The organism is Microbulbifer maximicatervae (SeqCode) (genome assembly GCF_052467815.1).
Map to the genome: position 1 here is coordinate 1,687,501 of NZ_CP174326.1, position 57,671 is coordinate 1,745,171.

The 57,671-nt window shown below is 50.8% G+C and carries 52 protein-coding genes and 2 rRNA genes (2 of these 54 only partly in view); 27 read left to right on the forward strand and 27 right to left on the reverse strand.

The genetic code is table 11. The annotated features are described in order from the left end of the window. The 3 genes from ACJJIW_RS07370 to ACJJIW_RS07380 form a co-directional block, all read left to right on the forward strand. Positions 1 to 2,329, forward strand: a 23S ribosomal RNA gene (locus tag ACJJIW_RS07370) (it extends 553 nt beyond the left edge of the window). 203 nt (positions 2,330 to 2,532) lie between these two features. Further along, positions 2,533 to 2,648, forward strand: a 5S ribosomal RNA gene (gene rrf / locus ACJJIW_RS07375). Positions 2,649 to 3,444: 796 nt separating this feature from the next. Then, entirely contained in the window at positions 3,445 to 4,437 is a 993-nt protein-coding gene (locus ACJJIW_RS07380; protein ID WP_282930795.1) for a YncE family protein, read from the forward strand. A 32-nt stretch (positions 4,438 to 4,469) separates the two neighbouring features. Here the strand turns inward: ACJJIW_RS07380 and ACJJIW_RS07385 are convergent, their stop codons facing one another. Together ACJJIW_RS07385 and dtd are read right to left on the reverse strand one after the other, a co-directional pair. Continuing rightward, positions 4,470 to 5,000 carry a GNAT family N-acetyltransferase gene (locus tag ACJJIW_RS07385; RefSeq protein WP_282930796.1) on the reverse strand — a complete coding sequence of 177 codons (531 nt, stop codon included), beginning with the start codon at positions 4,998 to 5,000 and terminating at the stop codon, positions 4,470 to 4,472. A gap of 109 nt (positions 5,001 to 5,109) precedes the next feature. Further along, a complete protein-coding gene (gene dtd / locus ACJJIW_RS07390; RefSeq protein WP_282930797.1) occupies positions 5,110 to 5,547 on the reverse strand; it encodes a D-aminoacyl-tRNA deacylase in 438 nt (145 codons plus the stop codon). Positions 5,548 to 5,634: 87 nt separating this feature from the next. On the opposite strand from dtd, the gene ACJJIW_RS07395 reads away from it, so the two are divergent. The 5 genes from ACJJIW_RS07395 (at position 5,635) to ACJJIW_RS07415 (ending at position 12,598) form a co-directional block, all read left to right on the forward strand. Further along, entirely contained in the window at positions 5,635 to 7,743 is a 2,109-nt protein-coding gene (locus ACJJIW_RS07395) for a prolyl oligopeptidase family serine peptidase (RefSeq protein WP_444937023.1), read from the forward strand. A 230-nt stretch (positions 7,744 to 7,973) separates the two neighbouring features. Then, complete coding sequence (locus tag ACJJIW_RS07400; RefSeq protein ID WP_282930799.1) at positions 7,974 to 8,963, forward strand: SDR family oxidoreductase; 990 nt, start codon at positions 7,974 to 7,976, stop codon at positions 8,961 to 8,963. 107 nt (positions 8,964 to 9,070) lie between these two features. Beyond that, a complete protein-coding gene (locus tag ACJJIW_RS07405) occupies positions 9,071 to 9,664 on the forward strand; it encodes a DNA-3-methyladenine glycosylase I (protein WP_282930800.1) in 594 nt (197 codons plus the stop codon). 31 nt (positions 9,665 to 9,695) lie between these two features. Next, complete coding sequence (locus tag ACJJIW_RS07410) at positions 9,696 to 10,517, forward strand: mechanosensitive ion channel family protein (RefSeq protein WP_282930801.1); 822 nt, start codon at positions 9,696 to 9,698, stop codon at positions 10,515 to 10,517. 188 nt (positions 10,518 to 10,705) lie between these two features. Further along, on the forward strand, positions 10,706 to 12,598 hold the full coding sequence (locus tag ACJJIW_RS07415; protein ID WP_444937024.1) for a DUF885 domain-containing protein: 1,893 nt from the start codon (positions 10,706 to 10,708) through the stop codon (positions 12,596 to 12,598). Between the two features lie 140 nt (positions 12,599 to 12,738). On the opposite strand, the gene ACJJIW_RS07420 is transcribed toward ACJJIW_RS07415, so the two are convergent. Further along, positions 12,739 to 13,956, reverse strand: coding sequence for a patatin-like phospholipase family protein (locus ACJJIW_RS07420; RefSeq protein WP_444937025.1), 1,218 nt, complete (start codon positions 13,954 to 13,956; stop codon positions 12,739 to 12,741). A gap of 218 nt (positions 13,957 to 14,174) precedes the next feature. Between ACJJIW_RS07420 and ACJJIW_RS07425 the strand changes: the two genes are divergently transcribed. The 3 genes from ACJJIW_RS07425 to ACJJIW_RS07435 are packed head-to-tail and all read left to right on the forward strand — an operon-like array spanning position 14,175 to position 16,254. Then, complete coding sequence (locus ACJJIW_RS07425) at positions 14,175 to 14,954, forward strand: hypothetical protein (protein ID WP_282930804.1); 780 nt, start codon at positions 14,175 to 14,177, stop codon at positions 14,952 to 14,954. Between the two features lie 35 nt (positions 14,955 to 14,989). After that, positions 14,990 to 15,472 (forward strand): GNAT family N-acetyltransferase, encoded by a 483-nt coding sequence (locus ACJJIW_RS07430; RefSeq protein WP_282930805.1) that lies wholly within the window; start codon positions 14,990 to 14,992, stop codon positions 15,470 to 15,472. An 11-nt stretch (positions 15,473 to 15,483) separates the two neighbouring features. Then, positions 15,484 to 16,254 carry a VIT1/CCC1 transporter family protein gene (locus ACJJIW_RS07435; RefSeq protein ID WP_444937026.1) on the forward strand — a complete coding sequence of 257 codons (771 nt, stop codon included), beginning with the start codon at positions 15,484 to 15,486 and terminating at the stop codon, positions 16,252 to 16,254. A 3-nt stretch (positions 16,255 to 16,257) separates the two neighbouring features. Here the strand turns inward: ACJJIW_RS07435 and ACJJIW_RS07440 are convergent, their stop codons facing one another. Next, positions 16,258 to 17,340: a GGDEF domain-containing protein gene (locus tag ACJJIW_RS07440; protein WP_282930807.1), complete on the reverse strand. Its 1,083-nt coding sequence runs from the start codon at positions 17,338 to 17,340 to the stop codon at positions 16,258 to 16,260. 178 nt (positions 17,341 to 17,518) lie between these two features. Here ACJJIW_RS07440 and ACJJIW_RS07445 point away from each other — a divergent pair, with 178 nt between their 5' ends. After that, a complete protein-coding gene (locus ACJJIW_RS07445) occupies positions 17,519 to 18,040 on the forward strand; it encodes a macro domain-containing protein (protein WP_444937027.1) in 522 nt (173 codons plus the stop codon). A gap of 963 nt (positions 18,041 to 19,003) precedes the next feature. Next, positions 19,004 to 19,336, forward strand: coding sequence for a hypothetical protein (locus ACJJIW_RS07450; protein ID WP_444937028.1), 333 nt, complete (start codon positions 19,004 to 19,006; stop codon positions 19,334 to 19,336). Between the two features lie 113 nt (positions 19,337 to 19,449). On the opposite strand, the gene ACJJIW_RS07455 is transcribed toward ACJJIW_RS07450, so the two are convergent. From ACJJIW_RS07455 to thiI, 3 genes are all read right to left on the reverse strand, one after another. After that, the gene (locus ACJJIW_RS07455) at positions 19,450 to 21,513 is read right to left on the reverse strand and encodes a glycosyl hydrolase family 18 protein (RefSeq protein ID WP_444937029.1); all 2,064 of its coding nucleotides are present in this window, start codon (positions 21,511 to 21,513) and stop codon (positions 19,450 to 19,452) included. A gap of 533 nt (positions 21,514 to 22,046) precedes the next feature. Beyond that, positions 22,047 to 23,855 carry a translational GTPase TypA gene (gene typA / locus ACJJIW_RS07460; RefSeq protein ID WP_282930811.1) on the reverse strand — a complete coding sequence of 603 codons (1,809 nt, stop codon included), beginning with the start codon at positions 23,853 to 23,855 and terminating at the stop codon, positions 22,047 to 22,049. 200 nt (positions 23,856 to 24,055) lie between these two features. Next, entirely contained in the window at positions 24,056 to 25,537 is a 1,482-nt protein-coding gene (thiI, locus tag ACJJIW_RS07465; protein WP_282930812.1) for a tRNA uracil 4-sulfurtransferase ThiI, read from the reverse strand. A 101-nt stretch (positions 25,538 to 25,638) separates the two neighbouring features. Between thiI and ACJJIW_RS07470 the strand changes: the two genes are divergently transcribed. From ACJJIW_RS07470 to ACJJIW_RS07495, 6 genes are all read left to right on the forward strand, one after another. Further along, entirely contained in the window at positions 25,639 to 25,887 is a 249-nt protein-coding gene (locus ACJJIW_RS07470; protein ID WP_282930813.1) for a hypothetical protein, read from the forward strand. Further along, positions 25,863 to 27,269, forward strand: coding sequence for a glutamate--ammonia ligase (gene glnA, locus ACJJIW_RS07475; protein WP_108734896.1), 1,407 nt, complete (start codon positions 25,863 to 25,865; stop codon positions 27,267 to 27,269). The genes ACJJIW_RS07470 and glnA overlap by 25 nt, the downstream gene beginning before the upstream one ends. 184 nt (positions 27,270 to 27,453) lie before the next feature. Further along, positions 27,454 to 28,014: a DUF4124 domain-containing protein gene (locus tag ACJJIW_RS07480; RefSeq protein ID WP_282930814.1), complete on the forward strand. Its 561-nt coding sequence runs from the start codon at positions 27,454 to 27,456 to the stop codon at positions 28,012 to 28,014. 330 nt (positions 28,015 to 28,344) lie between these two features. Then, positions 28,345 to 29,427 carry a nitrogen regulation protein NR(II) gene (gene glnL, locus ACJJIW_RS07485; protein WP_282930815.1) on the forward strand — a complete coding sequence of 361 codons (1,083 nt, stop codon included), beginning with the start codon at positions 28,345 to 28,347 and terminating at the stop codon, positions 29,425 to 29,427. Positions 29,428 to 29,430: 3 nt separating this feature from the next. After that, complete coding sequence (gene ntrC, locus ACJJIW_RS07490) at positions 29,431 to 30,837, forward strand: nitrogen regulation protein NR(I) (RefSeq protein ID WP_282930816.1); 1,407 nt, start codon at positions 29,431 to 29,433, stop codon at positions 30,835 to 30,837. A gap of 245 nt (positions 30,838 to 31,082) precedes the next feature. Next, on the forward strand, positions 31,083 to 31,421 hold the full coding sequence (locus ACJJIW_RS07495) for a PAS domain-containing protein (RefSeq protein WP_282930817.1): 339 nt from the start codon (positions 31,083 to 31,085) through the stop codon (positions 31,419 to 31,421). 68 nt (positions 31,422 to 31,489) lie between these two features. On the opposite strand, the gene ACJJIW_RS07500 is transcribed toward ACJJIW_RS07495, so the two are convergent. Continuing rightward, positions 31,490 to 32,011: a peroxiredoxin family protein gene (locus ACJJIW_RS07500; protein WP_282930818.1), complete on the reverse strand. Its 522-nt coding sequence runs from the start codon at positions 32,009 to 32,011 to the stop codon at positions 31,490 to 31,492. 155 nt (positions 32,012 to 32,166) lie between these two features. Here ACJJIW_RS07500 and ACJJIW_RS07505 point away from each other — a divergent pair, with 155 nt between their 5' ends. Together ACJJIW_RS07505 and ACJJIW_RS07510 are read left to right on the forward strand one after the other, a co-directional pair. Continuing rightward, positions 32,167 to 32,370, forward strand: a complete 204-nt coding sequence (locus ACJJIW_RS07505; protein WP_444937030.1) for a hypothetical protein — start codon at positions 32,167 to 32,169, stop codon at positions 32,368 to 32,370. 268 nt (positions 32,371 to 32,638) lie between these two features. Beyond that, positions 32,639 to 33,229 (forward strand): bestrophin-like domain, encoded by a 591-nt coding sequence (locus ACJJIW_RS07510; RefSeq protein WP_444937031.1) that lies wholly within the window; start codon positions 32,639 to 32,641, stop codon positions 33,227 to 33,229. A gap of 73 nt (positions 33,230 to 33,302) precedes the next feature. On the opposite strand, the gene ACJJIW_RS07515 is transcribed toward ACJJIW_RS07510, so the two are convergent. The 10 genes from ACJJIW_RS07515 to ACJJIW_RS07560 form a co-directional block, all read right to left on the reverse strand. Then, complete coding sequence (locus tag ACJJIW_RS07515) at positions 33,303 to 34,382, reverse strand: AI-2E family transporter (protein WP_282930821.1); 1,080 nt, start codon at positions 34,380 to 34,382, stop codon at positions 33,303 to 33,305. 82 nt (positions 34,383 to 34,464) lie between these two features. Next, entirely contained in the window at positions 34,465 to 35,175 is a 711-nt protein-coding gene (locus ACJJIW_RS07520; RefSeq protein ID WP_282930822.1) for a D-Ala-D-Ala carboxypeptidase family metallohydrolase, read from the reverse strand. Positions 35,176 to 35,191: 16 nt separating this feature from the next. Next, positions 35,192 to 35,872, reverse strand: a complete 681-nt coding sequence (locus ACJJIW_RS07525; RefSeq protein WP_444892288.1) for a hypothetical protein — start codon at positions 35,870 to 35,872, stop codon at positions 35,192 to 35,194. Positions 35,873 to 36,058: 186 nt separating this feature from the next. Continuing rightward, a complete protein-coding gene (locus tag ACJJIW_RS07530; RefSeq protein ID WP_282930824.1) occupies positions 36,059 to 37,606 on the reverse strand; it encodes a phosphoenolpyruvate carboxykinase in 1,548 nt (515 codons plus the stop codon). A 279-nt stretch (positions 37,607 to 37,885) separates the two neighbouring features. Then, positions 37,886 to 38,764, reverse strand: a complete 879-nt coding sequence (hslO, locus tag ACJJIW_RS07535; protein WP_282930825.1) for an Hsp33 family molecular chaperone HslO — start codon at positions 38,762 to 38,764, stop codon at positions 37,886 to 37,888. A 110-nt stretch (positions 38,765 to 38,874) separates the two neighbouring features. Next, the gene (locus ACJJIW_RS07540; protein ID WP_282930826.1) at positions 38,875 to 39,315 is read right to left on the reverse strand and encodes a DUF4124 domain-containing protein; all 441 of its coding nucleotides are present in this window, start codon (positions 39,313 to 39,315) and stop codon (positions 38,875 to 38,877) included. Positions 39,316 to 39,340: 25 nt separating this feature from the next. Further along, positions 39,341 to 40,834, reverse strand: a complete 1,494-nt coding sequence (locus ACJJIW_RS07545) for a S1C family serine protease (protein ID WP_282930827.1) — start codon at positions 40,832 to 40,834, stop codon at positions 39,341 to 39,343. 85 nt (positions 40,835 to 40,919) lie between these two features. After that, positions 40,920 to 41,297: an Hsp15 family ribosome-associated heat shock protein gene (locus ACJJIW_RS07550; RefSeq protein ID WP_282930828.1), complete on the reverse strand. Its 378-nt coding sequence runs from the start codon at positions 41,295 to 41,297 to the stop codon at positions 40,920 to 40,922. Between the two features lie 15 nt (positions 41,298 to 41,312). After that, the gene (yrfG, locus tag ACJJIW_RS07555) at positions 41,313 to 41,996 is read right to left on the reverse strand and encodes a GMP/IMP nucleotidase (protein WP_282930829.1); all 684 of its coding nucleotides are present in this window, start codon (positions 41,994 to 41,996) and stop codon (positions 41,313 to 41,315) included. A 78-nt stretch (positions 41,997 to 42,074) separates the two neighbouring features. Then, the gene (locus tag ACJJIW_RS07560) at positions 42,075 to 42,740 is read right to left on the reverse strand and encodes a lysoplasmalogenase (RefSeq protein WP_444892287.1); all 666 of its coding nucleotides are present in this window, start codon (positions 42,738 to 42,740) and stop codon (positions 42,075 to 42,077) included. A gap of 202 nt (positions 42,741 to 42,942) precedes the next feature. Between ACJJIW_RS07560 and cysK the strand changes: the two genes are divergently transcribed. The 5 genes from cysK to ACJJIW_RS07585 all read left to right on the forward strand — a co-directional run bounded on the left by cysK (position 42,943) and on the right by ACJJIW_RS07585 (position 46,173). Then, positions 42,943 to 43,860 (forward strand): cysteine synthase A, encoded by a 918-nt coding sequence (cysK, locus tag ACJJIW_RS07565; protein WP_282930832.1) that lies wholly within the window; start codon positions 42,943 to 42,945, stop codon positions 43,858 to 43,860. A 38-nt stretch (positions 43,861 to 43,898) separates the two neighbouring features. Continuing rightward, on the forward strand, positions 43,899 to 44,735 hold the full coding sequence (gene cysQ, locus ACJJIW_RS07570; protein WP_282930833.1) for a 3'(2'),5'-bisphosphate nucleotidase CysQ: 837 nt from the start codon (positions 43,899 to 43,901) through the stop codon (positions 44,733 to 44,735). 104 nt (positions 44,736 to 44,839) lie between these two features. Continuing rightward, positions 44,840 to 45,043 (forward strand): hypothetical protein, encoded by a 204-nt coding sequence (locus ACJJIW_RS07575; RefSeq protein WP_282930834.1) that lies wholly within the window; start codon positions 44,840 to 44,842, stop codon positions 45,041 to 45,043. A gap of 219 nt (positions 45,044 to 45,262) precedes the next feature. Continuing rightward, positions 45,263 to 45,520 carry a type II toxin-antitoxin system HicB family antitoxin gene (locus ACJJIW_RS07580; protein ID WP_282930835.1) on the forward strand — a complete coding sequence of 86 codons (258 nt, stop codon included), beginning with the start codon at positions 45,263 to 45,265 and terminating at the stop codon, positions 45,518 to 45,520. A 47-nt stretch (positions 45,521 to 45,567) separates the two neighbouring features. Beyond that, positions 45,568 to 46,173: an outer membrane beta-barrel protein gene (locus ACJJIW_RS07585; protein ID WP_282930836.1), complete on the forward strand. Its 606-nt coding sequence runs from the start codon at positions 45,568 to 45,570 to the stop codon at positions 46,171 to 46,173. Between the two features lie 110 nt (positions 46,174 to 46,283). Here the strand turns inward: ACJJIW_RS07585 and ACJJIW_RS07590 are convergent, their stop codons facing one another. The 9 genes from ACJJIW_RS07590 to ACJJIW_RS07630 all read right to left on the reverse strand — a co-directional run bounded on the left by ACJJIW_RS07590 (position 46,284) and on the right by ACJJIW_RS07630 (position 57,158). Then, the gene (locus tag ACJJIW_RS07590) at positions 46,284 to 48,518 is read right to left on the reverse strand and encodes a TonB-dependent copper receptor (RefSeq protein WP_444937032.1); all 2,235 of its coding nucleotides are present in this window, start codon (positions 48,516 to 48,518) and stop codon (positions 46,284 to 46,286) included. Positions 48,519 to 48,640: 122 nt separating this feature from the next. Further along, positions 48,641 to 49,108 carry a hypothetical protein gene (locus ACJJIW_RS07595; RefSeq protein ID WP_444937033.1) on the reverse strand — a complete coding sequence of 156 codons (468 nt, stop codon included), beginning with the start codon at positions 49,106 to 49,108 and terminating at the stop codon, positions 48,641 to 48,643. A 328-nt stretch (positions 49,109 to 49,436) separates the two neighbouring features. Beyond that, a complete protein-coding gene (locus ACJJIW_RS07600; protein ID WP_444937034.1) occupies positions 49,437 to 50,834 on the reverse strand; it encodes a DUF58 domain-containing protein in 1,398 nt (465 codons plus the stop codon). Further along, positions 50,831 to 51,835, reverse strand: a complete 1,005-nt coding sequence (locus ACJJIW_RS07605) for an AAA family ATPase (protein ID WP_444892283.1) — start codon at positions 51,833 to 51,835, stop codon at positions 50,831 to 50,833. Before ACJJIW_RS07605 ends, ACJJIW_RS07600 begins: the two co-directional genes overlap by 4 nt. After that, on the reverse strand, positions 51,832 to 53,142 hold the full coding sequence (locus ACJJIW_RS07610) for a DUF4350 domain-containing protein (RefSeq protein ID WP_444892282.1): 1,311 nt from the start codon (positions 53,140 to 53,142) through the stop codon (positions 51,832 to 51,834). Before ACJJIW_RS07610 ends, ACJJIW_RS07605 begins: the two co-directional genes overlap by 4 nt. Beyond that, the gene (locus ACJJIW_RS07615) at positions 53,132 to 54,724 is read right to left on the reverse strand and encodes a DUF4129 domain-containing protein (protein WP_282930841.1); all 1,593 of its coding nucleotides are present in this window, start codon (positions 54,722 to 54,724) and stop codon (positions 53,132 to 53,134) included. The genes ACJJIW_RS07610 and ACJJIW_RS07615 overlap by 11 nt, the downstream gene beginning before the upstream one ends. Continuing rightward, on the reverse strand, positions 54,714 to 55,688 hold the full coding sequence (locus ACJJIW_RS07620; RefSeq protein ID WP_444937035.1) for a stage II sporulation protein M: 975 nt from the start codon (positions 55,686 to 55,688) through the stop codon (positions 54,714 to 54,716). Before ACJJIW_RS07620 ends, ACJJIW_RS07615 begins: the two co-directional genes overlap by 11 nt. A 12-nt stretch (positions 55,689 to 55,700) precedes the next feature. Next, positions 55,701 to 56,384 carry an RDD family protein gene (locus ACJJIW_RS07625; RefSeq protein WP_282930843.1) on the reverse strand — a complete coding sequence of 228 codons (684 nt, stop codon included), beginning with the start codon at positions 56,382 to 56,384 and terminating at the stop codon, positions 55,701 to 55,703. Positions 56,385 to 56,414: 30 nt separating this feature from the next. Further along, a complete protein-coding gene (locus tag ACJJIW_RS07630) occupies positions 56,415 to 57,158 on the reverse strand; it encodes a DUF2189 domain-containing protein (RefSeq protein ID WP_282930844.1) in 744 nt (247 codons plus the stop codon). 171 nt (positions 57,159 to 57,329) lie between these two features. Between ACJJIW_RS07630 and ACJJIW_RS07635 the strand changes: the two genes are divergently transcribed. Next, positions 57,330 to 57,671, forward strand: partial view of a DUF2939 domain-containing protein gene (locus tag ACJJIW_RS07635; protein ID WP_444892279.1) — the 5' portion only. 282 nt of this gene lie beyond the right edge of the window; 342 of the gene's 624 nt are visible here — the first part of the coding sequence; the start codon lies at positions 57,330 to 57,332; the stop codon falls past the right edge of the window.

Sequence of the window (57,671 nt, forward strand, 5' to 3'; positions counted from 1 at the left end):
GTATAATGGGTCAGCGACTTATTGTCTGTAGCAAGGTTAACCGCTTAGGGGAGCCGTAGAGAAATCGAGTCTTAATAGGGCGTTTAGTTGCAGGCAATAGACCCGAAACCCGGCGATCTATCCATGGGCAGGTTGAAGGTTGAGTAACATCAACTGGAGGACCGAACCCACTAATGTTGAAAAATTAGGGGATGACCTGTGGATCGGAGTGAAAGGCTAATCAAGCCGGGAGATAGCTGGTTCTCCTCGAAAGCTATTTAGGTAGCGCCTCGCGTCTCACCCTCGGGGGTAGAGCACTGTTTGGGCTAGGGGGTCATCCCGACTTACCAACCCCATGCAAACTCCGAATACCGAGGAGTGCAATCGCGGGAGACACACGGCGGGTGCTAACGTCCGTCGTGGAAAGGGAAACAACCCAGACCGCCAGCTAAGGTCCCAAATATCAGTTAAGTGGGAAACGATGTGGGAAGGCCCAGACAGCTAGGAGGTTGGCTTAGAAGCAGCCATCCTTTAAAGAAAGCGTAATAGCTCACTAGTCGAGTCGGCCTGCGCGGAAGATATACCGGGGCTCAAACTGATAACCGAAGCTGCGGATGCTCTTAGGAGCATGGTAGAGGAGCGTTGTGTAAGCCGTTGAAGGTGGATCGGGAGGTCTGCTGGAGGTATCACAAGTGCGAATGCTGACATGAGTAACGATAAGGGAGGTGAAAAACCTCCCCGCCGGAAGACCAAGGGTTCCTGTCCAACGCTAATCGGGACAGGGTTAGTCGACCCCTAAGGCGAGGGCGAAAGCCGTAGTCGATGGGAAACAGGTTAATATTCCTGTACTCGCTATTACTGCGACGGAGTGACGGAGAAGGCTAGGCCGGCATGGCGATTGGTTGTCCATGTTTAAGGTTGTAGGCTGGGGACTTAGGCAAATCCGGGTCCCTAAGGCTGAGAACTGATGACGAAGCCCACTTAGTGGGTGAAGTGGTTGATGCCCTGCTTCCAGGAAAAACTTCTAAGCTTCAGGTAATAGTGAATCGTACTCTAAACCGACACAGGTGGTCAGGTAGAGAATACCAAGGCGCTTGAGAGAACTCTGGTGAAGGAACTAGGCAAAATGGTACCGTAACTTCGGGAGAAGGTACGCCGGTTTTGGTGATGGGACTTGCTCCCTAAGCTGAGGCCGGTCGAAGTGACCAGGTGGCTGCGACTGTTTATTAAAAACATAGCACTCTGCAAACTCGTAAGAGGACGTATAGGGTGTGACGCCTGCCCGGTGCCGGAAGGTTAATTGATGGGGTTAGCTTCGGCGAAGCTCTTGATCGAAGCCCCGGTAAACGGCGGCCGTAACTATAACGGTCCTAAGGTAGCGAAATTCCTTGTCGGGTAAGTTCCGACCTGCACGAATGGCGTAACGATGGCCACGCTGTCTCCACCAGAGACTCAGTGAAATTGAAATCGCTGTTAAGATGCAGTGTACCCGCGGCTAGACGGAAAGACCCCGTGAACCTTTACTACAGCTTTGCACTGAACTTTGAGCCTATTTGTGTAGGATAGGTGGGAGGCTTTGAAGCAGCGACGCTAGTTGTTGTGGAGCCGTCCTTGAAATACCACCCTGGTATGTTTGAGGTTCTAACTCTGGTCCGTTATCCGGATCGAGGACAGTGTATGGTGGGTAGTTTGACTGGGGCGGTCTCCTCCCAAAGAGTAACGGAGGAGTACGAAGGTGCACTCAGCATGGTCGGAAATCATGCAATGAGCATAATGGTATAAGTGCGCTTGACTGCGAGACAGACATGTCGAGCAGGTACGAAAGTAGGTCATAGTGATCCGGTGGTTCTGTATGGAAGGGCCATCGCTCAACGGATAAAAGGTACTCCGGGGATAACAGGCTGATACCGCCCAAGAGTTCACATCGACGGCGGTGTTTGGCACCTCGATGTCGGCTCATCACATCCTGGGGCTGAAGCCGGTCCCAAGGGTATGGCTGTTCGCCATTTAAAGTGGTACGCGAGCTGGGTTTAGAACGTCGTGAGACAGTTCGGTCCCTATCTGCCGTGGGCGTTGGAGATTTGAGAAGAGTTGCTCCTAGTACGAGAGGACCGGAGTGAACGAACCTCTGGTGTTCCGGTTGTCACGCCAGTGGCATTGCCGGGTAGCTATGTTCGGACGGGATAACCGCTGAAAGCATCTAAGCGGGAAGCCTCCTTCAAGATAAGATCTCCCTGAGGCCTTGAGCCTCCTGAAGGGCCGTGGAAGACTACCACGTTGATAGGCTGGGTGTGGAAGCGTTGTGAGGCGTTGAGCTAACCAGTACTAATTGCCCGTGCGGCTTGACCATACAACAGAGATGGTTACTAACGACTAGCCAAGCTAGCGGATTGTGAGTTAGAGACATACGATCGCTTGCGGTGTATTACTACAGATTGTTTTACCGACTTATTTGGGGTTATCGCCGGTCAATAATATGACCGAGGCAAACAGCGATAACGCGGCAGGCCAAGCACTTTGCTTATAAGACCAACGCCAACCCAAGCCAGTTTGCCTGACGACCATAGAGTTGTGGAACCACCTGATCCCTTGCCGAACTCAGAAGTGAAACGCAACATCGCCGATGGTAGTGTGGGGCTTCCCCATGTGAGAGTAGGTCATCGTCAGGCTTCTAATCCGAAAAGGGCCACCCAACAGGGTGGCCCTTTTTTTATGGCTGAAAAAATATTTTAAAAAACAAAAATAAAAAAACTAAGAAAGGGAAGAGAGAGAGCAGAAAGTACTTGGCAAAAATTAAATAGAAAAAATAAAAGTAATTCTGAAAAACTTTAATGCTCAACTTTCTATTTAAAAAATCAGTCAGTAATTAAAAAAAAGAAAAACCTAAAACTACCTGAGCACCTTAAACAGACGCTCTCCTAAAAAGCCTATAAAAATAGGTCTTTACCGACCTCCGTAGCACTTATATAAAAAATAATCCAACAAAAATAACTCGCGTAAAAACCAGAAAAGTACCCATGCCACTCCCGCCAAAAATTAAATTTAGCCAGTAAAAATATCGGTGATTTTTTAGTCTCTGCAGTAACCCCCTGTAACCACGGGGCCTGTAGCCCGTTTATTAAAGTTATGCACAACTCTATCCAGACTTTCTGTTAGTAACGTTCTGATCCTACTTTTAGTGGGTAACCTGACACTTTTTTCGTTGGTTTTTTAATCGAATTATTTCATTGCACGAAATTAAAGGCTTCCAGACCTCTATCCAAAAGTTATGCACAGTACTATCCAAGAATTCTGTTAGTAACATCCCTGTAATGAAGAAAACATCTAAAAAGTTCCATTTTTACGATCTATTATCCAGTGTTGCAGTGTATAACCAGGACTGACTTTTCAGTTCTAAAAAGCTCGCTGGGGTGTGCTGTTAAGGAAGCATTCTATTAGCGACAAATTCGTCCGGGAGGCTTGCTAATGAGAGTTCTACTTTTAATTTCCATGTCATTAGTACTTTTAGCTGCTGGATTGCTAAGGGCGCAGACGTTGGTAGTAGGAAATAAATATGAGGGCACGGTGAGTTTTATTGACCTGGCTTCCGGCCAAGAGGTTAAGAAACCGGAAACTGGAGGTTCGCCCCATGAATTAATAGTGTCGCCGGATAAATCTAAAGTTGTGGTAGTTTCTTACCTTGAAGATGGCTACGTGGGAGAAGAGCTGAATGTATTCGATATCGCGAGCGGTAAGCGCCTGAAAAGAATTGATATCAGTCCACACAAAGGCCCTCACGGTATCGCTTGGCTGGGCGATAGCAATAATGTGATTGTTACGACAGAAGAAACCAGCGACGTGATAAAGGTGGATGTGGCTGAAGGAAAAGTATTGGGCGTTGCCCGTACTGATCAGGTAGGTAGCCATATGCTTGCACTATCACCTGATCTGAAGACCGCCTACGTTACTAGCCGGGGGTCGGATACGTTCAGTGTAATTGATACAGAGACTATGGAGTTGAAATCTACAATACCGGCAGGAGACGGGCCGGAGGCGGTGTGGGTAAGCCCCGATAATAGCGAGCTATGGATAGGAAATAATCAGTCAGAAAATATCTTTATTTTTGATACTGAGACGTTAAAGCAAAAAGAAACGATAGATGTTGGTTTTCTGCCTATCCGAATTAGGTTTCACCCTGATGGCGAAGTGGTAGCTGTAGCAGACTTAAATGGTAATCGTATACTCGTGTATGACGCCAAGACCCGTAAACAGTTACATGAGATTGATGTCGGCAGCGCAGGGGCCAGACAGCCAGCATCGCTATTTTTCTCTCCGGACGGAAAGTTTTTATTTGCCGGTTCTCAGAGAGACGGAAAAGTTGTTGAAATAGATACCGCAACTTGGAAAGTTAAGCGTATATTTAATGCGGGACAAGGGTCAGATGGTATTGAGTGGAGCCCAGTAAATATTCAGAAATAAATATTCCTAAACTCCACAATTAAAATAATGAATCAGGTAGGAACTGTGTAGATTTTTAAGTCCTGAAATATTCCATCAATCGAATAATAATTTGGAATAGTTTCACTATGCACTCCACCTACGCGTTCTGCTACGGCTATGCTGGCCCTGTTTTCAGATAAGCAGTGAATTTTCAACGTTTGAATATCGTGCAGATCTTTCAAGTAGCTAGATATTTTATTTATGATTCGAGTCACGATTCCATTGCCATGGCAGCTTTTACATAACCAATATCCTATTTCTGCATTTTGTTTTTTAAGGTCAATTTCCTTGATACCAAAGATTCCGACTACCTTGTCTGAATAGTGGATCTTGTACCAGAATGCTCCGAAGCTATTGCTGAATATTCTGTCGTTAATATATTTTTTTGTGGTTGGGATGTCGATAACGAGCTTTGCCCAATAGAGATATTTCTCTAGCAGTGGTCTGTTATTTTCAATTAAGGTAAAGATGATTTCTGTGTCACTATCCAAGAGTGGATCGAGTTTGATATCACTGTTTACTACTATAGGCTTCTTAGTCATCCTTTTGCCTCTCTATTTTTTAGCGATATTTTCTAGTCGTTAGCAACCTAACCAACTAGTAGAGTTTTCCTGATTAGGTGAAACAACAGAAAGAGCCTGTGGAAGGTCTCTAGGTTTCCAGCATAAAAGTTACCGGGCCGTCATTGACTAGTGAAACCCGCATATCCGCTGCAAATATTCCAGTGGCCACTGGCGTAAATTGGGCTTTGGAACTTTTAACGAAATAGTTGTAGAGCTCCTCCGCGTATTCTGGTGATGCGCCGCGACTAAAGCTCGGGCGTAAACCTCTATCAGTTTCGGCAACTAGTGTGAACTGACTGACAATCAGGAGCCCACCTCCCGCCTTTTGGAGGTTGAGATTCATACGCCCTTTATCATCGGGAAAAATACGGTAATTCAGGACTTTGTGCAGCAGCTTATCTGCACTATCAGTAGTGTCCTGGGCTTCGATACCTAGCAGCAGGAGGATACCTTTATCTATGGCCCCAACGGCCTCTCCCGCTACATTAACCTGGGCATGGCTTACCCTTTGGATCAATCCTTTCATCTCACTTCTCTCTGCTGCTCTGGAACCGATCGTCTAAATCGCCTAGATTAGCGGACTGTTCCCAGTAGAGAAACCGAGAATAACGGTATGAAGAGACAGCTAGTGGCACTGGTTGCCGGTGCACTTGCTGCGGTGAGTGTTCACGCAGCTGATAGCTATCCGGATAGTAAGCCGGGTGCTCAAATTGATGAATATTTTGGTCAAAAGGTGGCTGACCCCTATCGCTGGATGGAAAAAATGTCCACTGATGAGGTAAATAGTTGGGTGGCCAAACAGAATGACCATTCATTACCGCGTTTGAAGGAGCTGCCCGGGTGGCAGAAAATCAATGACCGGCTTGCAGAACTATGGCGCTACGAGCGCTACGGCGTTCCGTACAAGAAGGGCGATAGCTATTACTACAGCTACAACACCGGTGATTGGGATCAGAATGTTTTCTATAAGGCCTCTAGCCTGTCTGCTGAGGGCGATACGGTTTTAGATCCACGCGCCCTAAGTGAAGATGGCACTATTGCTGCCAAGCGCCTCAAAGTCAGTCCAAAGGGCCGCTATCTGGCTTACGGTATCTCGGATGGTGGCACTGACTGGACCGACTATCGTATTCGCGACCTAAAGACAGGCAAGGATCTGAAGGAACAACTGACCGGTATCAAGTTTAGTGATGCCAGTTGGGCGCCGGATGAGTCCGGTTTTTACTATAGCCGGTACCCGTTTAACAGAGATGGCACGGCGGATGATAGCAAACAGGTAGCCGTATATTTTCACCGACTGGGAGATGCCCAGGAGAGTGATCAACTGGTCTATGAAATTACTGATCATCCCACCCGGAATCCGGGCGCGTCGGTGAGTGATGATGGCAACTATCTCCTGTTTGGTATCTTCGACGGTTATGACTCGAACGGCTTTTACTATCGCGATTTACGCGATGAAAGCGGCAAGGTAGTTAAGCTTTTGGATGACTGGGATGGCCTATACCAGTATCTCGGTAATAAAGGGAGCACCTTTTACTTTGAGACCAGTGCGGGAGCACCGCTGGGCCGTGTAATCGCTATTGATCTGAATAAGCCGCAGCGCAAACACTGGCGCGATCTGGTGCCGGAAACGACTAGTGCCCTGCAGAGTGCCAGTTATATCGGTGGTCGCTTTGTCCTTCATTATCTGGAGGATGCGAAATCGCGAGTCCTGGTGAGCGATACTAACGGTAAGAAACAGTACGAGCTGAAGCTGCCAGGGGTGGGCTCAGTGAAGGGGTTTAATGGTGAGCCGAATGAAGTCGAGACCTTCTACGCTTTCTCTAATTTTATTACCCCGCCGAGTATCTATCACCTGAATGTACAGACTGGCGAAACCAAACTGTTCAAGCAGCCAAAATATGCAGCAGATTTTTCCGACCTGACTGTGAGCCAGCATTTCTATAAGAGTAAGGACGGTACCCGGGTGCCCCTATTCCTGGTGCATAAGAAGGGAATGAAGCGCGATGGCTCCAACCCCACGCTGCTTTATGGGTATGGTGGTTTTAACTCCGCTCAGTTACCGCGCTTCTACAACCGCTTTGTCGGTTGGTTAGATATGGGCGGCACCCTGGCGCTGGCCAACTTGCGCGGTGGTAGCGAGTACGGCAATGCTTGGCACCAGGCGGGTACCAAGACGCAAAAGCAAAATGTCTTCGATGATTTTATCGCTGCAGCTGAGTGGCTGATCGAGGAGAAAGTCACCTCTCCTGAAAAGCTTGCTATCAGTGGTCGCTCCAATGGTGGACTATTGGCCGGGGCAACGTTGGTACAACGCCCAGACTTGTTTGCAGCGGCATTACCGGTGGTCGGTGTCCTGGACATGCTGCGTTACCACACCGCTTCCGCTAATGCCCGGCAGTGGTCGAGCGATTATGGGCTTAGTGAAAATCGTGATGAGTTCAAAGCGCTCCATGCCTATTCTCCGGTCCACAACACCCGTGAGGGCACCTGCTATCCGGCCACGCTAATCACCACTGCCGATCGCGATGATCGAGTGGTTCCCTGGCACAGCTACAAATTTGCGGCAGCCCTACAAAGAGATCAGGGCTGTGACAAACCGGTCTGGCTTGCCGTGGAAACTCGGGCTGGGCACGGTGCAGGCAAGCCGGTATGGATGCAGGTGGAAGACTTCGCCAATCAGTGGAGCTTCCTTGCCTACCAGCTGGGCATGAAAATCGAGTAGCCTTTTCAACTAACCCAACAAAAGTAATAGCGGGATCAATCAAAAAAACTCCCGGTAGGACGATTGTAGATAGGGTTTAGTTTTGGGGCGGTGTCACTAGTGAAGTTAGTGTGCCGCCCACTCTGTCGGAGTGGTGGTATCACCAACCGGTCTGCCCTTCCGGAAGGAGGTGGCTTCGATAGAGCTAATCACTGGGTATGAATAACGATAACAACTCATCCGGTGGATTTATGAAACACGCATTTGTAACCGGGGGAACCGGTTTTCTCGGCGCTAATTTGGTAGAGCAATTGGTTGGTGATGGATGGAAAGTTACCGCCATGCATCGGCGCACCTCCAATACCGATATGTTGCGCTCTCTGGGCGTCAACCTGGTTGAGGCCTCTCTGAATGACCCTCAGTCCCTTCAAGCTGCAATCCCAGATAATGTCGATGCGCTTTTCCATATGGCGGCTAATACCAGTATGTGGCGCGGCGGTAATGCCCAGCAGTGGAAAGATAATGTTGAGGGGGCGGCGAATATTGCCAAAGTTGCCAGGGAGAAAAATGTAGGGCGTATGGTGGTGACCAGCTCAATTTCTGCTTATGGCTACCATAAGGAAAGAATTACTGAAGAAAGTGATAAGCTGGCAGATGACCCTCATCATCACTATCTGTACACGAAAAAAAGAGAGGAAATTGCAGTTCGCAAGGAAATTGAGCGGGGCCTGGATGCGGTATTTCTTAACCCTTGCGCAATTGTGGGTAAATACGATACCACCAGCTGGGCGCAGACCTTTTTTCTGATTGAGAAAAATCAATTACCAGGTGTTCCACCGGGCTGGGGTTCTTTTTGCCATGCCGGTGCAGTAGCGCGAGCCCATATCGATGCGGTTGAAAAGGGGCGGTGCGGCGAAAATTATATCTTGGCCGGAACGGATGCCAGTTTTTTAGAATTCTTTGGAAAGATCGCTGAGTTATTGCATAAACCTGTACCAAAACGCACCACACCGGCATTCCTAATTCAATCTATCGCCTGGTGTTCCGACCTCTGGTCTCGTGTGAGTGGGCAAGAGCCGGTTATTACTCCTGAAAAGGCCACGTTGGTAACGAGGAGAGTCGTTGCTAGTAGTGCGAAAGCTGAACGTGAACTCGGATATCAATCGGGTGTGGCTTTGGATATTATGTTGTGCGAATGTCGCGATTGGTTGGTACAGAACAATTTATTGGAGTCGAAGTGAACCGTAATAATATTATTTTTGGGTTGGTTGCTTTACTTTTGGTTTTACAAATTATTCAGCACTACTTTTTTTCCGGCGCAAACTAGTCATTAATTTGAGAGATAAATATGGCAGAAAAGCGTTGTGATTGGTGCCTGTCTACACCGCTTTATCAAAGTTACCACGATGAAGAGTGGGGTAGGCCGGTTACCGATGATCAAACCCTGTTTGAGTTTTTGTTGTTGGAGGGGGCCCAGGCGGGCTTATCTTGGATTACAGTGCTCAATAAGCGGGAGAATTACCGTAAATTGTTTAATAATTTTGATGCTGAAAAAATTGCTCGGTATACCCCTAAAAAGGTAGAGAAACTACTTCTCAACCCGGGAATTATTCGCAACCGGCTCAAGGTTGAATCGGCCATCAAGAATGCACGGGCAACCCTCGAGTTGCGCGATCGCGGTATATCCTTAAAGGATTTTCTCTGGCAGTTCACCGATGGAAGAGTGATTGTTAATCGCCCCCGCTCCATGAAGCAGGTGCCGGCCACTACAGCAAAGTCTGATGCGATGAGTAAGGCGCTTAAGAAAGCGGGTTTTAGTTTTGTGGGATCAACCATTATGTACGCGCATATGCAGGCTACAGGAATGGTCAATGATCACTTGGAAACTTGTCCGGCTCATCAGCGTTGTGTCGATGAAGCGCAGAACTTAGGTTTGACTTGAATTTAAAATAGGGATTTATTTTCGAGGGTCGATGAATATTAATAGCTTGCTCAATGAGTATTGGCCCCAAGTAACTGCACTATCCTTAAAGTTGGCAGCCGCACTACTGGTAGTTTTGGTGACGCTGTTTGTGGCCCATCTTGCTCGGCGAGCGGTTGATCGTATGCCGGACCGGTTTGATATTACCTTGCGCCCGGTACTGCGCAGTATTTCGAGCTGGGCGGTCTATATTGTTGGCGCACTGCTGGTATTGGATGTCTTTGGTATTAACACTACCAGCTTAATTGCTCTACTCGGCGCTACTGGTGTGGCAGTAGCCTTAGCGTTGAAAGATACCCTGCAAAATATTGCTTCGGGGTTCCTATTGCTGGGATTGCGGCCGTTCCGCGTTGGGGATGTGATTCAGTTCGGTACCATAATGGGCACTGTTCGCGAGGTAGGGCTATTTACTACGGAGCTGGATACCACGGATGGGCTGCGTATTACCGCACCCAACAGTGCTATCTGGGGGCAAGTGCTCACCAATTTCAGTCGCAATAAGACTCGCCGTATCGAGATTGTGGCGAGTATTGCCTATGGCGATGACATCGATCGCGGTCTAACAGTATTACGTCGCTTGGTAGAACAGGAACCCCGTATTCTCACTGAGCCAGAGCCAAGTTTCGCTGTTAAGGCGCTTGCTGACAGCGCGGTCAATTTACAATTGCGGGCTTGGGCTGCCAATGACCAGTACTGGGATGTTTACTGGTCCCTGATGCAAAAGCTTAAGCCTGCACTGGAGGCAGAAGGCTTGACGGTACCCTTTCCCCAGCGAGAGCTACATATCGTGGACCGGGCCACAAGCCGGCGTTAGTCCATTACCGCAGGGTCACTTGTGGCAATATCCTGCTCCAGGTATTGGGTCCACCTAGTCCAAAATCTCCGATTTGCCTCAACTCAACGCAAACATATGGCGTTCTGGGGGGCATGAATCGACACCTCACCGAATTCGTGTCAAAGTTAGCGGCGTTTTTTTGTACAACTTTTGATCGAGATAGGAAGATGCCGATAAAGCTGAACAACCCACTGATCCCCAGCCTGCTGGCTGTCGCTATCCTTGCGGGCTGTCAGGGTGACAAGAGTACCCAGACTGTAGCCAACGTAGATAAGCCCCAAAATGCGGTTGCCGAGGCCTCAGTAACTGTAGATGCGGTTGCCGAAACCAAGCGCCTAACTGAGTGGCTGGATGAGCGTTATGAGGAACAGCTGCAGTTCAGCCCGATTCAGCTGTCCTACCTGGGTCGCAAAGACCACTACGACCAAATCGACGATATGAGTGAAGCCGCAGAGGCTCGCCGCTTGGTTTGGCAAGAGAAAAGTGTTGAAGAGCTCAAGAAGAATTTCGACTACAGCAAGCTGACTCAGGAAGGGAAAACCTCCTACGATATCTGGATTTATCAGTTTGAACAGGCCAAGGCCGCTGCGCCGTTTATCCGTCACGGCTACATCTTTGAGCAGATGGGAGGTGCACAATCGCAGTTGCCCAACTTCCTGCTGAACTTCCACAAGGTCGACAACGTTGAAGATATGCAGGCCTATATCACCCGTATCGGTGGTATCTCCCGCGCGATCAACCAGTTGCTTGACCGCGCCAAGCTGTCGTCCAAAGAAGGTATCCGCCCCCCGCGCTTTGCCTATGAGGGTGCGATTGATCAGTCCAGTAAATTGATTGAAGGCGCGCCGTTTACCGATGGTGAAGACGCTCCTCTGTGGGCCGGTGCCAAAGGGAAAATCGCTGAGCTGCTCGAAGCCGGTACTATTGATCAGAAGCAGGCAGACAAGCTGACGGCGGAAGCGCGCAAGGCATTAGAGACTGAGTTCTTCCCCGCATATGAAGGGCTGGTTACCTGGCTCAAAGCGGATATGCAGAAGGCCTCAGCAGAGCCTCAAGGTGCTAGTAGCTTGCCCAATGGTATGGCCTACTACAATCAGCGCCTGGCCAACACCACAACTACGGACCTGACTGCCGACCAGATCCACAATATCGGCCTGGAAGAAGTGGCGCGTATCCGCGGTGAGATGGAAACTATTAAGAAGCAGGTTGGTTTCGAAGGTAGCCTGCAGGACTTCTTCAAGTTTATTCGTGAAGATGGTCAATTCTACTACCCGAATACCGATGAAGGTCGCCAGGGCTACCTGGATGACTCAACCGCGTTCCTGGACAACATTACCAAGAAATTGCCGGAATACTTTGGCCTTTTGCCGAAAGCTGAGTTGGTCGTAAAGCGGGTTGAGTCCTTCCGTGAGCAGGATGGCGGTGCCCAGCATTACTACCCCGGCACACCCGACGGTTCCCGCCCGGGTATTTACTATGCGCACCTATCCGATATGAGTGCCTATTCCACGACTGATATGGAAACTGTGGCCTACCACGAAGGTAACCCCGGTCACCATATGCAGATCTCAATTGCTCAGGAATTGGAAGGTATCCCGCAGTTCCGCACTCAAGCTCACTTTACTGTCTATGTAGAGGGCTGGGCGCTGTACTCTGAGAAGCTTGCTAAAGAAATGGGGGCCTTCGAAGATCCCTATAACCTGTTTGGCCACCTGACGGCTGAAATGTGGCGAGCCATTCGCCTCGTTGTTGATACCGGCTTGCACGCCAAAGGCTGGAGTGAAGAGCAAGCGGTGGAGTACTTCCTGCAAAACTCCGCAATTCCCGAGACTGCAGTTCGTTCCGAAGTGCGTCGTTACCTGGCGTGGCCGGGCCAGGCGACCGCTTACAAGATCGGTATGCTGAAGATTCAGGAGCTGCGTAAGCAGGCTGAAGATCAGTTGGGTGATAAATTCGATATTCGCGGATTCCACGATACCGTACTGGGTGGCGGTGCTTTGCCAGTGCCTGTATTGGAGAGCCGCGTAGCCTCTTGGGTGGAAACAGTTAAACAGTCTTAAGTAATTCTGTTGATTCTATTAAATTAGCCGGGCATAGTCCGGCTAATTTTTTACCTTTACTCCTTGCGAAGAGCAGAAGATTTTAAAAATCTGATCATGCTACTTTGAGAGCGTAGTACGCAATAAAATCTATATTATATCTAGTCTAAATCATGTAGGTGTTTAATTATCTTTGCCAGGCTTTTCTCGTTGTCCTTGATGAGCTTGTTAGAGTAATTCTTAAGATGATGTAATAAGTCGTGGTCAAATATTCCTACAAAAGGTTTATTGATATCGACGTTTAGAAAATCGTATTCAATTCGTCCTTTCTCTGAAATGATTTTAGCAACTTCCAGCATATAAAGTTGATTTTTGTCCATTGATCTTTGAATATTAGCCATGGCATCACGGGCCCAGTGAATACGTCCCCATTTCCTTAAAGAGTGATATTTCATACTCGAGCTCAATAATCTTGGGTAACCTGAGCACAAGACCAGAACATAATATTTCTTATCGGGAAAGTCTTGAATAATATCCCTTAATATCAAGCTAGCTGGATTGTTTAGGGCGATTGCTGCATCAGCAAATACACTGCCAAAAATATTTTCTTGTGGCGCTGCGATATCTAAGTGGGATGACTGAAAGTTGGCATTCATTTCTTCAAATGCCACAGGGGGGAATGCGGTTTCTGCACTTGCTGCCGCTGTCATTAACTGATAAAGACTGTTTGTCGGTAAGTTGTATACATTTTTCCCTCTATTTTTAAATAGACATACTTCCCCGCTTTCAATATTGAGAGCGGGGATGATCACGTAATTATCTAGGTCGGTAAAATTTAATTCCTTTGTGTAGTACTTTTCCATGATTTCATGCAAACGTTTTCCAAAGTAAGAGGGTGAAAAAAGCCCCGCACCTGTTAATACTATGTGGTACCACGGAGACTTGAATAGGTAGCCAGTTACACTCTTGTATATATTTATTAAATAGTCTAAATGGGATATTTTTTCACCAAAATGATTAGGTATAGCATTACCCGGTATATTAATTCCGGTTACAATAACTGCTCCAGTAGAAACACCTGTGAAAATATCAAATACCTCATTAATGGGCTTTTTAGAATGTTTCTCGATATGCTTTAGTACATATAAGGGGATGAGGCCGCGGACACCACCTCCAGTCACAATAAGAATTTTTATCGTTTCTTTGTTTTTTAGATAATCTAGATTTTTTGTTGATCGTCTTGAGGCCGGGTTCCTACTGAAGGTTACTGATTGAGGAAATTGGGTGTTGTATATATAAGAAATTAGGGCGTAAGCGCCAGATGCTGCGGCCAGGGTTAAAACCACTTTTTTCGTTAGTTTGGTGGCCAGTTTTAGCATGCGTACGGCCCTGTTTACTAATGTGGCATGTATTTGGCTGGTAACTAATACCTATGCATTATTGTAATGTGAGATGTAAAAATCACTTGCTTTAATTTTTGCCGGTGAAGGGAAGAGTAAACCTCTCTGAGGGATTAAAAAGAACTATAGAGTTGCATTTGCAAGGTTAAGAGAATTATAGTTATTTTCAGAATTATTTAAATTTAGTAGAAATATAAATGAAAAATATTATTTTTTACCTATGCCTCTTGATTGCGCAAATAGTCACAATGCCGATTTGCGCTAAAGCTCTCTCTGAGGGCACGCCCACCAATATTACTATCCGCGCCAAGGCCATGGATGCCAAGTTTATTGGCTCCTCCATCGGTGGTGCCATGGTTATTATTCGCGATGCAGATTCAGGGGAAATTCTTGCCAAGGGGCTAACCCAAGGGAGCACCGGTGATACCACCAAAATAATGAAAACGCCCCGAGAGAGGTTCCAATCTATCGCCGATGGCGCTGCACATTTTACCGCTACACTGAATATCAGTGAGCCGGTGTTCCTGACGGTGGAAGTTCTTGCACCGTATATTAAAAAACAGGCTCGAGTGATGGCGCAGACACAGACTTGGCTGGTTCCGGGAAAGCCTATTTCTGATGATGGGCTGATTGTGGAAATTCCGGGGATGTTGGTAGATTTACTTAGCCCACAGACCCATCTCTATACAGGTTTGGACCAGAGTCCCTTTGAGATTCGCGCTAATGTGGTAATGATGTGCGGATGCTCTCTTACCGATGGTGGTCTTTGGGATGGCAGTAAGATTGAAGTTGTGGCATTGGTTAAAAGAGATGGCAAATCATTTGCTCAAGTGCCACTGGAGATACAGGAGGCTATGAATACCTTTAGTGCGCCCTTTGCGACGGATTTACCAGGTGTTTATGAAATTGTGCTATATGCCTATGATCCCATGACTGGAAATACCGGTGTGGATCGGGGGAGCTTTATTGTACGTTAGGCAAGTGCAGCAAGACATCTGAGATATGGATTTCTATGGATATTCGGCAGGCTATAGAGAGTGACCTTGAAGGCATGTGGAGTCTCTTTTTTGTTGTGAGAAACAGAGGGGATCTGCCTTTCTCGAATAAGATCAGTCGAGAAATATTTTCTGCTCAATGGCTTAATGACGACTTACAGACTTATGTTGCCGAAGAGTTACCTCACTTGCTGGGGGTGTATAAACTAGGAGTTAATTTTCCAGGTATTCATAGCCATGTCGCGACAGCTAATTTTCTGGTGCACACAAATGTGCGCGATCGCGATGTAGATCGTGCATTGATCCAGCATGCAATCGCCAGGGCCCAGGACGCCGGCTATTTGGAAATGCAGTTCAACTACGTTCCCAGTGATAATGAGACCGCAATTTCCCTTTATACCGAGCTGGGCTTCACTATTATCACGACGCTTAACAAAGCATTTACTGATCCTTTGGGAAGGTTGCGAGATGCTTATGTTATGCAGCGATTTTTACAGTAGCTCGCCGGATTATGGACCGGCAAAACTCCAAACGCGTACAAGAAAGCCGGGAAGCCCTGATTGAGGAGCATCGACCAGAGCGTATTGAGGCGCGCCTGCGGAGTCGTCCACAATCACAGTGGCTCTCTGATTTTGTTTTGGGGGCGATAGATGGCTGCGTTACTACCTTTGCTATTGTTGCAGGCGCTTTTGGTGCAGGTTTTTCTGAAGCGGTTGTGCTTGTGATGGGCTTTGCCAATCTTATTGCGGATGGCTTTAGCATGGCAGTAAGTAATTATGAGGCTGCCAGTGTGGAGCGCGAGCAACGGGCCGCGGCTATGCGTACAGAGCGTCAGCATATTGCTTTAATTCCCGAGGGAGAACGGGAAGAGATCAGGCAGATTTTCTATCGAAAGGGATTTCGAGGTGAAGTTCTGGATAACATTGTTGCTACTATCACCACGAACCAAAAGTTGTGGATAGAGACAATGCTGGCGGAAGAGTACGGTATAAGTAGTGCAGAGCATAAGCCTCTGGGGGCGGCACTGATAACCTTCGCCGCTTTTTTGTGTGTAGGTGCTATTCCCTTGTTGCCCTACCTTTTCCACAGCCTTAACCCCGCTGAACAATTTTATGCAAGCGCCGTCCTATCGGTCTGCACATTTTTTGCGATTGGTTTGTGCAAAGGTCTGGTGTTTTCCCATCACTTGCTAATGGCGGGCCTAAAAACTCTGATATTTGGCAGTGGAGCAGCGGCCTTGGCTCTCGCCATTGGTTATCTACTGCGCCACTTGGTGAGCTAACGTTTAAGCTGCTACCACCTTATTGCGCCCGCCGTTTTTAGCTCGATACATACGTTTATCTGCTTCAGCTAATAGCTGATTGAGTGGCTTGCCACTGGTGTTGCCTTCGACGACTCCCAGGCTGATTGATATTTTAGCCGGGCGCGTATAGCGGCGGCTCAGAGCCGAAACTCTACGACGCAGTTTTTCCGCGAGGACACTACCGCCTTTCAAGTCAGTATTCGGCAGTAGTAACAAAAACTCTTCACCGCCCCAGCGCGCCACAATATCTTCGGACCGGGTGTTACTTTTCAAAACTTTCGCAACATCTTGCAATACCCGGTCTCCAAAGGAGTGTCCGTAGGTATCGTTGATTGTTTTGAAGTTATCCAAGTCTCCGATAAGAATGACATATTGATCCTGGAGCTCGCCATTGCGGCGTTCGAGTTCGCCAATTGCGCGAAAAGCCTCTCGGCGGTTGGCTAACCCTGTTAGCGTATCCGTCGCCGCGTAACTTTCCAGTTCACCAGTCAATCGCTGCAGCAATTGTTGGGTTTGGTGACGGCTGCTATCCAGTAAGGCTGTCAGGGCTGTGAGAGCGCCAAATACGGCAATAAAACGAGCACGATAGGCCGTATCGTATTTGGCCGTAAGCCCTGGGAAGTCCGGATAAAACAGGATTGCTGCGGTGGCTAAGCCTATGCCCAATAAGGCTGTTGTCCCGGTTTTATAGCCGTACAAGTTGATAAAGCCAGGGACCAGCATAACCGCCCACATTAAGCCGGTATTGTTTACGCCACCGGTCAGCAGTAAGTAGAAATAAAGTACCAACAAGAGAATGCCAACTAGCATCGGCGTTTTTTCGGTGGGGCCAATGACATTGACGGTAATATATGCGAATAAAATAACCACAGCGACGATGAAGAGTGTCGATGCTTGTAGGATATTAGTGGCGGTGAGGGCAATAATTGCCATAGCCCCGGTGATAGCCATAGCGAATATCAGCATATAAGAGGAGGCCAATATCCGTCTGCGCAGATCTATGCGCTGTACCTCATCAATAGAAGTGGATATTGCGGGGTTTTGATTGTTATACCCTGAGCTCATAGTCATTCCCGTTGCTATACCGACTGCAACCTTCCGCTTGCTCGGGACCGTCCTGCATCATACAACTATGCTGGTAGTCACTGCCGGAGTGAAGCAATGCTGAGTATAGGGGGAATCTGTCACCGACCAAAGTAGCAAGCTACAGTATCAGTAACTCAAACTTTAGAACTGAGAAATCGTGACACAAATTCAGCTGACTTGTGGTGATATTTTGACGATGCGTGGAGATGCGCTGGTATGTCCGGCACACAAGCACCTAATTCGGGGGCGGGGGCTCTCGGCACAGATTTATGCCCATTGTGGGACTCGATTACCCCCCCAGTGTGCCAATCAAAGAGCCTGCCCAGTAGGTGAAGCTCGTTTGACTCGAGCCTATGATTTACCGGTCGATTACCTATTGCATACTGTTACGCCCCAATGGAGCAGTGGCGATCAATGGGGGAGCCAGGCCATAGTGCTGTTGAAGCACTGCTATGAGAGCGTTTTGGAGTTGGCGAAAGAGCGCGGCTGCAAAACGATACTGTTTCCGGCATTGGGAGCTGGCACTAACCGCTTTCCTCATGAGATTGCGGCACATCAGGGATTGGCCGTTTTACGCGCTTATGCTCCAATATTCGAGAGACTTACAGTTTGTTTGCACTCACAAACTGCATTGGCTCAGTGGCAGAAAGTTGAGCAGCGCTTTTATGGTCATCATTGATGTGTTGCGGGTGATTGAATGGGCAAAAGCCTTTTGAGTTTATCACCTAGTAAATCACTATTGATACTACAGTTAATGGTTCCTTCAATAACCTAATGTCGCGTATATAAGATAGTTCTGCTGTGCAGGCATATTGAGCCATGGCATTTCAGTCTAACAAGTAACAACTTACCAAGTTATCTTCTGATCTCATGAATTGAGATGTATTCATATGTTATACAGCCTTTTCTAATTCTTCCGTTGATTATTAAGTGCTATACCACCATCTAATTATTTAGCTCTAATGTACTAAATGTTACTTTCGTTGGTTGTAAAGAGCCATCTATTCGCTAAAGGTAGTTATTAATGATTTAATAAATACGTCCGGTTTCTATGTGTATTTTTTAAATCTAATAAATTTTTAGTAGCTATGAATTATTGTAAAGTCTGCATACAGGAGCAAGAAATCTATGAAGATTTAGGGCATAGATGTGCTTTGTGTCTAGGGTGGGAGTCCCCTAAAGTAAAAAATAGATCCTCTTTTTTACAGTTCCCAATGCCGTTGCTGAATAGAAAGCGCGTTATTATTCGCTGCAAGTGGGACTGGTTTGTCATCGTGCTTTCCCTTTTATTAGTGGCTATTATAGCTATTTCTTACTTTAAGTTTTTAGTATCTCGGCGAGTAGAGTCTTTATCTGAGGGCGCTATCTTGGCAGACCTTACTAATGAGGGATATATTTTATCAATACTGACAGTAATGTTTATTTCTATAATATTATTTGCGACCCTCTCTAAGCTGATTTCATACTTAATCCCTGCGGCAAGAGTAGAACTTGATAGGGAACTCAGTCTAAGATATTTTGAGGGCTATGGGTTAAAGCAGTCAATTCGTAACAATTTAAGAATTCTCTCGTTTTTTTGGCTTGTTTTTTACCTTTGATGGTTTTGGGGCTAAATAGTTATTATGTTGTCAGCTCCAACGGGGTGAAATTTAATTCATTATTTTCCCTTTTTCCTAAAGAGTATAATTGGAGCCAAATTCAGGCGGTTGAAACAGTTACTGGTACTGGCGCGGCACGTAGCCGTTGGGTTCCAAAACACATTTTAAGAATGGATGATAATATAAAAATTAATTTAATTAATTATAAGTTGCAGAGATTTATTGCCTCTTACCCCAGTCTCAGAATTTATCTGCGAGATCAAAAGCACATTAAGTACGAGCAAAATTTGACAGATAATGGTATTCGTTGGCTGAGATATAATTTGTCAAAGGATGACTTTGGTGAAGTGATGCATATCTTACAAGATACGCCGTAATAATTATTTTAAACGCAGACTAAATAATAAATAGAAAGGACCCGATAAGGGCCCTTTTATTAGAAGAAACATTCAGCCGCCTTCCTTGAGATGGCGGCCAAAGTGTATCCAGATTACTGGCAGGAACTCGCTTCCCAGTACTGGGGAGCGTTAGCCGGGGACCACCAGTTGGGTCCAAAGGTAGACACGTAAACCTGGCCTTCAAAGGTTACTAGGTCGCCAACTTGATAGCCTTCGTCACCAGCATATGGCTGCTGGAATTCGGGGCAGGAAGCGGTCTCACCTGAACCTTGATCGCTGTCGGTGTTGTCATCGGAACCGTTATCGGCGTTGTCGTCAGAACCGCTATCGGAGCTATTGTCGTTGCTATCGCCAGAGCCGCTGTCGGAACCATTGTCGGAGCCTTCGCCCTCAGTTTGACAGGTGGTTTCGGTCCACAGCGATGGCGCGGAACCTGGAGACCACCAGTTTGGCTCGTGGGTGGACTCGTAGGCGACTCCTTCAAAGACAACAACGTCACCGACTGAATAACCTGGGTCGCCGGCATAGGGCTGTTCAAACGCGACGCAGGCGCTGCTTCCGCCATTATTATTGCCACCGCCACTTCCGGTGTCGCCAGTATCTCCAGTGTCTCCGGTATCTCCAGTGTCTCCGGTATCTCCGGTATCTCCGGTGTCTCCGGTGTCTCCGGTGTCTCCGGTGTCTCCGGTGTCTCCGGTGTCTCCGGTGTCTCCGGTGTCTCCGGTGTCTCCGGTATCGCCAGTGTCTCCGGTATCGCCAGTGTCTCCGGTATCGCTATCACTGGAGCCACCCTGTCCGAAAACTTCGAGTGCGGCATCGAGTAGTGGATACTGGTATTCATTGTTCTCCAATAACATTCCGCCGCGTAGCTGCCAGATCATCACGCCACCAAGGCCCTGGTCGAGCACATATTGGGCGCGTTCGGCAATAGAGGTGGTATCTTCGAACGAGATAAAGCCGCCATCTTCGAACCAACCGTAGTGGGTGACAGCCTCCGCATCGTAAGCGGTCTGGAATGAAGAGTCGCTCTGCATTTTCTCGACGATCTGGTAGTAGCGCGTCTCGGTGTCAGAGCCCCAGTGCGCCACGTCTTGTCCGGATGCAGCTTCACCGATTGCGGTGGCGCCAGCCACGCTGCGGCCGTAGTGGGACATACCCAGGGTGATCTTCTCAGCAGGAATATTGCCCTCAGTCATCCACATATTGCGGCAGCTGTCTGCGTCGAAGCCTTCGTTGACCTGGCCTTCATAGGGGTACAGCGGCGAGGTGTGCTGGGCTACGGTATCCCAGTCGCCACCAAAGTCATAAGTCATCAGGTTGACATAATCGAGGACTTCGCCCACAGCAGCAAAATCATAACCCTCTTCTGCAATCGAGGGGCCACAGGCCACGGCAGCGGTCAGTTCCAGATTTTTGCCGGTCTCCGCTTCAACCTCATCGAAGCGCGCGCGCAGCTCTTGCAGCAGGGTGGTGAAGTTTTCTTTGTCGATCGAGCGGCCGCCGTTCGGCTCATAGCCGGGGTATTCAAAATCGAGATCGAGGCCATCGAAATCCCAGTCAGTAAGCAGTGTCACTGCATTTTCGATAAAGGCTGCACGCGCGGTGTCGCTCTCCATCATCTCGGAGACTTTATGGGAGAGGGTCCAGCCGCCCATGGATAGGATTGCCTTGGCGCCGTCGTCGTGTACCGATTTTACGAAACCTGACTCGTGGTCATTCCAGCCTTGGCAGACCGCAGGCTGAATACTGGAATCGTATTGGCTGTAGGGGTGCCAGAATTGCGGCGAGCATTTTACGGGACCATCACCGGCGCCGCCGGAAAATGATTGGGCGCCCAGGCCGTAGAAAACGTAGGGATCGGTAAAGTAGATGTTGCCGTTTTCGTCATTCCAGGCAAAGGCGTACTGAACGTGAGTGAGCTTGGAGAAATCCACGTTGTCATGGGTGAAGGACGAGTCGGCCCAATATTCCCAATCGGCCCAATAGGCAGATACACGTTTTTCAGTTTCTTGTGCGCTGACATTTCCGCTGATGGCGATTGCTGCTGCGAGAGCTGCTGCTGCTTTTAATTTAAACCCAAGTTTATTAAATCCGCGCTCACTGCGGCTGCCCTTCAACATCCCTGTTCGATCCTGGGATTGCAGGAAAGAAAACATTAGATTGACCTCCCATAGGTCTTATTTATGTATGAAGAGATTTGTCGTTATATTTGAAAAAATTGGAATAAATGGCGGGGTAAAAGTTCCGCGGGAAAATGTGAAATAAATGTGCAAGCCACGGAGAACAGTGGCTGAGTGGCTATATTTATTTCTGCTGTAATTTTGTGAAGGGGACAATAAAAAGTGCGTACATAAATTTAATTGCACCTTCCAGGAATAAATATTTGAGCAGGTCAACGATAAAAATGGTCGATTATTTAATATAAAAAGAAAATAAATTTCCTTTTTAAGTTAAGAGGTGGGAGAAAAATACCGGTTACTGGCGAGCGTTATTTGCGGCCTCTTGCAGGTAGTCTCCCCCGCAGTTTAGTGCAGCACGGCCGCTGTCGAGTTAATCAATCACCTCTTTACTATGTAATGTTGCTACGGAGCAGTTTTTGATTATCTCTCTTCAGGGGTTGAGGATGTCATGAAATGGTAAAACAAAAAAGGGCCCAGGGGGCCCTTTTTAAAGTTGAAGAAAATACTAATTATTTCTTCGCGCGCTTGCGCATATTTTCCTGCAAAATTTTCTTGCGCAGGCGGATAAAGTTAGGAGTCACTTCTACCAATTCATCGTCTTCGATAAATTCCAGAGCCTGCTCAAGGGTATGACGAATGGGTGGTGACAGAGTGAGTGCATCGTCAGTACCTGACGCGCGCACATTAGTGAGCTGTTTAGCCTTGGTGGGGTTTACCACCAGGTCGTTGCCACGGGAGTGAATACCGACGATTTGGCCTTCGTAGACCTCTTCGCCGTGGCCCAGGAACAGGCGACCACGATCTTGCAGTGCGAACAGACCATAGGCGAGGGTTTTGCCTTTGACCATGGAAACCAGTACACCGTTGATGCGCTTGGCCACTTCACCTTGCTTCACCGGACCGTAGTGGTCGAAGATACTGGTCATAATGCCAGAACCACTGGTGATGGTAAGGAATTGGGAGCGGAAGCCGATCATGCCGCGCGAGGGCACGATAAAGGTTAGGCGCACGCGACCTTTGCCATCGGGCTCCATATTGGTGAGATCGGCCTTGCGCAGGCCCAGCTCTTCCATAATGGGCCCCTGATGAGGTTCCTCAACATCGATAACCACTTCTTCATAAGGCTCGTGGATCTCTCCGTCGACCTCTCTCTGCACCACTTCGGGGCGGGAAACGCCCAGCTCGAAACCTTCTCGGCGCATGGATTCGATCAGGACAGACAAGTGCAATTCGCCACGGCCGGAAACCTTGAACTTATCAGGAGAGTCGCCTTGCTCTACACGCAGGGCCACGTTGTGAATCAGCTCCTGGTCAAGACGCTCTTTGATGTTGCGCGAGGTAACGAACTTGCCGTCCTGGCCAGCAAAGGGGGAGTCGTTGACCTGGAAGGTCATGCTTACGGTGGGCTCGTCCACGCTCAGGGCGGGCAGGGCTTCTGGAGTATCCAGATCGCACAGGGTATCGGAGATATTTAGCTCACCCACACCGGTGATACACACGATATCGCCAGCACTGGCTTGCTCCACTTCTACACGCTCCAGGCCGAGGTAACCCATAACCTGCAGGACCTTGGCTTTGCGCGAGTTGCCCTCGCGATCGAGAACTACCACTTGCTGGTTCGGCTTCAGGGTACCGCGAGTGATACGGCCAACGCCGATTACGCCTACGTAGCTGGAGTAGTCCAGAGCGGAAACCTGCATCTGGAAGGCGCCGGTGGGGTCAACCTTCGGGGGCTCAACCTTGTCCACAATCATCTGGAACAGCGGCGTCATATCGTCGGCCAGGTCGGTGTCGTCGAGACCGGCGATGCCGTTCAGGGCGGAGGCGTAGACAACCGGGAAGTCCAACTGCTCGTCGGTGGCGCCGAGGCTGTCGAACAGGTCGAATACCTGGTCCATCACCCAGTCGGGGCGAGCGCCGGGGCGGTCGATCTTGTTAATCACCACGATCGGGTTGAGGCCCTGCTCAAACGCCTTCTGGGTTACGAAGCGGGTCTGCGGCATGGGGCCATCTACTGCGTCTACGAGCAGCAGAACTGAATCCACCATGGACAGTACGCGCTCTACCTCGCCGCCGAAGTCGGCGTGCCCTGGGGTGTCGACAATATTGATGCGGTAGTCATTCCAGCGGATAGCGGTGTTTTTCGCCAGGATGGTGATGCCACGCTCACGCTCTTGATCGTTGGAGTCCATGACGCGCTCGGCGCCTTCGTCGCGGCGGTCGAGAGTGCCGGACTGGGACAACAGCTTGTCCACAAGGGTGGTTTTGCCATGGTCTACGTGGGCGATAATCGCAATATTGCGCAGATTCTCTATCACTGGGGGCCTCTGGGCGTTAAATCTTGGTAAGTCGGGGCGGGGGCCTGCGGGGTTTCTACAGCAGCATTCCGGCCAAAGGCGGCGATTATAGGGGGGCCGCATGACAATTGGGAGTGATTTTGAGTAAAAAATCACCGCCCCGGGGCGCTGATCGCTTTAAAACCCGCGCGGGCGGTGATTGCCCGCGCCTTGAGCAGAAGTTACTTCTTAATGGTTTCCGGTCTGTGGGGAATCAGCGGGCGCAGCACGCCCACATTGCGAAAACCTTCGTCCAGCAGGTGTGAGGCGTGCAGGCGGCTCATAACGCCTTTGGAGCAATACAGGAGGTACTCGCGTTCCTGGTCCAGGTGGGCGAAGCTGTTGTTGAGGCGGTAGAAGGGAATAGTCTGCACCTCACAGCCTAGCTCCAGTGGGTCCAGCTCCTCTTCATCCGGGTGGCGGATATCGATTACCACGGCGCTGCCCGGCTCTTCGCGGATCTCCACATCCGGTGCTTCGCCATCGACTTCTTCGATCACCTGATCAATATTTTGCATCACCCGATTGCTGATAGCGCGATCGAGGACGGTGAAATCGAAGCGGTTTTCCTCGGACTCCACTTTTTCAATCTTGGCGCGGGTGGTGGGTTTTACCGAGATAACGCCGCAGTACTCCGGCATATTGGCGGCAAACTCTTCGGTGCCGATGGCCCGGGAGGTACGGATAATATCGGTCTTGTCGGTGGTGATCAGTGGGCGCAAAACCAGGGTATTGGTAACACTGTCGATCACCGACAGATTTTTCAGGGTCTGGCTGGAAACCTGGGCGATGGCTTCACCGGTGACTACGGCGTCCACCTCCAGCTCCTTGGCGATTACATCGGCAGCGCGCAGCATCATGCGTTTCAAAATGACGCCCATATGGGAATCGTCGACCCGCTCGAGAATCTCTGCCACTACTTCGTCAAACGGCACGGTGATAAAGCGCACCCGGTGGGAAGCGCCGTATTTGTTCCACAGGTAGTAGGCGACTTCTTTCACGCCCAGCTCGTGCTGGCGTCCGCCCAGGTTGAAGAACAGGAAGTGGGTGCGGATACCACGCTTCATGGTCATGTAACTGGCCACGGTAGAGTCGAAGCCACCGGATACCAGCGACAAAACCGGGTCTTGCGTGCCCAGGGGGAAGCCGCCCAGGCCGGGATGTTGCTCTTCGATCACGTTGAGCTTGTCGTGGCGGATCTCCAGTTTAACGGTGATGTCGGGGTTTTTCAGTTTGACTCCGGATGCCTCGGTATTCTTGTTGAGGCCGCCGCCCACATACTGTTCCACATCCAGGGACTGGAAGTCGTGTTTGCCGGTGCGTTTAACCCGTACACAGAAAGTCTTGTCTTTCAGGGCTGCGCCCCAAACCGACAGGGTTTTCTCGTACATGTCGTGCAGGTCACCCAGGGGGAACTGGCGCACGCGGGAGAAGTTGGCGATGCCGGGGGTGTGAGAGAGCACCTCCTCGATACGTCCACCCAGGTGGGACACAGCATCGGGCGCGATCACATCGATCTTTTCCCAATCCTTGCGCACCTGGATACGGTCGTCCAGCTGGCGCAGCAGGCGCTGCAGGTTGTCCTTGAGCTGGCGCGACATGCGCTTGCGCACAGGGTTGCTCTTGATGGTGATCTCTGGAAAAAACTTGACGACAAAGTGCATGGGAATCCGTGGGGTACCGCATGTTGATAGAAGGTGCGGCATTATAAACTAGCCGGAGCCAAGTTGGTTGTGCACTGTTTGCGGGCGAAGCGAGAGCAAATATGATCTATTTTGGTGCGTATTTATGTGGCTGCTCGGCCACAATACATCTATCCTGGCTGCGTCAGCACTTTGCTGGGGCTCGCACCGGCGCCAACCGGGACTATGAGGCGATTGCCCTAATTTGGCACACTCCTTGCTTTATTTCACGCCAGGTAGAGAGTGAATGCCGGCAGCGACAGCAAGGCATAGCGACCAATTACTTTTCAAGACCTGGAGGACTGCAATGTCAGCGAAAACGCTCGGTTTGATTAATGAAAGTGAAGCGAAATGGATAGACCTGCGCTTTACCGATACCAAGGGTAAAGAACAACACGTTTCCATCCCTGCGTCGGAAGTTGACGGTGAGTTCTTTGAAGAAGGCAAAATGTTCGATGGTTCTTCCATCGCCGGTTGGAAGGGCATCAACGAATCCGACATGATCTTGATGCCGGACGACGAGACAGCTTTCCTCGACCCCTTCACCGATGAGAGCACTGTTATCATTCGCTGTAACATCGTCGACCCAATTACTGGTCAGGGTTACGAGCGCGATCCTCGCTCCATCGCATTGCGCGCTGAGGAATACCTGAAGTCCACTGGTCTGGGTGACACCGCTCTGTTCGGTCCCGAGCCCGAGTTCTTCGTATTCGACGATATTACCTGGGGTGCCGAAATGGGTGGCGCCTTCTACAAGATCAACTCCGAAGAAGCAGCCTGGTCCTCTGGTCACAACTTTGCCGAAGGCAATATTGGTCACCGCCCCGGCGTTAAAGGTGGTTACTTCCCGGTTCCTCCGGTGGATTCCCTGCACGACGTTCGCGCCGCTATGTGTTCTGCGATGGAGCAAATGGGCCTGCGCGTAGAAGTGCATCACCACGAAGTGGGTACTGCTGGCCAGTGTGAGATCGGCGTTGCCGCCAACACCCTGACCAAGAAAGCGGACGAAGTACAGATTCTCAAGTACGCTGTACACAACGTTGCCCACGCCTACGGCAAGACCGCGACCTTTATGCCCAAGCCGTTGGTTGGCGATAACGGTTCCGGTATGCACGTTCACCAGTCCTTTAGCAAGGATGGCGTAAACCAGTTTGCCGGTGACGCCTACGCTGGTCTGTCCGAAGCTGCTCTGTACTACATCGGCGGTATCGTTAAGCACGCTCGCGCCCTGAACGCGCTGTGTAACGCTTCCACCAACTCTTACAAGCGTCTGGTACCTGGCTTCGAAGCGCCGGTAATCCTGGCTTACTCTGCGCGCAACCGCTCTGCGTCTATCCGTATTCCTTTCGTGCCCTCCCCGAAAGGCAAGCGCATCGAGACTCGCTTCCCGGACCCGACCGCCAACCCATACCTGTCTTTCGCCGCACTGCTGATGGCGGGTCTCGACGGTATCAAGAACAAGATCCACCCTGGCGATGCTGCGGACAAGGATCTGTACGATCTGCCGCCGGAAGAGCTGGCTGAGTACCCGACTGTCGCTTCCAGCCTGGAAGGCGCCCTGGATGCTCTGGACCAGGATCGTGAGTTCCTGACAGCCGGTGGTGTATTCACTAACGATGCTATCGATGCCTACATCGAGCTGAAGCGTGAAGAAGTAGAGCGTCTGAACATGACCACTCACCCGGTCGAGTTCGATATGTACTACTCTGTGTAATGGCGACCGGCATCTCTGTGATGCCGTCGAGCCGTTCTCGAAAAGCCCGCGCCACTCTGGTGCGGGCTTTTTTATTGCGGGTACACTGTCGGCTGGGACTTAAAGGCGCAGTATTTTGTATCTGTAAAAAACGGTGCCGATAGTATGAAAATCTCTATGACTGGCGTAGGAGAGGAGTTAAAGGATGGCCAATAGCATGTTGGGAGTGCAAACACTACTGAGAGCTGTTTTATTGATTTTGCTCCTAGTGGCTGTGGTAGCCTCCGCAGAAAGTGGCGCTATTTATAAAATAGTGGGTCCCGACGGCCAGATAACCTTTAGCGATACACCGCCACCAAACGGCAGCTCGGAAGAGGTTGAATTAACCCCGCTCAATGTCCAGCCGATCGCCTTGCCGAGGCAACTACCCTCCCGAAAATTGTCTCCGAACACCAAAGGTGAAAGTTCTGAGCCTGTTTCTATCCAGATTGTGAGCCCAATCAATGAGGCCACGATCCCCCCTGGGCAAACCCTGATCGCGCTACAGATACAAGTAACTCCAGCCTACCCAGAGGGTTCGAGTTTTTATGCGATTATTGATGGCCAACGTTGGCAGGGGAGTGCGTACGGTAATGCCTTGGATATTTCGGCCCTTGAGAGAGGAACTCATACCTTACAGGCCGTCTTGGTGGGCTCGAATGGGCAGGTGCTGGCTCAGTCCAAAGTGGTCACCATTTATGTGAAGCGCCCCATAGCTCGGGGTTGATTAACGGCGAGCGAAAGCTCCCGCAAATCCTGCAGCCCCCTCACTTCCTGTTTACGTCTAACCCCAACTGTCTGTTTTTTGACCTTTGCACCGTTGTGGTGCATTCTCCTTGTGGCTGGCGGCATCGTATTTTTTGAGCTCGGTAACTCGCTATGTCACTACAGCTAGCTGCGCACTGAATGTGTCCGGTTGTAGCTACGCCGGCCGGTAAATGCCAGCTTATGCGCCATTTTGGTTTGCTTTTTGCACTGACTGGATACAGCACTTGTCTGCTGGGGGTGACTAAATGGAGTTTGGTCAGAGCCTCGGAATGAACCGGAAATTTTGTGAATGCTGAATGATCGCCAGTTGCGCCAATTACTCGATAGCCTGACTTCCGCAGTGTTGGTATTGGATGAAAACTTATCGCTTTGCTACTTGAACAATGCCGCTGAGGACTTGTTGGCCGCTTCCAGTACCCGAGTCAAAGGCTCGATGTTGGAGGAGGTGGTGAAAGAGTCTCCGGCTGCCTACGAGGCGATGCGGGAAGCGCTGCGAAAAAATGAGAAGTACACAGTCCGCCGCGCCAGTTGGCGACTGAATAATCTTGAAACCCGAACTGTGGATTACTCAGTCAGCCCGGTCCCCGAGTTTTCCGTGTTGCTTGTGGAAGTGCAGCCGATGGATCGCCTGTTGCGGATTGCCAGGGAAGACGCGCTGCTCAGCGCCCAGGAAACGACACGAAACCTGGTTCGCGGTATGGCCCATGAGGTCAAGAACCCCCTCGGTGGTATCCGTGGGGCTGCACAACTATTGCAGCGCGAGTTGCCGGACCGGGAATTAGACGAATATACACAGATTATCATTGAGGAAGTGGATCGCCTGCGCAATCTGGTTGACCGTTTATTGGGGCCACGTCAGCCGGTAGTACTACAACCGGTTAATGTGCACGAGGTTCTGGAGCGGGTTGCCCAGTTGCTGGATGCAGAGTGTATCGGTGAGCTTCAAATTCGCAGGGACTACGATCCGTCTATTCCCGATGTCCCCGCAGATAGCGAACAATTGATTCAGGCGCTGCTCAATATTGCCCGCAATGCCATGCAAGCCATCGATGAAAGTATTGGTCTCAGCAGTGGGGAGATGGTACTGCGCACGCGTATCCAGCGCCAATTCACCATTGGCCGCCGCAATTGCCCATTGGTCTGCCGTATTGAAATTGAAGATAACGGCCCGGGCATACCGGAGGAAATTCGCGAGCGGATATTCTTCCCGATGATCTCCGGCCGCGCCGAGGGTTCAGGTCTTGGACTTTCGATTTCCCAGAACATTATCAATCAGCACAAGGGGTTGATTAAGTGTGACAGCCAACCCGGCCGTAGCATTTTCCAAATTTATCTCCCCCTGACTACCGAATTAGCAAATACAGGAACCTAGAGAATGAGTAATCGCGTTTGGATTATTGACGACGACAGATCAATCCGCTGGGTGCTGGAAAGAGCGCTATCGCGTGAGGGGATTGATACCCAGTGCTACGAAAGTGGTGATCGCGCCCTGGATGATTTTTACAGTGATTCACCGGATGTGGTAATTAGCGATATTCGTATGCCGGGTTCCGATGGTTTTAAATTGTTACAGCGCTTCCAGGCTGAACGACCGAGCTTGCCGATAATTATTATGACTGCGCACTCGGACCTGGATAGCGCTGTAGCCGCTTATCAAGGGGGCGCCTTTGAATACCTGCCCAAGCCATTTGATATTGATGAGGCCGTAGCGGTAACCCGACGCGCCTTGATGCACGCTAGTGAGCAACGTGCTGAAGAGCAGGTTGAGCCGGAAAATGGTCAGGGTAGTAAAGAAATCATTGGAGAAGCGCCGGCGATGCAGGAGGTCTTCCGTGCGATTGGCCGTTTGTCTCATTCCAACATCACGGTTTTAATCAACGGTGAATCCGGTACCGGTAAGGAGTTGGTGGCGCAGGCTCTGCACAATCACAGTCCGCGCAGGGATAAGCCATTTATTGCATTGAACATGGCGGCTATACCCAAGGACCTGATGGAGTCTGAATTATTTGGCCATGAAAAAGGGGCCTTTACCGGTGCCAGCTCCCAGCGTGCCGGACGTTTTGAACAGGCCAATGGTGGCACCCTGTTTCTAGATGAAATTGGTGATATGCCCGCAGATACGCAAACCCGGTTATTGCGCGTGTTGGCTGATGGTGAATTTTACCGTGTCGGTGGCCACACCCCGGTCAAAGTGGATGTGCGTATTATTGCGGCGACTCACCAGGATCTGGAAGAGTTGGTATGTCAGCATAAATTTCGCGAGGACCTGTTTCACCGCCTGAATGTTATTCGCATCCATATTCCAAGACTCGCGGATCGCCGTGAGGATATTCCGCGATTGGTGAGGCATTTCTTTAATGCTGCGGCAAAAGATCTGGGGGTGGAGTCAAAGATCCTAACCAAGGAAACTGAGGAGTACCTCTCTGGGCTGGATTGGCCCGGTAATGTACGACAACTGGAAAATACCTGTCGCTGGATTACCGTGATGGCCTCCGGGCGCGAGGTGCATATTGAAGATTTACCACAGGAGTTACACCAACAGGGAGTGGCGACAGAAACACCGGCGGATTGGCAAAAAGCTCTGCGCCTATGGGCCGACCAGGCCCTGTCTTCCGGCCAGCGTGAAATTTTAAATGAGGCTGTTCCTGCATTCGAACGTGCACTGATAGAAATTGCTCTAAAGCATACGGCGGGGCGCAAACGCGATGCAGCTGATCTGTTGGGATGGGGTAGAAATACCTTGACGCGAAAATTAAAAGAGCTGGAGATAGGCGGAGAATAAATAACGCATAAGGTCTTTCTGGATAAGATAGGAAGACCTATCTAAGACGTCTCTGAATAAGTCTGTAGGCCAGAGGTATCACGGAGTTATTCAGAGGCTCTCTAATTTAATTTATTTTTCTCCTTATAGGTTTTTATTCAATGAAATAAGCCCCTGAATTTAGCTATTTGGAGATAGCCTGAACGATATGCTAATTGCCTGCTAAAATCAGACTTAATTGATAATGTCTGGGTGGTATAGGCGATATGACTGCTGATGAATTGCGAGTAGTTGCCGAGGTTCCATTTTTATTTTGGGTAAAAGATCAAACAGGCGTATATCTATGGGGTAATCGCCAAATATGTCAATTGGCTGGTGGTGAAGTCATTGGTAAGACAGACCGGGAACTTCCCTGGTCAAATAATGCTGATGCATTAAAAGCTGCGGATGATCGGGTTTTTTCCTCAGGGAAACCCGAGCACCTGCAAGAGTATGTCGATAAATCCAGCCGTGGAGAGGTTACGTTAAATGTCTGCAAGTGGTTGGATGAATTTGAAGGGCGGGATTGCTGTTTTGGGATATCTTTTGTCATTGATTCCCAATAGCCCAATAGAGCATTGGGCTATTTCATCGTATATTCAGAGGCTTCTTAGTCGCTCCGGACTATTTATTATCAGGCTGACTCCTTTTTAACACCCAATTCACCAAGCGTTCGCGCTATATCTTCTGCGCTGGTAGCCGGCTTAATATCCTTGTCAATTTTTTTAATTCGTCCATCTTTACCGATATAAATGGTAACGCGACGGGCGATATTCATTACGGGAACAAGTACATCGTACGCTTTAGCCGTTTCACCGGTGGGGTCACTGAGTAACGGGAAGTCCGCTTCGCTTTCTTCAGCAAACCGGGTGTTATCGTTAAGATCATCTGTACTGGCCATAAAGTAGGTGACTTCATAGGCTTTAATTTTATGACCGTTTTGGGCGAGCGATTTACACTCTATGGTGCAGCCACGGGTGAATGCCTTGGGAAACCAGGCGATCACAACAGCGCTTTTGCCTTGGAGGTCCGCCAATGTGTGGGTTTGGCCATCAGACCCCTGCAGAGTAAAATTTGGCGCCATTTCACCAACTTCCAGAGCGAGGCTGGGAAGGCTGATAAACGCCGTAATTAAGAAAGTCAGCAGATATTTCACGAATATTTCCCTTGTAGTTTACCGATACGCCTATGCTACTGCCCTAAGGTCTAACTGGCCAATAGCTCTTCTATAACTGCTATGCTTTATGCGCCAAAGTAAGAAAATTGGTGCGTCAATGCACTGTTTGGACTTGCCGTTTTGCAGGGGCTTAAATGCGCTTTGACAGCCTTTTCTATACTCTGCCACTTCCACTGATCTATACCATTTCAGTTGCCGTAGTGCTTTGCGCTTTAGCTGTGGGAATTTATCTGGGGCGGCGGCGGGTATCGAAAGCCAGTATCAAGGAGGACGCTTCTCTCGGTAGTGCGGTAGCTGCCACTTTGGGCCTGGTCGTATTCGTTTTGGCATTTACCTAAGGAACCTCTGAATAACCCCGTAATGCCTCTGCGGGTCTTGAAGGCTGCAGATGTTAGGCGCAGCTTGCCGCGAATGGCTCTAGCCCTTTGCAAGGGCTGCAACGCAGCAGCTGTGGCCTTCAAGGCCCGCCCTTCGGGGCTTGCAGAGCGATTCACACTCCGCGTTACGACTTCTTGAAAGGTCTGGACATTCCTGCGAAGCCGCGCCTTGATTGTGAACCGCTCTGCATGCCAGAGGTATCACGGAGTTATTCAGAGATTCCTTGATATGACAGCCGACCGATTTAATGAACGCAAGGCATTGCTGTTGCAGGAGGTAAATACCATTCAGGCCGCATATTTGAATGCGAGCTTTCTGCAATTGGATAAGCGGAATAAGGCGCGAGACTTAATAGCTGAATATGTAAATCTCAGGGATATTGACCCATCAATCGCCGTCACTCCGGAAGATGTAGCTCGCAGTGAGGAAATTCACAAAGCTCTTTGGCGTTTGATCGAGGCGCATATCGCACAGGATTACAACGCCGATTATTTACGCCAGTTTGCCGAGCAGGTTAACGGGATGGTAGATCTGCACCGTGCCAGGGTTGTGGTTGGGCTGCAATATCGTATACCGGGTCCACTCTGGCTATCCCTGTACTTCATGACCATTTTGGCGATGCTGGCAATTGGATACCAGTTGGGTATAAGTCGCGGGGGATCTGCCCAGGTAGTTGTAGCTTTAGCCCTGACTTTCTCAACAGTGATTTTACTGGTGGCGGACTTGGATCGGGCAAACGAGGGAGCACTGCTGGTTGATCAGTCGCCGATGAGCGATCTCAATTTGCAGCTAAAAGAGGTACAGGAGGCTGCCCCCTGAGCTGTTGTGTGAACTGACTTTGCATATTAATAGGATGGGGCGGAATTAAGGCTTTTCCGCCCCGGGGAACAGGTTAAAGATCTTCAGGTTTTTGTGGCATTAAGACATCTTCGGGATGCACAAACTCACGCATAAAAATCTCCCAGAAGGCGAGGAATAATGCAGCGAGCAGAGGCCCTATCGCAAAGCCACTGATTCCAAACATAAACAGACCGCCGACAGTGGAGAAAAGCACTAAATAGTCAGGGAGTTTTGTGTCTCGACCGACCAATATTGGGCGCAACAGGTTATCTACCAGGCTGATCACGGTGAAACCATAGGCGAGTAAAATCGTTGCCTTCATAGGTTCGCCAATAGCATAGAGGTAGATAGAAGCGGGGAACCAGATCAATGCGGCACCGACGGCGGGCAATAATGACAACAGGGTCATTAAAACACCCCAAAGCACCGGTGCCGGTAAGCCCAGCACCCAGAAAATAATTCCGCCCAAGCCGCCCTGGGTAATAGCGACTACCAGATTTCCTTTGATGGTTGCGCGAGTGACTTCAGCAAACTTTGCCAGCAAAAGGTGCTCGCGCTCATCACCCAGTGGCAGGGCGTGGATAATCAGGTTTACCAGCCTTTCACCATCGCGAATCAGGAAGAAGGTGAGGTAGAGCATTAAGCCCAACATAACGAAAAAGTTAACAGTATTCTGTCCGACTTCAATCGCATTTTTTGCGACGAAGCTACCGGCATTCATCACACCACCCATCAGGCGCTGCTTGGCTTCCTCGACATCCACGCCAATATTTTCGAGTGTGCTGTTAACCCTGGGGAAAGCACTGCGAATCTGCTCAAAGGATTTAGAAACATCAATTTGTCCTTCCTGAATCCGGTGATAAAGAGTTACCGCTTCATTAATAAAAGAGGTGGCCACTACCAATACGGGTATCACCAATAGAACGATACACATAAACAGGGTTAGCAGAGCCATTAAATTAGGCGAATTGGGAAAGCGCTGCATCAGCAGACGGTAAACGGGATAGAAAATCAGTGCGGTGGCACAAGCCCAAAAAATAGGGGTAAAGAAGGGTTTTATTAGGAGTAAAAAAGCTACGCTGACCAATAACAAGGTCAATATAAATGAGCGCCTTTCCAGTTTTTCTTGCACTGCGACTTCCTCTGCTTCTCTTTCGGCAGCCCAGTGGTAGGGCGCCTAATTTTTGCTCTATCTAAGCAGATGCAGTGGGGTTTTACCAGCGTCTATATCCGCACGTATCCACGTGAAATCGAATGCCCCGATAAATTCCCAGGCCCATTTGCCACTCGCGGCCGTTGCGCTTGTGGATATCCCTCAGTACGGGCACCAATTGCTCTCGGGAGAACTTCTTTTTCGGAACTATATCCAGCCCGCAGAAATGCAGGTGTTTACTTCCCTTGGAACCTCCGGCCTTACGGTTGTAATCTACCGTACGCCACCCGGAGACCACAGTTACCGGGCCGACGCGGGGCACTATTTCCCGCTCGATTACCCGCAAAGTATTTACGATGCCCCACCAGAGCTCCTTGGGAGGGATGGCGAATGCGGGTTCGTCCAAATCCTGCCAGTCACTGCCCTGACGCAATAGCTCATAGGGTTGCACAACCTGTTCAACCCGGTTGGAGCGCAGGAATTTTTTGAGTTGAGTAAAGCGTGCATGGTTATTGCCTTTGCTCAGGAAGCGGCTGAATACCCTCTCGGAAGCTGCCGGATAGCCCTGGATATCGTAAACCTCCGGGATCATTAGCAGCGGTAGGATATCGATAGGGGATTTCACCCGGTCATCAGCCTCGCGCGCTCGTTCGTAAGTAAAAACAAATAGACCGGTGAGAATCGCCAGTGCGATTGCCCCAATGATGATGATCCGCCGGCGCAGTTGACGCTGGCCGATTTCTACGCACTCTTTGTTACTTTGCATAACCATCGGGCAGCTCCCTCAATTACCAGGTGCGATAGCCACAGGTATCGACATGAAACAGGACATCGTCAATCAGGCCCATCCCGACATTGCTGTCGGGACCGAGGCGTGCGTGCAGTGTGCTTAGCTCTTCAGCGAGTTCGTTTTTACCGATATTGGAATTCGGAATTAAGTCCAGCCCGCAAAAGTCACGGTGGCGGGGCTGGTCTTCGGTCGCAAGTTTTCGGTTGTAGGCATCAGTGCGGTAGGCGGAAACCACAGTGACAGGGCCAATTAGCGGTATTACCTGGTCTCGCACCAGGGTGAGGGTTTTCACAATATTGGACCACTGGTCCCTGGGCGGAATGGCGAATGGGGGCTCCCCCAGTTCCAGCCAGTCCCCCCCCTGTCGCAGAAGATCACGAATAGGAAAAACCTCGGCGACACCCCGGTCCCGAAGCAATTGATTGAGTGCTTGTACGCTGGAGCGGTTACTGCCCTCTCGCAGGAATTTGTTAAAGGTCTCCTCGTTGGCGATGCGATAGCCACGCTGCTCGACATAGGACTTCTCTTGCGAGGAGAGGAATAGGTAGAGCCAGAGGGTAAACAGGATGGCACTGAGTATTAAAGTGAGGGCACTGACGACCACCCGATTGACTCTTTGTCCGGGCGGCTTGTGTGGGAACAGAGTTTCGAAGCGAGTAAACGAGTTACCTGCGGACATAGTGCTCGCGATTGCTGCTGAGAGAGTTATTCCACCGACGCTAAAATCGTCGGCGCCTGTTTACTCACTATAGCCGCAAAAATCGACGGGCTGCGGGCTTGGGATCAGCCACAAAAAAAGCCGCTGGTCCCGGGGGAGCAGCGGCTTTTGGGTCACGGACAGCGCACTGTGCCCGACAACCTCTACTTAGGCTTTAGGGCCTGCATTTTTAACGTCTTCGCTGACATTGAACTTCTCAATGTTCTCGGCGAACAGCTTGGCCAGCTTGCCTGCCTGATCGTCGTAAGCAGCTTTGTCAGCCCAGGCTTCACGAGGGTTCAGGTAAGACTTGTCCACGCCGGGCACTTCCATCGGGATATCCAGGTTCAGGGCATCCAGGTGCTCAGTGGCAACGCCTTCCAGGGCGCCGCTCTGGATAGCGGCAACGACAGCGCGGGTTACCGGAATCGGGAAGCGCTTGCCGTTGTCGCCGGAGCCGCCGGTCCAACCGGTGTTTACCAGGTAGACCTTGGAGCCGAACTCTTCTATGCGCTTCATCAGCAGGTCTGCGTATTCGCGCGGTGCACGGGGCATAAACGGCGCGCCAAAGCAGGTGGAGAAAGTCGGGTGGATACCGGCCTCTGCGCCCAGCTCGGTGGAGCCTACGCGGGCGGTGTAGCCAGACAGGAAGTGGTAAGCCGCAGCCTCTTTGGAGAGGATGGATACCGGTGGCAGTACGCCGGATACATCGCAAGTCAGGAAGATAACGTTCTTCGGCTCGCCAGCGCGGTTTTCCAGCTGACGCATTTCGACGTGCTCCAGCGGGTAGGAGCAGCGACCGTTTTCAGTCAGGCTGGTGTCGCAGTAGTCAGCAGTGCCGTGATCGTTGGTTACCACGTTTTCAACGATGGCGCCGAAACGAATGGCATCCCAGATTACCGGCTCATTTTTCTGGCTCAGGTCGATGGTTTTAGCGTAGCAGCCACCTTCCATATTGAAGACGGCACCCTTGGTCCAGCCGTGCTCATCGTCACCGATCAGGTAGCGCTCGGGATCTGCGGACAGGGTGGTCTTGCCGGTACCTGACAGGCCGAAGAACAGGCAGGTATCGCCATCTTCGCCGACGTTAGCCGCGCAGTGCATGGGCATTACGTCTTTTTCCGGCAGCAGGAAGTTCTGTACGGAGAACATTGCCTTTTTCATTTCGCCGGCGTAGCGCATACCGGCCAGCAGTACTTTGCGCTGACCGAAGTTGATAATTACGCAGCCTTCGGAGTTGGTGCCATCGCGCTCGGGCTCACAGACAAAGTGAGGAGCGTGCAGGATTTGCCACTCTTCCTTGGACTTGGGGTTGTACTTTTCGGCGCGGATAAACATGTTGCGGCCGAACAGGTTGTGCCATGCAGTTTGGGTGGTCACTACCACTGGCAGGTAGTGGTCTTCATCCTGGCCCACATGCAGGTGCTGAACAAAAGTATCGTGACCGGCAACAAAAGCCTCTACACGATCCCACAGGGCGTCAAACTTATCCTGCGGGAAAGGACGGTTGACGTTGCCCCAGGCGATGCTGTCGGCAGTGGAGGGCTCTTCTACAACAAAGCGGTCAGCCGGGGAGCGACCGGTGCGTGCGCCGGTTTCAGTCACCAGAGCGCCTGTATCTGACAGCTTGCCCTCGCCGCGCGTCAGAGCCTGCTCTACCAATTGTGCCGGTGATAGGTTCTTGAAGACCATCGCGGAGTCGTCGATCTGTGCCATTCGTGGAATACCCGTGAAAGTTGGACAGTAAATAAAATGGGGCTGCCCAAGGTTTAGACAGCCGTAGAAAATTTTGGGGGCGCATTATTGCAAAATTCAAAATATGCGGATACCAACTATGGCTATTTTGTAGTCAATGACAGCGCTGTCATGGAAAATAATGTCGACTTAAATTCATGATATTAATGACCCAGTTCTTGATTATTCTTTTTCTGAATTTAACAGGGGCAGGTGGCAGGGCTGCGCTGAGGATTTGGCGGTTGCGCAGCCCTGCGCGGATTAGTGAAGAGTGTGGGGGGGAGCGTTGAGGAGTGACTCAATTTGGTCCCGGTCAAAGCGGTACTGGGTGTTACAGAATTGGCAGTCCGCGATAATCTCACCCTGTTGCTCTTCCAGCAGGCGGTAGACATCCTCTGCACCCAGGGAAACCAGCGCGCGGGCGCTGCGCTCTCTCGAGCAGCTGCACTTGAAGCGAATAGTGTCGGTACCCAGGGTTGCCGGCTCCAATTGGTGGAATAGGCGGTGAATCAGCTCTGGGTGGGGAACGGTAAATAACTCCTCGTCAGTTACGGTCTCCGCCAAGTGAATCGCTGTTTCCCAGGCGTCCTGATTTTCCTCTTCCGTGGCGGCATTATTGCCCGGCAGAATCTGTAACATAAGACCGGCGACGGTATTGTCACTGCTTTCCAGCCATACGCGGGTAGCCAGCTGTTCCGATTGCTTAAAGTAGTCTTCCAGGCAGCCGGCCAGGTTGTCTTGCTCCATGGGAACCACACCTTGATAGCGCTCACCGCGCTTTGGCTCAAGGGTAATGGCCAGGGCTCCACGGGGGCCGATCATATCGCGCAGGGTGGCGTTTTCGTCGATTTGTGCACCCTCGGCAACTCGGGCGATGCCGCGCAGGTCGCTGTGGTGAGTGCACTCCGCCATAATCATCGGCACATCGCCTTCGCCACGGGCCTGGAGGCTCAGGACACCTTCGAACTTCAGTGTGGTTGAAAGCAGGCTGGCTGCAGTGAGGAACTCCCCCAGCAGGCGGGCTACTGGTGTAGGCAGTGGATTGTGTTCCAGTACATCGCGGTAGGAATCAGTAAGTGTCACCACCTGTCCGCGAATATCGTGTTTGGAGAAAATAAAGCGTTCCAGCTGATCGGACATAGGTCGGGGGCTCTCGGTATTAAAACCGCAGGATTTTAGAGGTGGATATGCCTAAATGGTAGCTGTCGCTGATCAACGGGGGATAGTCGCGTCTGTGGAGACGGGTAAAGTTAGCCGCAATATAGATTTACCTGGCGTTGATAGTCCTCTGCCATCTGTTCCCGCTCCCTCTCGGTGCGGCGTATTTCCTTGCCGTTATCATCTAAAAATATTACTCGCCCCCTTAAAATCTCAAGGTCTTTGCGGGCTTCGCTACACGCCTTATCCACTTGTTGGCGTCTTTCTTGTGCTTCGCGATTCAGGCGCTCCTGATATTGCTGTTCGATATTCCGAGGTTGTTTTGACTGGCTGCGCTGCGGGGCTGTGGTGGCATCGGCAGAGTTGATGGGGGTCAGGTTACCAGAGACATTCTTGGCATCGGCATGTGCTGGGGGGCGGTCCCCAAAATGTACTCGGCCATCCTCATCGACCCAACGATATAGTTCCCCGGCACTAACATTGGCGGCCAGAAGCAGGCCGCCGAAAATACTGGATAAGTACTGTAACTTCACGGCTGTCCTTCGCCCTTTGTAGTTTCTACTCTTCTTTGTTAGCCAATTGGCTGAACAGCCCCTGTGAATGGCGCTGAGGGATATGGTAGGTCTGGAGAATCAGCGGTTGCTGCTCCTGGGACTCTGCTGCATCCAGTACCATCCGGTAGCCGGAGCGATCGCGCAAATCCACAAAGTCCTGTTTATTGCCCTCCATCAATTGAGCGAACTCGTCGAAGTCTTTGACGCTGTGCCCATTCACTGAGTCGATAATCCAATTCTTCCAGTCGTGATAACCGAGATTTACATTGGCCGGCAACACTTTCAAGGCGACAACTAATTCACGACGTTCCTCATTGCTCCACTGATTGCGGGCATAGAGATAATCAATAGGTGCTTTGGAGTGCCAGTTCTTGCCCCAGCGTTTGATCAGATTCATGTTAAGGGGCACAAAGACCACTCCGCCATAGATATAGTAGCGGGGCTGGCGGTCAAATTGCTCTCCCAGCACCATAGCGCGTGAGGGAGGTGTTGCGGCCAGCGTGACCTCAGCGGTCTGCTCTTTACCATCGCGGGAGAAGCGCACCGGTAAACGCTCACCGACATGGTGGCGGTCCACGGCGTAGTGGTAGTTGGTGCGCTGGTTTTCCCTCCATTCCACCGTCCGGTCCGCCGCTACTTTAAAGCCATCGACTTCTAGCAGAACATCGCCGGGTTTAAATACTTCGGCCGCAGGGGAGTTGTCGAACACTTTTACGATCATGGCGCCATCCTGGTCTTCCTCGAGACCGGCCGCCTTTTTCATCGATGGGCTTTCCAAGCTCTGGGTTACCAGCCCCATTTCGGGGAACCCTTGGTGAACATTGTCCTTGGCATCTTCTAAGACATGAGCGATTACGCTGGGCGGTACAAAGTAGCCCAGGTTTTCAGCACTTTGATTGGTTTGCATGGCCACGCCGACGATGCGGCCATTGGAGATAACCGGACCGCCGCTGTTGCCCGGGTTGATGGCCGCATCTATCTGGCCCGCCATCAGGTAACTTTCCGCATGGGCATAATATTGGTGCTCCACGCGGGAGAGTACTCCGCGGGTAATCGAAAGGGATTTGCCGCCAATTGGATAGCCGTAGACGGTGACCTCTTCCTGCAGATCGGGCAATTTGCCCAGGGTCAGGGGGCGAGTATCGTTGAAAAAGCTTTCGTCATCGACGGTCAGCAGGGCGAGGTCGGCATCGTGAGAGACAAACTTCACTCGGGCGCGGAATTTCTTGGCATCGCCGTGGCGCTGTACCTGGATAAAGCTGCCGTTGGCCACTACGTGTGCGTTGGTCAGAATTTGCTGGTTGCGGATAACGGCACCGGAGCCGGACAGCTGCTTGGGGTTGAGCAGGGCCCAGGGGTTGAAATAATCCGGGGCGGCGGCGGTGGTGTAAATCTTGATGATTGAGCGCTTGAGCTGCTCGTGTTCTCGGCTGTCTGCTAGGGCGGTTTGGGTACCGAGCAAAATCAGCAGGGAAATGGCGATCAGTCGTTTCATCATGGCTGTTTTCTATCCGGTTGAGTGGGGGCAGTTTAGCAGCTAAAGTGGGAAATGGCGGAAATTTCACCACTTTTGTCTGCCGAGTCTACTCTTGTTCCCGCAGGAAGCGGTGTATCTGGCGGCGTTGCTTTTTATTGGGTCGCTCCTGTTGCATCCCGGCATTGGCTGCCTGTCGCTCGGTTTTCTCTTTTTCCCGGCGGGCGATACTGTCTTCGGTCTCGCGGTATAAGGTGCGCGCAATCTCGGCGCCGCGCCGCTGATCCGATAGAGCGATTACTTCAACTTCCAGTAAATCCCAGCCCTGGCGGATGCTCAGTTTGACACCGGTAGTGACTTCCTTGCTGGCTTTGACCCGCTGGCCATCGGCGTGGACTTTTCCACCTTCGATCGCTTGCTTGGCAATACTGCGAGTCTTAAAGAAGCGCGCGGCCCAGAGCCACTTATCGATACGTACTTTTTCCATGGTTTCCTTGTGAAATCAGGCGGACCCGGTGTCCAGTCTGCTGCGGTTAAAAGCCATGATCTCATCAAAATGATGGATCGCCGGGAAGTTGGTGATTTCCCGTTTGGGCCCGCGGCTATCCGGTTGGCGAATACACAATAGGTGGGCGATACCGTAGTCCTGGGCCGCGCTCAGAACAGATTGGTTATCGTCGACAAACAGGGTGTTTTCCGGATCAAATTCCAGGTTATCTCGCAGGGAGTCCCAGAAATTGGCACTCTCCTTGGCATGCCCATAATCATGGGAGGAGATGATGCCGTCAAACCAGCGGTCGATACCGGTGATCTCCAGCTTGTGATCCAGCCCTTGACGGTGCGCATTGGTCACAAGGTAGGTGGGCTTTTGCAGTTGTTGCAGGCCGCTCAGAAACGCCTCAGCGTGAGGGCGCAGGGCGATGCGGGTCTCGATCTCGCGCAATATGCTGAGGATATCCAGCTCCAGTTTTTCCGCCCAGAAGTCCAGGCAGTACCACTCCAGAGTGCCGCGGCGGGCATTGATCTCAGCCTCGAGCTTCAGCTGGGCTTCCTGTGGGTCAAAGCCGTGGACTTCAGCGTAGCGCTTGGGCAGGTGCGTGAGCCAAAAATGATTGTCGTAATGCAAATCCAACAGGGTGCCGTCCATGTCCAGCAATACGGTATCGATACTTCGCCAATCGAGCATGGGAGCTATGTACCTCTTTGAAATGGGGCGGGAAGACAAGTTTAGTTGGCTTGCCACTGCCTTCCCGGATCGTTTGCATTATGCCTGGGCGCGGCGGATTCCGTACAGGATACACAGTTGCGCACTGTAGTAGGTGAGCATGATAGCGGCATCGGCTAGCGGTAGAGGGGTGATGAACTTGTTAATAGCAATCAATGTATCTGAAGTCATAAAGATGACAGCCCCGGCAAATAGCAGGGTGGAGTCGCCCTTGTGCATTGCGGCTGCGACCGCCATGGCGAGGATAGCCAACAGGTACGCTAATACCGGCGGGGCTAAATCCCCAGCAGCAGGGAGGATAATTTGTGCCAAAAGCAGTGCGGCAATCACTACTGGCAGTGTCCGAATAAGAGTGCGCCGATTGGGGGGCTCCGCAAAACGCAGGAAGCCCAGCGCGTAGATTAGCTGGGCAATAAGAAAAGCACCCAGTCCAAACACAAAGTGTTGGGGGAATTGCATTTCGAGGAGTACATCCCCGATGGCGGAGAAACTGAGGGCTAGGAAAGTGAAAAGTAGGGTTTTGCCCCGCAGCTCTAGTCTGGCAATCACCATTAGACACAGTATTGGCAGTGCTTTCAGCGCGGGCATCCACAAGTTATCCAATTTCCAGGTATCCAGAAAGATGAATAAAGTGGCACTGACCAGGAACATCGGTAACAGGTAATTACGAAAGTTGTGCTGGGGTGCGGAATTTTCTACGGGCATAGGTACTTACCTTATTTTTATTTTGTATACCTACCCATCAATTTAACGGTTTTCCTCCGCATCATCGATAGCTTGTACTCTCTAATTCCAATTGAGTTTTCTCCAGTGCCGGTTGCGGGACATTTCTGGGGTAATATGGAGCATCGAACATACATGCCCGGCAGTTGTTTGCCTTGAGCACTAGTCATGGAGAGCCTCACCGATGAAAGCGGCCAATATTCTGGAAACAATCGGCAATACCCCCCACGTAAGAATCAATCACCTCTTCCGCCCCGATATAGAGGTTTGGATGAAGGTAGAACGCTTTAATCCGGGCAGCAGCATTAAGGACCGAATTGCCTTGGCGATGATTGAGGATGCGGAGCGTCGTGGGGCCCTGCAGCCCGGCGGGGTAATAATCGAGCCGACCTCTGGTAACACGGGTATTGGGTTGGCGATGGTTGCTGCCGTGAAGGGTTATCGCCTGATCCTGACCATGCCGGAGTCTATGTCGGTAGAGCGTCGCCAGGTCATGAAAGCAATGGGCGCAGAATTGGTCCTTACACCTAAAGAGCGCGGTATGGGTGGCGCTATTGCTAAGGCGGAGGAGTTATTGGCCTCACATGCGAATAGCTGGATGCCCCAACAATTTAATAACCGCGCCAATGCCCAAGTGCACCGGGATATTACCTCCAAGGAAATCTTGGCAGATTTTCCTGAGGGACTGGATTATATGATTACCGGAGTGGGGACTGGCGGGCATATCACGGGTTGTGGTGAAGTGTTAAAAGAGCACTTTCCTAAATTACAGGTCTATGCGGTAGAGCCGGAGAAATCACCGGTGATTAGCGGTGGAGAGAAAGGCCTGCATCGTTTGCAGGGTATCGGCGCTGGCTTTGTACCCCAGGTGCTCAATACGGAAGTACTCGACGGTACTGTATTGGTGAGTGAGGAAGATAGTTTTGAAATGGCGCGTCGCTGCGCACTAAAAGAGGGAATTTTTGTGGGTATCTCCTCCGGTGCCAGCCTTGCGGCCCTGAAAAAGCGCGAGGGTGAGATGGATGCGGGCAGCCGGGTACTGGTGTTCAGCTATGACACTGGTGAGCGCTACTTGTCCGTACAGGACCTTTTCTCCGCCTAAGACTTTATAATGATGAGTTCACAGAGTATGGAGTTGTAATGGATAAAGCACTTTTAGAACAGGTGATAGAAATCTGTAAACGCGCGGGAGAAGCGATTCTCGAGGTGTATCACAACAGCGCTGAGTTGGAAGTCGAGACGAAGAAAGATGATTCCCCAGTAACTGCTGCAGATCTGGCCGCTCACAAAGTACTGGAGCCGGCGTTGGCACAGCTTATCGAGGGAGTACCGGTTTTATCAGAAGAGCAGGAAATGCCCTCGTTCGAAGAGCGCAGTCAGTGGCAGCGTTACTGGATTGTCGATCCGCTCGATGGCACCAAAGAATTTATCCGACGCAACGGTGAATTTACCGTAAATGTCGCGTTAATCGAAAATGGCGAGCCCGTTTTGGGGGTGGTGTACGTACCGGTACTGAATATCACTTATGCCGGCTGCAAGGGCGAAGGGGCCTTTAAACGCGATGCCAATGGCGAAACTGAAATTCGGGTGCGCCCACTGAAGCCGCGCCTGGATAATAGTGAAGTTGTTGAACTTGTGGCCAGCCGCAGCCATGGAACCGGCACCGTCGACCAGTTGGTACAACGTATCGAGTCTGAACTGGGAGCTGTTGAGTGCAAAAATATGGGCTCCTCGCTGAAATTATGCCTGGTTGCTGAGGGTGCAGCAGATCTGTACCCGCGTCTCGCACCTACTTGCGAGTGGGATACTGCGGCAGCTCAGGCTGTAGTTGAAGCAGCAGGTGGTATTGTTGTGGACGAAGAGTTTAATTTGTTGCGCTACAACACCAAAGACTCTCTGCTAAATCCCTTTTTCTATGTAATTGGCGACTCTTCTTTTGATTGGCAATCCCTACTGCTGGATAAGTCCGCTGCTTAGGGTGTGACGCCAATAAACATATAGAGAGTATTTTTGTGCCTCCACCACCACTGGTGGAGGCTTTAAAGGGGATCTGGATATTTCCAAATTCAGGAGACTCACTGATGTCTGGACCCGATCTGCGCTTTAACCAGGATAAAGGTGAAATTCGCTGTTTGCGTCGGGAACTGGAGGAGGAAATAAGCTGGTTACAGCGGCATTTTGAAGCCCTCTCCAATGCAGTCGATGCAAATGATATTGCATTGCGGCGCACCTATAACAGCATGCTATTTTCCCGCCGGGCCCTATTAGGTAGGATGCCCCGTTAACTAAATTCCAAATATTTTCTTGTGTGAAAAACTGTAGTGCTGCAGGTTTTAATTTGAATGCGGCAGTTCTTCCTACTTAATGCTGTCACTTATAGTGTTTAATCTGTACCAGCGCGAAATATTATTTCCTGGCTAATTAGCTAATTTCTTTGCCAAATTCCCCCGTAAAATGCAAAGCAGTCTACGCTTTGGAAAGCTAATACATAAGAGTATTTTTCAATGCGCTACCCGGTTGTGGTGCACAATATTGAGTATGCCGGATTCGGTGCCATTGCGCCGGATCTACCCCATTGCCACTGCCATGCCGATACCCTTGAGGGAACTCTGCAAAAAATGGCTGAAACTATTTTCCTGCGTCTTGAAGAGCTTCGCCAGGCAGGACAACCAATGCCGCAGGCTGGCGATGTAGATGACCTGAAGAAAAATCCGGCTTTCGTGGGAGGCGTCTGGGCAATTATTGATGTAGAGACAACTTGAAATAATTCATAGGCTTTATGATGACTGGTTTTCAGATGTGAGTGGCGATGATAAAGCTATCCGTCTACCTGCTTTCCTTTTTTATAGCTGCGACCAGTTATGGATTCGAGGCGAATAATCCTTTTGATGGTGTCGCTACAGGAGAGTACCGGATTATCGGTACTGTTGGTTTTGGGAGTGGCGAGCAGCAGCTAAATAAGCAGCGGGATTCATTTGGCTATGCCAGCCTTGGGATTACGCCTGCAGTGGGAGTCTGGCAAGTTGAGCTGCGGGCGTCACATTTCGATGATAATCATGTCACAGTAGATCAGGTAGGTTTAAATTTTAAAATTGATTTTACCCTGAATTGTCACGTTCAATGTCTCTATTGGATGGTGGGATATAATTATGCTGATGTGGATTTGAATAATGTTATAAGAAGAGGCTATTGGTATCGAGAATACCCACCATTCTATCCGGATGACCGCTATATCTATATTATTGATGCCAGTGGCAGTGATACCTTTTGGAATGCCGGAGTGGGTTACCGAATTATGTGGACTCAGGATTTCGATACTTCATTAGAGTATAACTACAATAATATTGGCAAAATTGAACGTGTTAATCTCGGGCATCTGCGCACCCTGAGTTTGAATTTTTCCTACCGATTTTAGTATGTTTTCCACTTTTTAATTTATTTTTAAATAATTTATTCGTAGAAATTTCTTAATTAAATTCTTATTTTGGGGGGATGGCAAAGGGGGCTTGGAGCCCCCAATAGCTTTTAAATTCGATAAATGGCTTTTAGCCAGAAGGTGCGTCCCGGTTCGTTAACCCGGGTCAACTGGTCGAAACCAATAATATTAGCCCCAGAGCGACTGATATGTTCTGCGTAAGTCTCATCGAATAGGTTATCGATACCGGTAGTTACCAATACACTTTTACTGGGTTTCCAGCCGGCATTGATGGAAATGACGTTGGCAGAGTCGGTTGCACCAATATCCTGGCCAACAATATTGCCTTTGCCGATATCCACTCGATCCTGGCTTGCAATAGCGCGCCATAAAACACCTGCTGACCACTGGGCCTGCTCATAGTAGAGTCCCAGGCGGCCCTCCAGAGGAGGCAGTTGTGCCAGGGTGGTGCCATCGGTTTCGTTGGCACCGCGAACTGATGTTACGGTGAATTCAGTGCGCCATTGCTCGCTGAGCTGGTAAGAGGAGTCAAACTCCAAACCCCAGGAGCGCGCCTGGATGTTTCTGACAATGGAGGTGGTGCGAGTATCGGAGGAGTCCATACTATCCATACTCATACTGCTCATAGAATCCATGCTACTCATTACTGCTGCTTTTTCGTAATCCGTCTCAACCATCAGGTAGTCATCAATCTGATTGACGAATCCGGAGACACTGGCGGAGAGTTTTTCACCGCGATAGATATAGCCGATATCCAGCTGGGTGGTCTTTTCTGATTCGATATCCAGTGCGCTGTAGGAGTCTGCTGTCTCGTAGGAAAAAATTTCCCAATAATCAGGGAAGCGCTCGGTGTAGCCGAGCCCGGCAAAGAGTGTGGCAGAACTATTGGGGCCGCTCTCGAGACCATATTCATAGCGCAGGAAGCCGCTGCTCAATAGCTCTGAGCGAGTTTCTCCCGCAGTTGGGTTATCCACTGAGGACATCATGGATAGAGCAACCTCATCGCGGAGATCTTTTACTTCCCAATCATCCACTCGTGCGCCGGCAATCCAGCGCTGATTGGCTGCGACCTGCCAGCTGACCTCGGAAAATAACCCCAGCTGGCTAAATTCGGCATCGGCTTCTCGTTCCATATCCCGGTAGTCCATAGAGGACTGGTCCATGGTCGAGCGGCCGGTGTGGCGATTTTCCCGGGCATCAATGCCACTGGTCAGTTCTACGTCGTCCATAGGCGTAAACATCAGAGCCATCTTGAAGCCTGTGGTCTCGCTATCGAGATTCATGACCATGGGGGTAGCGGTGCTGGATAGCTCGCGCAGGCTGTAGTTATCCATGATATGGTCGATATAGTTGTAGTAGGCCTGGATCTCAATTGAGTCGAGCCAGCTACTGATATTACTGCGGACATATTTCGCTTTGTGGCTCTCACGGGCAAACTTGGAACCGTCGACTCCCCGATCTGCATAGGCAGCTTCACCATCGCTAAATGCAGTATCAAACTCGACCCGTGTATCGTCGCTGGGTGTCCAGGCCAAGTTGACCTGGCTGCTCCAGCGCTCATAACTGGAATTTACCTCATTGCCATCCCCGTCTTCGTAGTCGTCCGCAGATGCCGAGGTCGAGGAGCTGCGGATAGAAAACTGCGGCGAACTATAGGAGATATCGAATAGACCATCGCGACGCTCGGCACTGGCGCCGAGCAGGCTCGCATGCATATTCCAGTCGCTTTCAGTGGGGCGCTCCTGCTGCTGGTTAAACACAACTACGCCGGCGGAATTTCCCGGGCCATAGAGGACGCTCTGTGGCCCTTTAATAACTTCAATTTCGTCCATTGCCTCGGGAAAAATATAGGCGGTAGGTGGGTCCATTCGGCTGGGGCAACCACCCGCCAATGTTTCTCCATCCACTACCATTCCCAGGCGAGAGCCCCCCATTCCGCGAAGCATCGGATCGCCACTGGTGCCGCCTTTACGTACTACGGAAAATCCCGGAATTGTTTTCAGGTAGTCGGCGCCGTCATTGGCAGGTAATGGCTGACGGGGTTTTTTCGGATCGGTTACCAGGTTGAGGGGGAGTTCAGTCTTTACCCCAGTAACCACCATTTGTTCCATTCCACTATCTTTTAATGGTTCTGGCTCTTCGGATTCTTCCGCTGCGAGATGTGCTGAAAAGGTACAGCAGGCAGCGAGTGCCAGGCTGAGAGGTTTTTTCAGAAAAATTTTTGCGTTGATGCTCTGATGCATGGTTTTCAATCCTTTTCGCTGGCGTTTCGAACACGCAGCAGTGAGCGCGCAGGCCTGAGTAATATTTGGCGCACGCGACATATCCCCACCTGAAAAAGTGGTCGTATTTTGGCAAGACCCAAAGCGCTGAAAATGTTAAGACAGCAATGAGACTTGCGCTCCACAGCGAACTGCGGAGTGATGGTGTTGGAATAAAAAAGGAATTAAACCGGGGGGGCGCGAATTAGTGGGCGGCTGTAAGCGCTAGAGATAACGCGGAAAAAAGCCGGATAAGAGGGCGGTTGAGTAAAACCGGGTAGGACTATTTCCAGTTCTGTAGTTGGTGCGCTGGCAATACTGGCAGCGGCGGAAAAATTACAATGGTTATCGGCAAATGAGTGAGCGGTAAGCGTATCGTGGTTGTGGCTTGAAGAGTGGTCGCCGTGATGATCGCTGTGGGAATTCGCTTTGAGGGCATTGAGCAATAATGCGCTGCGGCTATCGCCATGGCAGAGCCCATAGGGCGTTCCCGCTGCAAAATCTGCCGGCATAAAACCGGCAGGAACCAGGCCTCGCGCGCTGAGAAATACCAGCAATAGCAATAGCGCCTGCCACTGGGACAGACGGGAACAGTATTGGATGGTGCGCTTACCGCTCATAAATAAGAAGGTCTGTACTTTGCCCGGGCCCATTTTAAATACCCGGAGATGAGTAACAAGAGGTTAACGGGTGATACAGCAAAGTGCCACTGCCCCAAGTTAACTTTTGCGAACTAATACGAGGTAAATTGAGCTTTATCAGGTTTTGTTGGAATTTAATTTCTTTTCTTCAGCGCATTCTAAAAATAAATCTAACTTTGCTGGAAGCTAAAGGTTCCAGGAGGTAGCGCGCTCAATAAGAGATTCCCGGGATTGGGGAGAGTTCCCGGACAGCCCTGGATTATTGTGAGTAGTGGGAAGGTTATAGAGAAGGTTTAAATAGTGGGGGCTCGGAGAGTCCCCACTCGGTGAATTTGACGATTCAGATTCTGCCGCTGCGCTTTAGGCGCCAATAGGCCTCTACCAGAGACTGGTGCAAAAGCTCCGGCCTCGAGTCAACCACTATGACATTGTGTGCCTGCAAATGCTGAAGTAATTGCTCCCTGCGGCGCAGGAAGTCCCTCGCTGCTGCGCTGTTTACTGCACTATCAAAGTTCTGAATCGGCTGTTGCAGCAATTTGTCCACAGAAGTCTCCCGCAGACTGGCAATCATCACCAGGTGATTGCGCGACAGCAATTTGACTGCTGCTAGGAGTTCGTCACTATCTTCATCGCGCAAGTTGGTAATCAGGATTACCAGGGCACGTCGCTTGTGGTGGGCCATCAGCTGTTGTGCGGCGCTCGTGTAATCTGCGCTACTAGTGCCAGAGTGGAGGTCGTAGACATTATTCAGCAGTAGGTTGATTGCACTTTCGCCTTTTACTGGCGGCAACTGTCCACCACTGCTCTCCTGTGCCGCAGCAAACGCCTGCAAGCCGACCGCGTCCCCCTGTTTGATGGCGACATAAGCTGAAAGTAGCAAGCCATTGAGTGCGTGGTCAAAGTGGCTCAGCTCGCCGTCTTTCGCACGCATCCTGCGGCCGCAATCCAGCATGTAAATAATTTCCTGGTCGCGCTCGTCCTGGTATTCACGGCTGATCAGTTTGCGCAGCCGTGAGCTCGCGCGCCAGTCCACCTGTCGCTGGCTGTCTCCCTGGCGGTATTCACGCAGCTGGCGGAAGTCCATTCCCTCACCGCGACGCTGCTGCTGGTGCAACCCCATCAGGCGCAGGCTCTGTTCGGTGGAGAGAGATTGCAGCGAGGAGATACCAAGAAAATTGGGGTAGACCTTGACGGTCTGCTCCTGTCCCAGCCATACCCTTGTCTGCCAGAGTCCCCAGGGAGAGTTGGCCAGCACCTCGATTCGTCCGAAAGAGGCACTGCCTCGGCGACGGGGTACCAGGTCGTACTCGATGTTGATTTCCTGGTCCGGGTTAAGTTGTGCGGAGCTCGGCAGCCCTGTCGATCCTAGTTGCTGTGGGATTGAGTCGGAAATCTGGAGTAATAGTGGGCGTGGGCCGGTATTGTGAAGTTTTAGCCGCGCAGTATTGCGTACGCCCAGGGCCAGGTTGCCTGGCAATCGCCGCAGCCCCTGCAGACCGGTTACACGGTAACCAGTGAGATAGTCCAGCAGGGTGGCGCTGATTAACAGGGCACTCGTTCCCCACCAAAGGTTGCCGATAAATGAGCCGGCTTGCGGAAACCAAATTCGCGCTGCTGTAATTGCCAGAGCTGCCAGGCACCAGTAGCCGAGCAGTTTGACCAGGCGCGGACTCGGGCCGGTGCGACCGCTTTGTGCTGGTGCTGCCTGTTGCTCTGTTGCAGTTACAGTCTGTGTCACAGTCGCGGCGCCTCAACACTGTCGATAATCATTGCCAGCGCCGTATCAGCAGTTTCACCGTCAATTTCCATATCTGGAGATAGGCCGATACGGTGGCGCATTACCGGGATGGCCATGGCCTTGATATCATCCGGCAGTACAAATTCCCGTCCCTGTAACAGCGCATTGGCGCGAGCTGCCTGCAGCAGGCCGATACTGGCGCGTGGGCCGGCGGGGCTGCGCAGCTGCGGTGATTGGCGGGTGGCGCGCACCAGCCGCACGGCGTAATTCAATACCTGTTCGTCCAATCCCACCAGGGGCACCAGGGCCTGAAGTTGCTGCAATCCCTCGACAGTAATTTCCCCCGCAAGCTTCTCTTGCAGGCTGCGCTCAATTCGGCCACTGCTGGCGGCGGCGGCCAATTTCAGTTCCGCTTCGAGGCTGGGGTAATCGATGAGGACTTTCAGCAGGAATCGGTCCAGTTCCGCCTCTGGTAGCGGGTAGGTACCTTCCTGCTCGATGGGGTTTTGAGTGGCGAGTACCATAAATGGACTGGGTACTTTCAGTGCCTGGCCGTCGATAGTGACCTGCTTCTCCTGCATCACCTCCAGCAGTGCGGCCTGGGTTTTGGCGGGGGCGCGGTTGATTTCATCCGCCAGCAGCAGGTTGGTAAATACCGGCCCGCGACGCACTTCAAAGCGGCTCTCTCCCATGTTGTACATGGCGTGGCCGGTAACGTCGGCGGGCATCAAATCCGGGGTAAACTGGATGCGACGGAAATTGCCGCCAAAGCAGTTGGCCAGGGTGCGCACCAGAAGGGTTTTGCCGAGTCCGGGTACACCTTCGAGTAGTACGTGGCCAGAAGCCAATAGAGCTACGAGTACCTGGTCAACTACCTGCTCCTGGCCAATCAGCAACCGGTTGATATTGTTGCGCAGTATCTGAAGTTTGGCGGACGCAGCCTGCCAGTCAGGTGACGGGCCCGTGGTTTGTTGTTCTGGTTGAAGGGTGGTCTCGTTCATAGGACTGCCTCAATTCGCTGCAGATTACGCATGTGTTCAGTAAATGTTTCTTCGGTTGTGGGGGGCTTTCCCCACAGGGTTTCCACCAGCTGCTGCTCATCCATGCCAGTGGATGCACAGAGCTTGTCGCATAGCTTACGTTTTTTGCCGGCGTTAATATGAGTGGCACCAAGTTGCCGTAAAATTTCTTCGCGGTGGCCGCGCAGTAGCGCTTCACACTGGTCGTCCTGCCAGTAATAGTGCCCGCAGGCGGATATATGTTCCAACAGTGAGCGGCGGGATACCTCCGGCTCTGGTTGTAAGGGACCAAAACGGCGTCCGTGCAGCAACAACCAAGCGAGTAGGGCCAGGGCCCCGGCGATAAAAAATTCGGCGGCGTATTGGCGCGCTACCTTGGGTAGGGATTCAAAGCGTGGGCGAGTGAGGAAGACAAACTCTCCTTCACCTGCCAGCAGCTGTAAGAAGTAGGCGTGATCGAAATGGCCGATGCGCTGGGACTGCCACAGAGTGCTGTCTGTCATCAGGGTAATTACACCGTTGCCGCGTTCGAACTGCATAAAAGGTACGCCGACGTCGTCGCGCCATACCTTTGCCCAAAAGACAGGCCCGTCGGTGATAGTCTCGTCATTGAACGAAGGGTGGTAGAGCAGGTGGCTGGCATTGAGATACAGCTGTATTTCGCTGCCGCCCTCAACAGGCAGGGTTACCAAATTTTCCTCTGACACATCGGGGTTGCGGGGCTCTTCTTGTTTTTCTGATCCCTCTTCCGTCTCACCTTTGTCAAGTTTGCGATTGTGTTCCCGCATGGCGTCGGCAGGACTTTGCTCAGGCTCAAGAACGGCATCCTCGCCGAACAGTTGCTCAAGTGTTTCTTGTAGCTCAAAGTCGCTGTGTCCCTTTCTAAGGGAGACGTTCATACTTTCAAGCAGCCAGTCGCGGTTTTCGCTTCGCCCGGTGTCGCTATCGAAGTTGCCAGTGTAGGCCACTACGATTGCATGGCCGCCACGTTGTACCCACTCAATCAGTTCCTGTGCCTTAGTCGGGTTATAGACCTGGCTGGAGCTGCTGATGAACAGGGTCGCATCCGGCGTGAGTCCTTGAAGTACAGAAATATTATCTGCTTGTCGAGGTGTCAGCTGGATATTGGTGAGATATCGTTCGGCAGCCAGGTAGGGATTGCGCCTGGCCTCCATACTCCAGCCACTATCGATCTCCTTGGAGTAGCGCTCGTAAAACGTGAGGAAAAGCCATACAAGTGCAACGCCACTTATGACCAAAGCTGCCAACAGAATTCTCTTAGCGGTCATTGCCAAATTCCTCCTGCCATTGGCTACAAAGTGAGCTTACCTGAGCCTCTTTTGGCGGCCGGTGGGCATAGGCAAGCTGCTGCCAGTTTGCAGTAAGCTCTTGTACAAATTGACTCAGGGCGGGACTTACAGGGCGTTGTACTTCATTCGGCTCCTGTTGCCTTACTTGTACCAGCTGTGCGCATTCACTTTCGGTAAGGTGATCACCAAAATAAAACTCGAAGTCTTCAATCAAGTGAGAGAGGGTGGCGCGATATAAAAGTCCAAGGCTAGCGCGCTTATCACCTTCTACCCACAGGCGCATAACCTCAGCACATACGTCATCAGGCAGGCTCGACTGACGTACATCCAACCCGAAGAGGGTTTCGGGAGCTGGCTGTATTTTCTTTGGCTTGGATTGCCACTTTAAGCTCTGAAGAATTTTCTCGTGATGCCTCCAAAGTAAATAGCCTAGGCTGCAGACCAGTCCAATCCACAGTAGTAGCTCCAGGATTTTGGCAATTGTTGAGCCCCATTTAACTTCATCGTCAATTTCAGCTTCAGCTTTATCTTTAGAGTTCTCAAAAAGCCATTCGATAAAGTTGATTAACCACTCAGGAATTTTTTCCTTTGCGGCCTCGGTTTCAGGCTTTTCCTTTTTGCGCCAACCGCTGATTTCTCTTACTTGGTGAAAGTCCTCGTCGGCGAGGATCTCATCAATATGTTCCTGGGCTTGTTGCGGGGTTTCCACAGGTGCGGCGCTGGCGGAAGGGGACGGTATCAGCGCACCAAAAATAAGGCTGCAAAGGAAAATCAGGGTGGTGGCGCCTGGTATATGCCTACGCCGGGACTCTTGCTCCCGCTGCTGGCGCTCCAATAGATCGCGGAATTGGATTTCTATATCCCAGCCTTCCAGCTCGATACGACGGCCGATATAGAGGCAAAACCCACTGACTATATAGAAGGGGGCAACAGCTGCCATGACGAGTAAATACAGCGAGAAATAGAGCCATTTGACCCACAGAATATCCCCCTGTAACAAGGGAATCCACTCGATTCCCTCGACGTACTGTTCTGGTATAAACAGAAATACCAGCATCGATAAAGCAATCAGTAGGAAAGTTTCGATGTGGAAAAGCGTGAGCGTCAGCCAGGTAGCGGCGCCAGAGTGTTTGCGATGCAGTACACCGATGCGTGAAGTGCGAGCCCTGCCGGTGGATTGCTCCAACACAGTAATTGGCATATCAAAAGAGCGAGTGGGGCTCAGGCGTCGTAGAGTTAGCCCTAAGAACCAATCGCGACGATTCACGCTAAAAAAGTGCTTCAATGCTGTACGTACTGATTCAGGAGAGCCAAATAGAGCACGGCTGATCATAAATAGGGGCAGCCGATCAAATACCGGTTTTAACCACCATATTAAAAGGATCGAGAGAACTGGCGATTCAGGAAACAGCCAATAGCAGAGGGCAAGTAACGGCGCTGCAGGTATCAGCCAGGCTATAAACAGCTTCCCCCAGTGCTTTCGTGCCAAAGCGATACCGAGATCAACCGACTCCCAAGGGAAGCGTAAGCGGGCACGTACAGCCAGATTCTTAATTTGCATGGGTTGCGTCCTCCCTACGCCCGGCCAGGATAAAGTACGCAAAAACCAGCACCCAAAACAGGGTGCCAACTCCGAGCTTTATCGCAATTGGTGTGCTGGCATTGGAGGACCAGAAGGCTTCGAGGAAGGCGGCAATCACCAGCATCAGGAAAGTGCCGTACATAATTTTCATTGCTTCGACCGCAGCCAGCCGCAGTGCGACTGTGCGCCGGTGCTGGCCCGGATCCACGAGAGAGCGTCCCAGTATCAGGCCCGCTGCACCGGCCAGTACTATGGCGGTTAACTCAAAGGCGCCATGGCCGATCACAAATGGGTAGAAAGTGGAGATAAAGCCCACCCGGGTAATGTGTCCGAAAGCTGCGCCAATATAAATGCCGTTAAACATCAGGAAGAAAATTGAGCCCAGGCCAAACAGTACACCGCCAGCAAAGGTGCGAAAGGCGATGCCAATATTGTTTTTGATATAAAAACCGAACATGAACAGATTGGTATCAGAGCCGCGCTCGCGGCCCAGTACCCGATTGCCCGGGTCATACATGGACTCAAAACCCATAACCTGTTCCGGTGACATTACGGCGTACACCAGGGCATCGTTGTTGTATGTGCCGACTCCCAAAATCAGGGCAGGGATTAAAAATAGAGCGGAGGCCAGCAGTACGGCCCGGCTGTTAGCGCGCACAGCTTGGGGAAAGCCCGCCAGCAAATAGTGCAACCATCCCTTGCGGCGTAGGGTCTCCTGACGGTAGACACGATGGTGCGCTGCCATGACCAATTGGTTGAGGTGGTCGATCAGGCGATTGGTATATTGCCGCTCCTTTGCCATTGCCAACTGCTGACAAAGATTGCGATAGGCGACAGGTAGGTCCAGGGCTGCTGTTTCAGCCTGTTTATGGTCTGTTTTTAGCCAGGCTTCCAATTGCTCCCAGCTATCGCGATAGCGATTTTCAAAATCTCTTTGTTTCATGGGTACCTCTGCCTATCCCCTGCCGCCGAGTAGCCAGCTGCCTACCGAGCGAAGGTAGCTGAGGGCATCGCTGCCTTTTTTACGGGTAATGGGTTCAAGCAGGTTGGCAAGTTCTTGCTGGCGCGCCTCACTTAAATCCTGGTGGCGCTCCAGGAGACTGACCACCGCCTGCTGATCCTGCTGGCGCAGGTTTTGTGGTGGCGGGAGCGGGGTGGTATCGGGCAGGGCAACCGGTGCCCTTTCTTCTTCGCGGTAGACCACTAGTGTCGCCGCAGCCAGGTCTCCAAGGCGTTGGAAGTGACGCCCCAAGGTCATGCTGATAATGCCGGTCGCATAGGCAAATGGCAGAAAATCAGCAAAGCGTAATAGATTGCGTACAAAGGATGCTCCCCATGATATGGGGGTAAGGTTATCGTTGACCACCATTAGGCCAAAAGCTTTTTTACCGGGCGTTTGACCGCCACGTAAGACTTCAAAAAATACCGGGTAGAACCATTCGAGAAGAAAAGCGCAGACTAACCAAATACCGTCACCCGCAATGCCGGCAAATAGCAGTGCAAAGCCAACTGCTGTCAATATCAGTGACCGATAAAATACGTCTACGGCATAGGCGAGGATACGGGGCACGGGCCCGGCAGCCCGCGCGCGTAAATCGATCCCCTCGGGTGTTTCGACGTTATAGGTGGTATCCAGCAAGCCACCGCTCCTGTCTGGTAGTACTAATGATTAGTTGTGATTGGGGGTGCCGAAGACCTGGCGGTAGGCAACGCCGTATGTCGCACAAATCCAAGGAAGGGCAAATATTAACCCAATGAGAAACAGGAGGCTGCCTGCAATGTAAATGACCATCATTACCAGCAATAGACCAAAAAAGGTGAACCAGTTTTTGGTGATGGCTTTACGTGACGCCTCCATTGCCTGCCAGGGGCTTAAATTGTGATCAACAACAAGTGGCAGTGCCATCATGTAAGCCACTGAAAGATAGATACCGGGAATTACTAACAGGTAAAAACCAATTGTTACGAAGAAATATAATAAAACCATCGCCAGGCCGAGAGGCACAATTTTATCGAAATAAGAGAATACTTCGGTAGCGCTAGTCTTTTCTCCCCTGGCAATTTTTATACACACCATCATAGAGCCTGCCATAATGGGGGCCGTTATCACTATTAGTGCGATAGGCCCTAAGAAGGCTAGGAATACCACACCTGATAAGCCGCCAGCTGATGATACAGCACTCCACATTAGTGCGATTAAGATAAGCATTACTGCAGATATGCCTAGTGTGTAAAGGATAAAACTAAGCCAAATAGTTCCCATATTACTTAGTGACAAACGCCAGCCTTCGCTGAGAGCTTCACCGAGAGAAAACGAATAGTCCCCAGCTATCCCCTTCTCTACAGAGCCCAACTCCTCCATTTCTCTTGTGCTTGCCAAATCGGCTTTTGGTGCCGTATAGATGTCACTCATCCTGTTAGCTGTCCTTATTGAGATTTAGATTATTTATGGGGTGCAGAGTCTTGGGAGGGAAATATCTCACAGGCGGGAGTAGTGAACAATGCCACGCCAATACACCGGCAAATTAGGTGATACATCTTTCTCAGCATAAAATCCCAAGGGAGTGATTAAGGAATAGAATTGATGAAAAAAATACTGTGGACGAGCGGCCTGATTTTTGTGTTGATTATCGCCGGATATGTTGCTTTGCCGTTTTATTCCATCGAGCAATTGCAGCGTGCGGCGGAAATGGCTAAGTCCGATCAGCCGCAGATCAGAACTGAGAGTATCGATACATTAGAACGTTATGTCGATTTTCCTGTTTTACGTGACAATTTAAAAGTCCGCTTGCAGCAGCAGCTTCGGAGCTCCTTAAGTGATTCTATTCCTCAGGAGTTTGATGAGTTACTGAGTGCTGGCGCAAATTTTTTTATGGAGCCACTGTTACAGCAGTTTATTACCCCTGAAGGTATTGCCGATCTTCTT

Bases quoted from the DNA above. Each gene is read 5' to 3' on its own strand.
- ACJJIW_RS07380 (WP_282930795.1), top strand. From the start codon at position 3,445: ATGAGAGTTCTACTTTTAATTTCCATGTCATTAGTACTTTTAGCTGCT.
- ACJJIW_RS07385 (WP_282930796.1), bottom strand. From the start codon at position 5,000: ATGACTAAGAAGCCTATAGTAGTAAACAGTGATATCAAACTCGATCCA.
- dtd (WP_282930797.1), bottom strand. From the start codon at position 5,547: ATGAAAGGATTGATCCAAAGGGTAAGCCATGCCCAGGTTAATGTAGCG.
- ACJJIW_RS07395 (WP_444937023.1), top strand. From the start codon at position 5,635: ATGAAGAGACAGCTAGTGGCACTGGTTGCCGGTGCACTTGCTGCGGTG.
- ACJJIW_RS07400 (WP_282930799.1), top strand. From the start codon at position 7,974: ATGAAACACGCATTTGTAACCGGGGGAACCGGTTTTCTCGGCGCTAAT.
- ACJJIW_RS07405 (WP_282930800.1), top strand. From the start codon at position 9,071: ATGGCAGAAAAGCGTTGTGATTGGTGCCTGTCTACACCGCTTTATCAA.
- ACJJIW_RS07410 (WP_282930801.1), top strand. From the start codon at position 9,696: ATGAATATTAATAGCTTGCTCAATGAGTATTGGCCCCAAGTAACTGCA.
- ACJJIW_RS07415 (WP_444937024.1), top strand. From the start codon at position 10,706: ATGCCGATAAAGCTGAACAACCCACTGATCCCCAGCCTGCTGGCTGTC.
- ACJJIW_RS07420 (WP_444937025.1), bottom strand. From the start codon at position 13,956: ATGCTAAAACTGGCCACCAAACTAACGAAAAAAGTGGTTTTAACCCTG.
- ACJJIW_RS07425 (WP_282930804.1), top strand. From the start codon at position 14,175: ATGAAAAATATTATTTTTTACCTATGCCTCTTGATTGCGCAAATAGTC.
- ACJJIW_RS07430 (WP_282930805.1), top strand. From the start codon at position 14,990: ATGGATATTCGGCAGGCTATAGAGAGTGACCTTGAAGGCATGTGGAGT.
- ACJJIW_RS07435 (WP_444937026.1), top strand. From the start codon at position 15,484: ATGGACCGGCAAAACTCCAAACGCGTACAAGAAAGCCGGGAAGCCCTG.
- ACJJIW_RS07440 (WP_282930807.1), bottom strand. From the start codon at position 17,340: ATGAGCTCAGGGTATAACAATCAAAACCCCGCAATATCCACTTCTATT.
- ACJJIW_RS07455 (WP_444937029.1), bottom strand. From the start codon at position 21,513: ATGTTTTCTTTCCTGCAATCCCAGGATCGAACAGGGATGTTGAAGGGC.
- thiI (WP_282930812.1), bottom strand. From the start codon at position 25,537: ATGCACTTTGTCGTCAAGTTTTTTCCAGAGATCACCATCAAGAGCAAC.
- ACJJIW_RS07470 (WP_282930813.1), top strand. From the start codon at position 25,639: ATGATCTATTTTGGTGCGTATTTATGTGGCTGCTCGGCCACAATACAT.
- glnA (WP_108734896.1), top strand. From the start codon at position 25,863: ATGTCAGCGAAAACGCTCGGTTTGATTAATGAAAGTGAAGCGAAATGG.
- ACJJIW_RS07480 (WP_282930814.1), top strand. From the start codon at position 27,454: ATGGCCAATAGCATGTTGGGAGTGCAAACACTACTGAGAGCTGTTTTA.
- glnL (WP_282930815.1), top strand. From the start codon at position 28,345: ATGCTGAATGATCGCCAGTTGCGCCAATTACTCGATAGCCTGACTTCC.
- ntrC (WP_282930816.1), top strand. From the start codon at position 29,431: ATGAGTAATCGCGTTTGGATTATTGACGACGACAGATCAATCCGCTGG.
- ACJJIW_RS07495 (WP_282930817.1), top strand. From the start codon at position 31,083: ATGACTGCTGATGAATTGCGAGTAGTTGCCGAGGTTCCATTTTTATTT.
- ACJJIW_RS07505 (WP_444937030.1), top strand. From the start codon at position 32,167: ATGCGCTTTGACAGCCTTTTCTATACTCTGCCACTTCCACTGATCTAT.
- ACJJIW_RS07510 (WP_444937031.1), top strand. From the start codon at position 32,639: ATGACAGCCGACCGATTTAATGAACGCAAGGCATTGCTGTTGCAGGAG.
- ACJJIW_RS07520 (WP_282930822.1), bottom strand. From the start codon at position 35,175: ATGGTTATGCAAAGTAACAAAGAGTGCGTAGAAATCGGCCAGCGTCAA.
- ACJJIW_RS07525 (WP_444892288.1), bottom strand. From the start codon at position 35,872: ATGTCCGCAGGTAACTCGTTTACTCGCTTCGAAACTCTGTTCCCACAC.
- ACJJIW_RS07530 (WP_282930824.1), bottom strand. From the start codon at position 37,606: ATGGCACAGATCGACGACTCCGCGATGGTCTTCAAGAACCTATCACCG.
- hslO (WP_282930825.1), bottom strand. From the start codon at position 38,764: ATGTCCGATCAGCTGGAACGCTTTATTTTCTCCAAACACGATATTCGC.
- ACJJIW_RS07545 (WP_282930827.1), bottom strand. From the start codon at position 40,834: ATGATGAAACGACTGATCGCCATTTCCCTGCTGATTTTGCTCGGTACC.
- ACJJIW_RS07550 (WP_282930828.1), bottom strand. From the start codon at position 41,297: ATGGAAAAAGTACGTATCGATAAGTGGCTCTGGGCCGCGCGCTTCTTT.
- yrfG (WP_282930829.1), bottom strand. From the start codon at position 41,996: ATGCTCGATTGGCGAAGTATCGATACCGTATTGCTGGACATGGACGGC.
- ACJJIW_RS07560 (WP_444892287.1), bottom strand. From the start codon at position 42,740: ATGCCCGTAGAAAATTCCGCACCCCAGCACAACTTTCGTAATTACCTG.
- cysK (WP_282930832.1), top strand. From the start codon at position 42,943: ATGAAAGCGGCCAATATTCTGGAAACAATCGGCAATACCCCCCACGTA.
- cysQ (WP_282930833.1), top strand. From the start codon at position 43,899: ATGGATAAAGCACTTTTAGAACAGGTGATAGAAATCTGTAAACGCGCG.
- ACJJIW_RS07575 (WP_282930834.1), top strand. From the start codon at position 44,840: ATGTCTGGACCCGATCTGCGCTTTAACCAGGATAAAGGTGAAATTCGC.
- ACJJIW_RS07580 (WP_282930835.1), top strand. From the start codon at position 45,263: ATGCGCTACCCGGTTGTGGTGCACAATATTGAGTATGCCGGATTCGGT.
- ACJJIW_RS07585 (WP_282930836.1), top strand. From the start codon at position 45,568: ATGATAAAGCTATCCGTCTACCTGCTTTCCTTTTTTATAGCTGCGACC.
- ACJJIW_RS07590 (WP_444937032.1), bottom strand. From the start codon at position 48,518: ATGTCGCGTGCGCCAAATATTACTCAGGCCTGCGCGCTCACTGCTGCG.
- ACJJIW_RS07595 (WP_444937033.1), bottom strand. From the start codon at position 49,108: ATGGGCCCGGGCAAAGTACAGACCTTCTTATTTATGAGCGGTAAGCGC.
- ACJJIW_RS07605 (WP_444892283.1), bottom strand. From the start codon at position 51,835: ATGAACGAGACCACCCTTCAACCAGAACAACAAACCACGGGCCCGTCA.
- ACJJIW_RS07610 (WP_444892282.1), bottom strand. From the start codon at position 53,142: ATGACCGCTAAGAGAATTCTGTTGGCAGCTTTGGTCATAAGTGGCGTT.
- ACJJIW_RS07615 (WP_282930841.1), bottom strand. From the start codon at position 54,724: ATGCAAATTAAGAATCTGGCTGTACGTGCCCGCTTACGCTTCCCTTGG.
- ACJJIW_RS07620 (WP_444937035.1), bottom strand. From the start codon at position 55,688: ATGAAACAAAGAGATTTTGAAAATCGCTATCGCGATAGCTGGGAGCAA.
- ACJJIW_RS07630 (WP_282930844.1), bottom strand. From the start codon at position 57,158: ATGAGTGACATCTATACGGCACCAAAAGCCGATTTGGCAAGCACAAGA.